Source organism: Haemophilus sp. CCUG 66565, assembly GCF_001679495.1.
Lineage (GTDB): Bacteria > Pseudomonadota > Gammaproteobacteria > Enterobacterales > Pasteurellaceae > Haemophilus > Haemophilus haemolyticus_K.
The window spans coordinates 1-57,671 of sequence record NZ_LZOX01000001.1 but is presented as its reverse complement, the minus strand read 5'-3'; the positions used below and the strand labels follow the sequence as shown (position 1 = coordinate 57,671).

57 protein-coding genes and 1 pseudogene (1 of these 58 running past the window's edge) are annotated in these 57,671 nt (G+C 38.7%); 23 read left to right on the top strand and 35 right to left on the bottom strand.

Annotation, left to right across the window (positions count from 1 at the left end; all coding sequences use genetic code 11):
- From A9501_RS00275 to radC, 12 genes are all read right to left on the bottom strand, one after another.
- Positions 1-939 carry the 5' portion of an NAD(P)/FAD-dependent oxidoreductase gene (locus A9501_RS00275; RefSeq protein ID WP_065264465.1) on the bottom strand. It extends 267 nt beyond the left edge of the window, so 939 of the gene's 1,206 nt are visible here — the first part of the coding sequence; its start codon is at positions 937-939; its stop codon lies beyond the left edge, outside the window.
- Positions 940-944: 5 nt separating this feature from the next.
- Positions 945-2,093, bottom strand: a complete 1,149-nt coding sequence (gene nrfF / locus A9501_RS00270) for a heme lyase NrfEFG subunit NrfF (RefSeq protein WP_065264464.1) — start codon at positions 2,091-2,093, stop codon at positions 945-947.
- Positions 2,090-2,620 carry a DsbE family thiol:disulfide interchange protein gene (locus A9501_RS00265; protein WP_065264463.1) on the bottom strand — a complete coding sequence of 177 codons (531 nt, stop codon included), beginning with the start codon at positions 2,618-2,620 and terminating at the stop codon, positions 2,090-2,092. Before A9501_RS00265 ends, nrfF begins: the two co-directional genes overlap by 4 nt.
- The gene (gene nrfE / locus A9501_RS00260; RefSeq protein ID WP_065264462.1) at positions 2,620-4,527 is read right to left on the bottom strand and encodes a heme lyase NrfEFG subunit NrfE; all 1,908 of its coding nucleotides are present in this window, start codon (positions 4,525-4,527) and stop codon (positions 2,620-2,622) included. The genes A9501_RS00265 and nrfE overlap by 1 nt, the downstream gene beginning before the upstream one ends.
- A gap of 97 nt (positions 4,528-4,624) precedes the next feature.
- Complete coding sequence (gene nrfD / locus A9501_RS00255) at positions 4,625-5,590, bottom strand: cytochrome c nitrite reductase subunit NrfD (RefSeq protein WP_048954236.1); 966 nt, start codon at positions 5,588-5,590, stop codon at positions 4,625-4,627.
- Positions 5,587-6,264, bottom strand: coding sequence for a cytochrome c nitrite reductase Fe-S protein (gene nrfC / locus A9501_RS00250; protein WP_046939769.1), 678 nt, complete (start codon positions 6,262-6,264; stop codon positions 5,587-5,589). Before nrfC ends, nrfD begins: the two co-directional genes overlap by 4 nt.
- The gene (nrfB, locus tag A9501_RS00245) at positions 6,261-6,911 is read right to left on the bottom strand and encodes a cytochrome c nitrite reductase pentaheme subunit (protein WP_005634454.1); all 651 of its coding nucleotides are present in this window, start codon (positions 6,909-6,911) and stop codon (positions 6,261-6,263) included. The genes nrfC and nrfB overlap by 4 nt, the downstream gene beginning before the upstream one ends.
- 72 nt (positions 6,912-6,983) lie before the next feature.
- Positions 6,984-8,507 carry an ammonia-forming nitrite reductase cytochrome c552 subunit gene (gene nrfA / locus A9501_RS00240; protein ID WP_046949890.1) on the bottom strand — a complete coding sequence of 508 codons (1,524 nt, stop codon included), beginning with the start codon at positions 8,505-8,507 and terminating at the stop codon, positions 6,984-6,986.
- Between the two features lie 248 nt (positions 8,508-8,755).
- The gene (mutM, locus tag A9501_RS00235) at positions 8,756-9,568 is read right to left on the bottom strand and encodes a DNA-formamidopyrimidine glycosylase (RefSeq protein WP_065264461.1); all 813 of its coding nucleotides are present in this window, start codon (positions 9,566-9,568) and stop codon (positions 8,756-8,758) included.
- Positions 9,569-9,639: 71 nt separating this feature from the next.
- Entirely contained in the window at positions 9,640-9,810 is a 171-nt protein-coding gene (gene rpmG, locus A9501_RS00230) for a 50S ribosomal protein L33 (RefSeq protein WP_005613503.1), read from the bottom strand.
- 11 nt (positions 9,811-9,821) lie between these two features.
- Entirely contained in the window at positions 9,822-10,058 is a 237-nt protein-coding gene (rpmB, locus tag A9501_RS00225; protein ID WP_005599762.1) for a 50S ribosomal protein L28, read from the bottom strand.
- A gap of 213 nt (positions 10,059-10,271) precedes the next feature.
- Complete coding sequence (gene radC, locus A9501_RS00220; protein WP_065264460.1) at positions 10,272-10,937, bottom strand: RadC family protein; 666 nt, start codon at positions 10,935-10,937, stop codon at positions 10,272-10,274.
- A gap of 163 nt (positions 10,938-11,100) precedes the next feature.
- Between radC and coaBC the strand changes: the two genes are divergently transcribed.
- From coaBC to crp, 5 genes are read left to right on the top strand one after another with little or no spacing between them, the layout of a single operon-like run.
- Positions 11,101-12,303 (top strand): bifunctional phosphopantothenoylcysteine decarboxylase/phosphopantothenate--cysteine ligase CoaBC, encoded by a 1,203-nt coding sequence (gene coaBC / locus A9501_RS00215; protein WP_065264459.1) that lies wholly within the window; start codon positions 11,101-11,103, stop codon positions 12,301-12,303.
- Positions 12,304-12,350: 47 nt separating this feature from the next.
- On the top strand, positions 12,351-12,806 hold the full coding sequence (gene dut, locus A9501_RS00210) for a dUTP diphosphatase (protein WP_048954243.1): 456 nt from the start codon (positions 12,351-12,353) through the stop codon (positions 12,804-12,806).
- Between the two features lie 3 nt (positions 12,807-12,809).
- The gene (gene slmA / locus A9501_RS00205; RefSeq protein ID WP_065264458.1) at positions 12,810-13,466 is read left to right on the top strand and encodes a nucleoid occlusion factor SlmA; all 657 of its coding nucleotides are present in this window, start codon (positions 12,810-12,812) and stop codon (positions 13,464-13,466) included.
- A 21-nt stretch (positions 13,467-13,487) separates the two neighbouring features.
- Positions 13,488-13,739, top strand: a complete 252-nt coding sequence (locus A9501_RS00200) for a YheU family protein (RefSeq protein WP_005631427.1) — start codon at positions 13,488-13,490, stop codon at positions 13,737-13,739.
- Positions 13,724-14,401: a cAMP-activated global transcriptional regulator CRP gene (gene crp / locus A9501_RS00195; RefSeq protein WP_065264457.1), complete on the top strand. Its 678-nt coding sequence runs from the start codon at positions 13,724-13,726 to the stop codon at positions 14,399-14,401. The genes A9501_RS00200 and crp overlap by 16 nt, the downstream gene beginning before the upstream one ends.
- Before the next feature lie 365 nt (positions 14,402-14,766).
- Here the strand turns inward: crp and rlmC are convergent, their stop codons facing one another.
- The 11 genes from rlmC to rpmH all read right to left on the bottom strand — a co-directional run bounded on the left by rlmC (position 14,767) and on the right by rpmH (position 23,714).
- Positions 14,767-15,945 carry a 23S rRNA (uracil(747)-C(5))-methyltransferase RlmC gene (rlmC, locus tag A9501_RS00190; RefSeq protein ID WP_065264456.1) on the bottom strand — a complete coding sequence of 393 codons (1,179 nt, stop codon included), beginning with the start codon at positions 15,943-15,945 and terminating at the stop codon, positions 14,767-14,769.
- Entirely contained in the window at positions 15,942-16,994 is a 1,053-nt protein-coding gene (gene nagZ / locus A9501_RS00185) for a beta-N-acetylhexosaminidase (RefSeq protein WP_065264455.1), read from the bottom strand. The genes rlmC and nagZ overlap by 4 nt, the downstream gene beginning before the upstream one ends.
- 3 nt (positions 16,995-16,997) lie before the next feature.
- A complete protein-coding gene (locus tag A9501_RS00180) occupies positions 16,998-17,348 on the bottom strand; it encodes a YcfL family protein (protein ID WP_009499827.1) in 351 nt (116 codons plus the stop codon).
- A complete protein-coding gene (gene hinT / locus A9501_RS00175; RefSeq protein WP_065264454.1) occupies positions 17,348-17,698 on the bottom strand; it encodes a purine nucleoside phosphoramidase in 351 nt (116 codons plus the stop codon). Before hinT ends, A9501_RS00180 begins: the two co-directional genes overlap by 1 nt.
- A gap of 78 nt (positions 17,699-17,776) precedes the next feature.
- Positions 17,777-19,645 (bottom strand): peptidylprolyl isomerase, encoded by a 1,869-nt coding sequence (ppiD, locus tag A9501_RS00170; RefSeq protein ID WP_065264453.1) that lies wholly within the window; start codon positions 19,643-19,645, stop codon positions 17,777-17,779.
- 66 nt (positions 19,646-19,711) lie between these two features.
- Positions 19,712-19,840, bottom strand: a complete 129-nt coding sequence (locus A9501_RS09575; RefSeq protein ID WP_257006468.1) for a manganese efflux pump — start codon at positions 19,838-19,840, stop codon at positions 19,712-19,714.
- Positions 19,837-21,195 carry a tRNA uridine-5-carboxymethylaminomethyl(34) synthesis GTPase MnmE gene (gene mnmE, locus A9501_RS00165; RefSeq protein WP_065264452.1) on the bottom strand — a complete coding sequence of 453 codons (1,359 nt, stop codon included), beginning with the start codon at positions 21,193-21,195 and terminating at the stop codon, positions 19,837-19,839. Before mnmE ends, A9501_RS09575 begins: the two co-directional genes overlap by 4 nt.
- A gap of 160 nt (positions 21,196-21,355) precedes the next feature.
- Positions 21,356-22,984, bottom strand: coding sequence for a membrane protein insertase YidC (yidC, locus tag A9501_RS00160; protein ID WP_065264451.1), 1,629 nt, complete (start codon positions 22,982-22,984; stop codon positions 21,356-21,358).
- Positions 22,984-23,244, bottom strand: coding sequence for a membrane protein insertion efficiency factor YidD (yidD, locus tag A9501_RS00155; RefSeq protein ID WP_005631409.1), 261 nt, complete (start codon positions 23,242-23,244; stop codon positions 22,984-22,986). The genes yidC and yidD overlap by 1 nt, the downstream gene beginning before the upstream one ends.
- Positions 23,208-23,567, bottom strand: coding sequence for a ribonuclease P protein component (rnpA, locus tag A9501_RS00150; protein WP_065264450.1), 360 nt, complete (start codon positions 23,565-23,567; stop codon positions 23,208-23,210). Before rnpA ends, yidD begins: the two co-directional genes overlap by 37 nt.
- Positions 23,568-23,579: 12 nt before the next feature.
- Positions 23,580-23,714: a 50S ribosomal protein L34 gene (gene rpmH / locus A9501_RS00145; RefSeq protein ID WP_005539760.1), complete on the bottom strand. Its 135-nt coding sequence runs from the start codon at positions 23,712-23,714 to the stop codon at positions 23,580-23,582.
- A gap of 254 nt (positions 23,715-23,968) precedes the next feature.
- Between rpmH and dnaA the strand changes: the two genes are divergently transcribed.
- The 3 genes from dnaA to recF are packed head-to-tail and all read left to right on the top strand — an operon-like array spanning position 23,969 to position 27,533.
- Positions 23,969-25,339, top strand: coding sequence for a chromosomal replication initiator protein DnaA (dnaA, locus tag A9501_RS00140; RefSeq protein ID WP_065264449.1), 1,371 nt, complete (start codon positions 23,969-23,971; stop codon positions 25,337-25,339).
- Between the two features lie 12 nt (positions 25,340-25,351).
- Positions 25,352-26,452: a DNA polymerase III subunit beta gene (dnaN, locus tag A9501_RS00135; RefSeq protein WP_065264448.1), complete on the top strand. Its 1,101-nt coding sequence runs from the start codon at positions 25,352-25,354 to the stop codon at positions 26,450-26,452.
- A gap of 1 nt (position 26,453) precedes the next feature.
- Complete coding sequence (gene recF / locus A9501_RS00130) at positions 26,454-27,533, top strand: DNA replication/repair protein RecF (RefSeq protein ID WP_065264447.1); 1,080 nt, start codon at positions 26,454-26,456, stop codon at positions 27,531-27,533.
- Between the two features lie 40 nt (positions 27,534-27,573).
- Here the strand turns inward: recF and leuD are convergent, their stop codons facing one another.
- The 4 genes from leuD to leuA form a co-directional block, all read right to left on the bottom strand.
- A complete protein-coding gene (gene leuD / locus A9501_RS00125; protein ID WP_065264446.1) occupies positions 27,574-28,176 on the bottom strand; it encodes a 3-isopropylmalate dehydratase small subunit in 603 nt (200 codons plus the stop codon).
- 10 nt (positions 28,177-28,186) lie between these two features.
- Positions 28,187-29,596 carry a 3-isopropylmalate dehydratase large subunit gene (gene leuC, locus A9501_RS00120; RefSeq protein WP_065264445.1) on the bottom strand — a complete coding sequence of 470 codons (1,410 nt, stop codon included), beginning with the start codon at positions 29,594-29,596 and terminating at the stop codon, positions 28,187-28,189.
- An 88-nt stretch (positions 29,597-29,684) separates the two neighbouring features.
- The gene (gene leuB, locus A9501_RS00115; protein ID WP_065264444.1) at positions 29,685-30,761 is read right to left on the bottom strand and encodes a 3-isopropylmalate dehydrogenase; all 1,077 of its coding nucleotides are present in this window, start codon (positions 30,759-30,761) and stop codon (positions 29,685-29,687) included.
- A gap of 84 nt (positions 30,762-30,845) precedes the next feature.
- Positions 30,846-32,393 carry a 2-isopropylmalate synthase gene (gene leuA / locus A9501_RS00110; RefSeq protein WP_065264443.1) on the bottom strand — a complete coding sequence of 516 codons (1,548 nt, stop codon included), beginning with the start codon at positions 32,391-32,393 and terminating at the stop codon, positions 30,846-30,848.
- 544 nt (positions 32,394-32,937) lie between these two features.
- On the opposite strand from leuA, the gene dprA reads away from it, so the two are divergent.
- Positions 32,938-34,059 carry a DNA-processing protein DprA gene (gene dprA, locus A9501_RS00105; protein ID WP_065264442.1) on the top strand — a complete coding sequence of 374 codons (1,122 nt, stop codon included), beginning with the start codon at positions 32,938-32,940 and terminating at the stop codon, positions 34,057-34,059.
- Between the two features lie 67 nt (positions 34,060-34,126).
- Here dprA and A9501_RS00100 read toward each other — a convergent pair whose 3' ends face one another.
- Complete coding sequence (locus tag A9501_RS00100; RefSeq protein ID WP_048954276.1) at positions 34,127-34,423, bottom strand: cell division protein ZapA; 297 nt, start codon at positions 34,421-34,423, stop codon at positions 34,127-34,129.
- Between the two features lie 148 nt (positions 34,424-34,571).
- Between A9501_RS00100 and polA the strand changes: the two genes are divergently transcribed.
- The 5 genes from polA to A9501_RS00075 all read left to right on the top strand — a co-directional run bounded on the left by polA (position 34,572) and on the right by A9501_RS00075 (position 40,460).
- A complete protein-coding gene (gene polA / locus A9501_RS00095) occupies positions 34,572-37,379 on the top strand; it encodes a DNA polymerase I (RefSeq protein WP_065264441.1) in 2,808 nt (935 codons plus the stop codon).
- An 11-nt stretch (positions 37,380-37,390) separates the two neighbouring features.
- Positions 37,391-37,705 (top strand): cupin, encoded by a 315-nt coding sequence (locus tag A9501_RS00090; protein WP_065264440.1) that lies wholly within the window; start codon positions 37,391-37,393, stop codon positions 37,703-37,705.
- Positions 37,706-37,715: 10 nt separating this feature from the next.
- Complete coding sequence (locus tag A9501_RS00085; RefSeq protein ID WP_065264439.1) at positions 37,716-39,020, top strand: L-cysteine desulfidase family protein; 1,305 nt, start codon at positions 37,716-37,718, stop codon at positions 39,018-39,020.
- A gap of 165 nt (positions 39,021-39,185) precedes the next feature.
- Positions 39,186-40,229 carry a YeeE/YedE family protein gene (locus A9501_RS00080; RefSeq protein ID WP_065264438.1) on the top strand — a complete coding sequence of 348 codons (1,044 nt, stop codon included), beginning with the start codon at positions 39,186-39,188 and terminating at the stop codon, positions 40,227-40,229.
- Positions 40,230-40,238: 9 nt separating this feature from the next.
- Positions 40,239-40,460, top strand: a complete 222-nt coding sequence (locus A9501_RS00075) for a sulfurtransferase TusA family protein (RefSeq protein WP_005631077.1) — start codon at positions 40,239-40,241, stop codon at positions 40,458-40,460.
- Positions 40,461-40,512: 52 nt separating this feature from the next.
- Here A9501_RS00075 and nanQ read toward each other — a convergent pair whose 3' ends face one another.
- Both nanQ and A9501_RS00065 read right to left on the bottom strand, forming a co-directional pair.
- Entirely contained in the window at positions 40,513-40,980 is a 468-nt protein-coding gene (nanQ, locus tag A9501_RS00070) for an N-acetylneuraminate anomerase (RefSeq protein ID WP_065264437.1), read from the bottom strand.
- A gap of 75 nt (positions 40,981-41,055) precedes the next feature.
- Positions 41,056-41,898 carry a glycosyltransferase family 8 protein gene (locus A9501_RS00065; RefSeq protein WP_065264436.1) on the bottom strand — a complete coding sequence of 281 codons (843 nt, stop codon included), beginning with the start codon at positions 41,896-41,898 and terminating at the stop codon, positions 41,056-41,058.
- 273 nt (positions 41,899-42,171) lie between these two features.
- Here A9501_RS00065 and pnp point away from each other — a divergent pair, with 273 nt between their 5' ends.
- The 5 genes from pnp to A9501_RS09640 all read left to right on the top strand — a co-directional run bounded on the left by pnp (position 42,172) and on the right by A9501_RS09640 (position 49,060).
- Positions 42,172-44,301, top strand: a complete 2,130-nt coding sequence (pnp, locus tag A9501_RS00060; RefSeq protein ID WP_065264435.1) for a polyribonucleotide nucleotidyltransferase — start codon at positions 42,172-42,174, stop codon at positions 44,299-44,301.
- Between the two features lie 81 nt (positions 44,302-44,382).
- Positions 44,383-45,327, top strand: a complete 945-nt coding sequence (gene nlpI, locus A9501_RS00055) for a lipoprotein NlpI (protein WP_065264434.1) — start codon at positions 44,383-44,385, stop codon at positions 45,325-45,327.
- Positions 45,328-45,447: 120 nt separating this feature from the next.
- Positions 45,448-47,286 (top strand): DEAD/DEAH box helicase, encoded by a 1,839-nt coding sequence (locus A9501_RS00050; protein WP_065264433.1) that lies wholly within the window; start codon positions 45,448-45,450, stop codon positions 47,284-47,286.
- A 168-nt stretch (positions 47,287-47,454) separates the two neighbouring features.
- Complete coding sequence (mltF, locus tag A9501_RS00045; RefSeq protein WP_065264432.1) at positions 47,455-48,906, top strand: membrane-bound lytic murein transglycosylase MltF; 1,452 nt, start codon at positions 47,455-47,457, stop codon at positions 48,904-48,906.
- A gap of 1 nt (position 48,907) precedes the next feature.
- Complete coding sequence (locus A9501_RS09640) at positions 48,908-49,060, top strand: hypothetical protein (protein WP_179855769.1); 153 nt, start codon at positions 48,908-48,910, stop codon at positions 49,058-49,060.
- 45 nt (positions 49,061-49,105) lie between these two features.
- Here the strand turns inward: A9501_RS09640 and A9501_RS00040 are convergent, their stop codons facing one another.
- The 3 genes from A9501_RS00040 to rho all read right to left on the bottom strand — a co-directional run bounded on the left by A9501_RS00040 (position 49,106) and on the right by rho (position 53,242).
- Positions 49,106-50,473, bottom strand: a complete 1,368-nt coding sequence (locus A9501_RS00040; protein WP_065264431.1) for an L-serine ammonia-lyase — start codon at positions 50,471-50,473, stop codon at positions 49,106-49,108.
- Positions 50,474-50,508: 35 nt separating this feature from the next.
- Positions 50,509-51,747 (bottom strand): HAAAP family serine/threonine permease, encoded by a 1,239-nt coding sequence (locus tag A9501_RS00035; RefSeq protein WP_048954294.1) that lies wholly within the window; start codon positions 51,745-51,747, stop codon positions 50,509-50,511.
- A gap of 232 nt (positions 51,748-51,979) precedes the next feature.
- Positions 51,980-53,242 carry a transcription termination factor Rho gene (gene rho, locus A9501_RS00030; RefSeq protein WP_048954295.1) on the bottom strand — a complete coding sequence of 421 codons (1,263 nt, stop codon included), beginning with the start codon at positions 53,240-53,242 and terminating at the stop codon, positions 51,980-51,982.
- A 247-nt stretch (positions 53,243-53,489) separates the two neighbouring features.
- On the opposite strand from rho, the gene metJ reads away from it, so the two are divergent.
- The gene (gene metJ, locus A9501_RS00025; protein ID WP_005634287.1) at positions 53,490-53,807 is read left to right on the top strand and encodes a met regulon transcriptional regulator MetJ; all 318 of its coding nucleotides are present in this window, start codon (positions 53,490-53,492) and stop codon (positions 53,805-53,807) included.
- A 13-nt stretch (positions 53,808-53,820) separates the two neighbouring features.
- Here metJ and A9501_RS00020 read toward each other — a convergent pair whose 3' ends face one another.
- The gene (locus A9501_RS00020) at positions 53,821-54,207 is read right to left on the bottom strand and encodes a Cu(I)-responsive transcriptional regulator (protein WP_065264430.1); all 387 of its coding nucleotides are present in this window, start codon (positions 54,205-54,207) and stop codon (positions 53,821-53,823) included.
- A gap of 76 nt (positions 54,208-54,283) precedes the next feature.
- On the opposite strand from A9501_RS00020, the gene A9501_RS00015 reads away from it, so the two are divergent.
- The 3 genes and pseudogenes from A9501_RS00015 (at position 54,284) to A9501_RS00010 (ending at position 56,844) form a co-directional block, all read left to right on the top strand.
- Positions 54,284-54,490, top strand: coding sequence for a heavy-metal-associated domain-containing protein (locus A9501_RS00015; protein WP_046942235.1), 207 nt, complete (start codon positions 54,284-54,286; stop codon positions 54,488-54,490).
- Positions 54,465-54,658: pseudogene (locus A9501_RS09440) on the top strand (cation transporter); the annotation flags it as partial. The gene A9501_RS00015 and the pseudogene A9501_RS09440, both read left to right, overlap by 26 nt.
- Before the next feature lie 14 nt (positions 54,659-54,672).
- Positions 54,673-56,844 (top strand): heavy metal translocating P-type ATPase, encoded by a 2,172-nt coding sequence (locus A9501_RS00010; RefSeq protein ID WP_065264429.1) that lies wholly within the window; start codon positions 54,673-54,675, stop codon positions 56,842-56,844.
- A gap of 3 nt (positions 56,845-56,847) precedes the next feature.
- Here the strand turns inward: A9501_RS00010 and A9501_RS00005 are convergent, their stop codons facing one another.
- A complete protein-coding gene (locus A9501_RS00005) occupies positions 56,848-57,441 on the bottom strand; it encodes a uracil-DNA glycosylase family protein (RefSeq protein ID WP_065264428.1) in 594 nt (197 codons plus the stop codon).
- Between the last annotated feature and the right edge of the window lie 230 nt (positions 57,442-57,671).

Genomic DNA, 57,671 nt, shown 5'->3' with positions numbered 1-57,671 from the left:
GATGTTAGCGATAACTTCATCTTGCACAATGCCTTGTTCAATCCAAAGCTCGACCAATTTTTTCGGAAGTAATCGAACCAAGATGGTTTTCAACATTTGTTTTGGTGAATGTTGTTTTGCTTGATTAATTTCCTCTTCCACATTGTGGTTCGGTAATAAATCGATTTCCACTGACTCAGTGGGCTGCCAATAATTGGAAATTTGCAATACCGCAGGGCCTGAAATACCACGGTGAGTAAACAAAAGCTGGTTATGAAAAGATTTTCCGCTCTGCGCAGTGATCGTGACTGGCAAGCTAATACCTGAAAGTGCGGTTAAAAATTTATCTGTTTCTTGATAAGTAAAAGGCACCAAACTCGCGCGTGGAGGAATAACAGGAATGCCAAATTGTTCCGCGATTTGATAGCCAAATGGCGTTGCACCAAGCCCTGGCATAGAAAGCCCACCTGTGGCGACAATCAAATTTTTACATTGCCATTGGGTTGAATTTACCTGTAAAACAAACCGCACTTTTTCATCATTTTGAATCCGTTCAACTTGAGAAACTTCGCTACGCAATAAAATCTTAGCACCATATTTATCGCATTCAGATTTCAGCATTTCAACGATTTGTTCTGCGCCATCATCGCAAAATAATTGCCCCAATTCCTTTTCGTGATAAGCAATCCCCTGCTCCGCCACTAAGGAAATAAAATCCCAATTGGTATAACGGGCCAGTGCCGATTTAACGAAATGAGGATTTTGTGAAAGGTAATGAGCAGGCGTAACCTCTAAATTGGTGAAATTACAAAACCCGCCGCCCGACATCAAAATCTTACGTCCGATTTTTTTGCCGTTGTCGAAAACTGTCACTGACTTGCCTAATTTAGCTAACTGTGCTGCGCAAAATAATCCAGCCGCACCTGCACCAATAATAATATTTTCAGAATATTGGCTCACGGATTTTACCCTTTTTCACCACGTTGTAAAAAATCTAACATCTTCATTCGTTGAATAACAGAACGACGATCCACTGCCGCATTACCAGAATCTAATAATTGTTGTAAATAGGCACTGGCTTGCTGATATTGACGATTTTCTAAGGCAATTGTCGCCAACAAAGAAAGGCTAGATACTTCATTTTTATCTTTTGTCAACGCTTCATTCAAAAGTTGTTCTACTTTTGGAGTCACTTGCTGACCTGCTTGATAATAAAGTGCAGTGGCAGCCAAGCCTAAAATATTAGGTTTACTTCCTGATATTTTTTCTGCATTAGAATAAGCCACAAGCGCACTATCAAATTCATTATTCTGCACATAGGCTTCCCCAAGTTGAAGCCAAGTTTCCGCATTATTCGGATCAGTTCTCAGTTTATTTTGGATCTTCTCAATCACATTTTCATTTTTGTGTTCATCATTCATTTCAACATTTTGATTATGTTGCTCAATCATCGATTGCTCGCCTTGTTGAACACGACTAAAACGATCAAGAGAAAAATAATAAGCGGTTGGAATAGCAATTAATAAAAAGAAAATCACAAAAGAAAGTTTGTGATTACTTTTCCCGAAAAAATAAGTCTTTTGTTCCTTTTGCTTAGGATCTGAATAAGGCTCAGAATTAACAGAAAAATATCGCTGTTCTTTTTCCAATGCACTTCCCTGCTCGACTGAAGATAAAGCCGATTTTTTTCTATTTGAGAAATAAAGCAATGCGGCCGCTAAAATTAAAAGAGCGACTGGCAACAGCCATAACAACGCTGTATTCCATTTGAATGGCGGTTTGTAATTCACAAAATCACCAAATCTAGCCGTCATTTGATCGATAATTTGCTGATTGCTTTTGCCCTCATCCACCATTTTGTACACTTCAAGACGCAAGTCATAAGCAATTGGAGAATTAGATTCCACCAAATTTTGGTTTTGACATTGTGGGCAGCGTAAAGATTTTGCCAATTCTACGGCGCGAGTACGATCATCTTGATTTTGGAATTGATAGGTATCCACCATTTCCGCTTGTACGAATAAGGAAAATGCGAATAAAAGTGCGGTTGCAAAAAAGGCTGTTTTTTGAACCTGAATAAAACCGCGAGTAAAAATATCTAATATGCTTTTCATTTGTTCTTCAATGCTTCAATTTTTGGCAAAAATACCGTTTGCCAAGTTTCTTTATCCAGTAAACCTGAATGGCGATAACGAATCATACCATTTTCATCCACAAGATAAGTTTCTGGCGCACCATCTACGCCCAATTTTAATCCCAATTCCCCATGACTATCATCAATGGTTAAGACGAACGGATTGCCCATTCGTTTAAGCATTTCAATGCCATTTTGAGGATTGTCGCGATAATCTACACCCACAATAGGGAACGTTTTTGCAATCTCAATTAACAGAGGATGTTCTTCCTTGCAATAACCACACCAACTGCCCCACACATTTAATAAAAATGGCTGTTTAGGAAAATCTTTCGGGCTTACGATTTGTGATGGCTTATGTAAATTATCCTGATAAAACTCTGGAACAGGTTTATCAATTAAAGCCGACGCAATTTTTTTCGGATCTTGATTTAATCCAGCAATTAATAATACACACACGCCTAAAAGCACAAAGAGCGGTGCAAAAAAGATAAGTTTTTTGTTCATTATTTTTCCTGTTTTCTGCGTAATCCGAAAACGCTACAAAGTGCGCCAAAGGCCATTAAAATACCGCCAACCCAAAGCCAACGAATCAGTGGTTTATAATGTAAGCGGAAAGTAAATTCCCCTTTGCCAAGAGAATCGCCCATCACAATATATAAATCCCCCCAGAAACCGCCATCAAGCCCCACTTCACTCATTGTCATTGTTCGCACATCGTAATAACGGCGCTCTGGGATAATTTCCGCATAAGGTTTGCCATTTTCAGTTACGTCAAAAAAGGCGACTTCTGCCGTAAAGTTTGGCCCAATTTCATTAGAGAATTGGCGATAGTGAAATTCATATTGCCCTAACGTTTGACTTTGTTGCGGTGCTAAACGCACACCAATTTCGCTACCAAAATAACCACTCATTACCGCACCGATAGTCACAATCGCCACGCCACAATGCGCTAAAATCATACCAAATTGAGACAAGCGAATTTGTCGCCAATTTTGCCATAAAGTGACGAACAAAAGCCAAATCGCAAGAGTTAATAACACAAAGGCGAAAGCATGGAAATTTAATGCAGAATTATTTCGTAGCTGCTGCCAAATCATCAAGCTAGCAAGAATTAAAGACGGAATGAGCAACCATACGCAACGTATCAATAATGTGCGATCAAATTGCACCCAACGTATGGTAAGTGAAATCACCATTAGGATTAAAATCACCGTAATAATTGGGAAGAAAATACTATTAAAATAAGGACTTCCCACCGAAATTGATCCCCAATTCATCGCTTGGAATAACATTGGGTAAAAGGTGCCTAAAAAGGTAGAAACCGTCGCAATGGTAAGCAAAATATTCAGCAATAAAATGCCACCCGATTTAGAAACGAACTGAAATTTCACCGCACTTTCTGATGAACTGCCCGCTCGTAAGGCGAATAAACCAAAGGCTAACACTGTCAAAACAAAGAAAATTAATAACAACACATAACCGCGCGTGTTATCCAATGCAAAAGCATGCACAGAAGTGAGTGCGCCAGAACGAACAATAAAGGTGCCTAATACGCTAAAGGCAAAAGCAAGCAAAGAAAAAAGCGTTGTCCAATAACTAAATACGCCTTGTTTTTCCGTCGCCATTAAACTGTGTAATAACGCCAAACCAAGCAACCAAGGCATTAAAGACGCATTTTCTACAGGATCCCAGAACCACCAACCGCCCCAGCCGAGTTCGTAATATGCCCACCACGCACCGAGCACAATGCCAATGGTTAAAAATAACCAAGAAAACAACACCCAGCCACGCATTGAACGTGCAATTTGTCGTGCAGATTGGTTATAAATCAACGCACTTAAACTCATTGCAAAATTCACCGCAAAGCCCACATAGCCAACATATAACAAAGGCGGATGGAAAATTAATCCCACATCTTGCAACATTGGATTGAGATCGCGACCTTCTGCGGGTGCTGGGAAAATGCGTCCAAACGGATTGGAATAAAATAAGATAAACACCGCAAAACTAAAGCAAATCAATCCCAATAAAGATAAAGATTGAGCTGAAAAAGTGCGGTCATTTTCTCGATTAAAAAAAGCAAAGGCAGCAAGCCATAAACTCAATGAAAATAACCAAAACAACATTGAACCTTCATGCCCGCCCCAAGTGGCAGCCACTTTAAAAAATGTAGGTAATTGAGAGTTGGAATGTGCCGCTACATATTCAAGGGTGAAATCATCCACCGCAAAAGAATATGATAAGAAACCGATGGAAAGTGTCGTGCTTATAGTAAAAATGTATGATAGTGGCCACGCAGAATTAATAAGAGTTGTATTCTTTTTTAATAAACCAAGTTGTGGAACAATAACGAGCAAAAGCGCAGCCGTCGTTGCGAGGAGTAATAAGTAAAATCCAAGTTCTGGGAGCATAAAATATTATTCTTTGTTAATTAACGTCAGGATGTCTTCTGACAAATAAAAAGAAAGGCGCATATTATTACGCCTTTCCTCTAAATACAATTTTAATTTACGCGACTGTTAATTGCCCTGCATACAATATGAAGAATCGTAAACAAAATACCCCAATTAAGTCAAAAATTGATACTAAGATAATAAAGTTACGATTATATTTTAAGCGGTCATTCACAAACATATTGGCAATTAATGGGATTAAGATACCAATAAAGAATACCCCAATCCAGAACACGGCTCCCCAAAAACCAGATAATGCATTATGTAATGCAACTGTTTTTTGTCCACCACCAAAATGTAAGCCAACGAAGAAACATACAAGCAAACCAAGTTCTGTCACCATAATAGGTACTTCAAATTTGTGGATGAAGTGCGATTCATGAGAATCTCCTTTTAATTTTCCTGCAATCAAGATAATTAAGAAGGTTGCAGCAATACCAGATGATGTACCCGAGGCTAAGAACAATGCAGGTAATACAGGATTATTCAACATTGGATAGCTAATTAATGCAGAAAGCAAGAAACCAGTGTATGCACCAAGCACTGCAGCCAATATGAAAAGAATAACTTCGACTGGACTGACAATACGTTCTACAATACCGATGAGTTTTATCACAAATTGTAGTTTTGGCATAAAGCGATTAATTAATACTTCGATTTCTTTTTTGAAAATCACCACACCCCAAATTACTAAAAACAACATATAAATTTGGAATAGCATGACCCCCATCGACATTACGGAGTTAAATTGATAGTTAAACATCAATTTCCAGAATGTCCAAGGTCTTGCTAAGTGGAAAACTAATAGCGTTAAACCAATTAATGTTGGTACAGATCCCAAAATCACACCAGATCGAATAATCCAATTTTGACTTGGGTTCATTAATTTATTACTACGTTTATAAGCAATTGCCAACTGCACCGCACCAGATGAGATCCCCAATAAGAACAAGTAGATCGCAATGGTAGAATCCCACACTAGATTAGGCGTATGAAATGGAACTGGATAGTCTAATGTCATCTTCTAGGCTCCCCATGTTGGAATGGAATGTGGTACAAGTTTGGTTGTGTACCTAACTCCACTTTAGTGCGATAAACCGGTTTTTCTTTCACTTTACGTGAAACTGCACTCATCGGATCATTCATATCCCCAAAAGTTAATGCTTTGGTTGGACAAGCTTCCACGCAAGCCGGTTGTTTACCATTAGCTAAATTTGTATCACGGCAGAAGTTACATTTATCTGCGGTACGATGTACTGGATGAATAAAACGTACACGATATGGGCAGACTGCTATACAGTATTGGCAGCCTACACATAAATCTTTATGTACATCTACAATACCAGTCTCTTTATCAATAAAAGATGCACCAGTTGGACAAACTGCTACGCAAGGTGCATTTGTACAATGTTGGCAAGATTGACGGAAGAACTCATATTCCTGATTTGGAAATTCACCGTAAGGTTCACTGCGTAGAATCTCTAAGCGAGAAACGCCTTCTGGCACTTGGTTTACATCACGACATGCATCCATACAGGCTGTACAGCCGATACACGAATTTTCATCGTGTACCATTGCGTAACGTTTAGGTTTATCCGCCTTGTCTTCTTTCGCAAAAGAAGGTAAAGATGTTCCCGTCATAAGGATCACTGCCCCCATGCCGGAAACAAAGTTTCGGCGTGAGCAGGCTGTCATTGTTTATCCTTTTGTTCAGTTAGTTTATCTTGTTCAGCTTTACGTTTTTGTTGTTCACCATGGCAATCTACGCAAAGTTTAACGCGTTGTTTTGGTTGAATACCTTTCATTGCGTCTTCTTTAGGGTGAAGCGTATGGCAACTTGCACAAGGCAATTTCATTGCGTGTACATCATGCGCCCATAGTTTTTCACGAAGTTTGTCAGGTTGGTGACAAGCAAAACAAACTTGGTTTTGTTCTTGAACTGAATACATCGGTTTTTTATTACCGAAAATATCCCCTTCAAAACGCATAACATCTTTAGCACCACGGCGGTGATTTTCAGAAACGTTACCGTGGCAGCTTACACAAGTAATTGCTTTACCGTTATTTGGATTTTTCTTATCTAAGTGTGCACCATGGAATTTACCAAAGTGGAGTTCGCCACCAGACTGATCTACAGTTTGGTTTTTATCTACTTTGTCGAATTTATGGCATTTAGCACAATATTGATTTGGATCGCGTTGGTTATCTAATTGCGGTTCATAAGTAAAATGATCCGCAGGTTTTTGAGCATCATCAGCATGAGCCAAAAATGGCGCTGCTACAAATGCCGCACTTAACGCTAACGCTTTTGCAGATTTGTTGATTAAAGAAGTTAAATTCATTCTGATTACCTCAAATATATGGTTAAAAATGACCGCACTTCGACACTTTAGTTACAAAGTGCGGTTCTTTTTTTATTGTTTTGTTGCGGTATCTTCAGCTAATTTGCCATTGCCTTTCGCTTCTTTTACCCATTGAGGTACAACAGTTTCTAAGAATTCTTTTTTCGCTTTACGTTCTTTCTCGATATCAATACCCATTACTTTCCATGCTTTATCAGCTGTAGAAATATCTGGTACTTCAACTGGAGTTTTCACGCCATGTTTAGTTAAGATTGCTGCAAGTTTAGTGCGTGCATCCGCTGCTTTGTCTATACCAGAACCTAATACGCGAAGCATTACATCAGGTGCGTGCATGTGACCACCGTGGCTTGCTGCTGTGTAGTCCCAACGCCATTGAGCGTGACGGATATCCATTAAAACAGGTTCCATTTCTTCTTTAGTTGCACCTGCATCCCATGCCGCTTTCGCTTCAAAGTGAGCACGAACAAGTTGATCTTCTAAACGACCCATTACATCTTTCACTTCTTTTTTACGTGAAGTGACGATATCGCGTAATTTTTCTTTGCTTTGATCGTGACAGTTTGCACAAGTGCGGTCAAATGCATCGAATGGATTTTGGATTTGGTGATCAGTATAAACTTTACCGTCTTTACCTTGTACTTTTGGCATGTGACAGTCTACACAAGTTACCCCATTTTTACCGTGCATACCTAAAGACCAAATTTCAAAGTCAGGGTGTTGAGCTTTTAACATTGGTGCTTTAGAAAGGCTATGAGTCCAGTCGCTGAAGCCGATTTCATCGTAGTATTTTTCGATATCATCAACGGTTTGACCTTTATTCCAAGGGAAGGTTACTTGTTTGATATCGCCTGCGAAGTAGTATTCAACGTGACAGTTTGCACAGATTTCAGCGCGTTTTTCAGTACGAGCTGCAGTGTTGAAACTTAAATTATTGTGTGGGCGACCTTCTGCTTTATCTTTTTCAGCAGTTGCTTTTTCTAAAGCGTCAAGGGCGCGTAATACGTGTGGACGAGCAATACGTAATGCTGGTTTGCCTTCAGCAAAATCTTTAGAGGTCGTATCGTGACAGTCAGCACAGCCGATTGAGTTCACGATTTCTGGACCACCTTTTGCCCATTTCGTATTGAAATAATCTTTTTCACCCCATTCCGCAATTAAACGTGGAACATCAGGGCCTTTACATGTCCAACATGCCATTGGTTGTGGACCATCATTTGCTGTTTTTGGTGCACCTGTTCTTAGAATGTTACGAACATCAGTTACTGCATAAACGTGACCACGAGGTGCATTATATTCTTTCGCGAAAGAATAACCGCCCCATAACACGATTAAACGAGGGTCTTGTTCATCTGCATAGATGATTTTGTCGCCTTTTTCAGTCGCTTTCCACGAATTGAATTGGCTAGGATATTTTTCAGCAAATTTTTCATTTACAGATTCAATTTTCAAATCTGGTTTTACTGGTTCAACAGGTTGTTCTAATGGCTTATAAACCATATCAGCTACCGCTGAGTTAAATAAGCTTAAACTCGCGAAAGACGCTGCCACAATGAGGCTTTTTTTGAATGCGTTCACGATAATCACTCCATTTGTTGTAATAAAAAAGTTAGGTTAAATAGAAAGTTGAGAATTATTCTTAATACCACATAAAACATGTGGATATAGATTCATTCGAGCGTAAAATAACAAAATAAAAAAGTTTTTCTACTGTCTCTGTAGAAAAACTTGAGATCGATCAAACTTATTTTTCAAAATACCGAAATATAGGTATAAACCCAATAAGAGTTAACTCTTTTTTGTTAAATTTTGAGAGGTTATACCTATTATTTTTTCTGACATCTAGAACAAAAAAAGCTATTTCGTTGTCCAATTACTAAACTGTCAATTTTTGTACCGCACTTCGGACAAGGTTTATCTTTATTACCATATACCAATAATTCTTGTGCGAAATAACCAGGGCGCCCATCTGGCTGTAAGAAATCTTTAAGTGTCGTTCCACCTTGAATAATAGCTTTTCTCAAAACATCTTTAATCGTATTTACTAGGGAAATACATTGATTGCGGGTCAGATTTTTAGCGAGTTTAAGTGGATGAATACCACAAATAAACAAACTTTCATTCGCATAAATATTTCCAACCCCCACAACCACAGCGTTATCCATTAAGAAGGTTTTAAGTGCGGTTGATTTTTGACGAGATTTTTTGAATAAATATTCGGCATTAAATTCATCAGAAAGCGGTTCAGGCCCTAGCTTTAAGAAAAGATGAAAGTCATCTAAATTCTCCGTCCACAACCATGCCCCGAAACGACGAGGATCGTTATAACGTAATAATTTGCCATTGTTCATTACAATATCAATATGGTCATGTTTATCTATTGCGCTATCCTGTGGCACAATTCTCACCGAACCTGACATGCCCAAATGCCCGATGATATAACCTTTTTCTGTGTGGATAATTAAATATTTTGCTCGACGAGTGAGATCGACAATTTTTACATGTTTAAGGGTTATCAATTCCTCTGATACTGCCCAGCGCAATTTGGGCTGGCGCACGACAACTTTCTCAATCGTAAAATTCTTAAGATAAGGGCTAATACCGCGTAGTGCGGTTTCGACTTCGGGAAGTTCCGGCATGATTTATTCCTTAATGAATTTGTGATACAAAAAAACCCGAACAATGTCGGGCTTTTTCTAAATAAGCAAAATTATTTGATTTTTGCTTCTTTATAGATAACGTGTTTACGCACTACTGGATCAAATTTTTTGATTTCCATTTTTTCAGGCATATTACGTTTGTTTTTATCAGTTGTGTAGAAGTGACCGGTCTCTGCAGTAGAAACTAAACGGATTTTCTCACGAGCGCCTTTAGCTGCCATTTTTTAGCTCCTTAGATTTTTTCGCCACGAGCACGGATTTCAGCTAATACTGCATCAATGCCTTTTTTATCAATAATACGCATACCTTTCGCAGTTAAACGTAAGGTTACGAAACGGTTTTCACTTTCAACCCAGAAACGGTGAGTGTGAAGGTTTGGAAGAAAACGACGACGTGTCGCATTCAACGCGTGTGAGCGGTTATTACCCACAGCTGGACGCTTGCCTGTTACTTGACAAACTCTAGACATAATAATCTCCAATAATTAAATATAAGCTCGAGCTTACGGTTCGGATTGTTTAAAGCCAGTTAAAACCAGCTTGCTACCTCGTCAGGTCGCGCTAATCCGACCCGCTTACTATATTAAAGGTCGCAAATTATACTGGCTTTGTTTTCATTTCTCAAGTGTAAATGCGATTTTCCTAGATGTAATCGGTAAAAAAATGGTCAACATTATAAAAATTTATAATAAAAAGTTCTCTGCAAAAGAATAGCAATCTGTTTTTCCGACAATTAAGTGATCAAGCACTCTGATTTCCATTAGTTCTGCAGACTCCTGAATTTTTTTAGTAATAAGCTGATCCGAATAACTCGGCTCCGTTATACCCGAAGGATGATTATGCGCCAAAATTAAAGCAGCCGCATTACAATAAAGTGCCTCTTTAATTATTTCCCGAGGATAAACCGCTGATACATTAATTGTACCTAAAAATAACCGCTCTTTTTTAATCAGACGATGTTGATTATCCAAAAATAAAACCATAAACACTTCTCTTTCTTCGTGTTGCAATTCAGTGAGTAAAAAAAGTTTTACCGTTTCAGGATCATTAATAATCGGCGTACTTAACATCTCTTGCTTTAAGTAACGCTTGGTCATTTCCGTAATCGCTTGCAGCTGAATAAATTGCGTAATGCCTAAGCCTTTCACTGAGCAGAAGGCTTTTTCATCTGCAGAAAGTAACGCATGCAAGGAACCAAAATGCGATAAGACATTTTTCGAAAGCTGAATGACTGGACAGTCTTTTATGCCAGTTCGTAAAAAGATCGCCAGCAATTCATAATCAGCGAGCGTTTCTACACCAAATTTAAGCAATTTTTCCCGTGGCATTAAATCATCATTATTTTCCATAAAATATTAAACGCAAAATAGAAAAAATTTTGACCGCTCTTTTCTTGTTTTACGACTAACTTATACAAAGTCTGCGATATGTATCGCAAAAATAGCATTGGGCATTCAATAAAATTAAAGTAAAATAACCGAATTGTGGCTAAGTACTAACAAAGGTTGAGACATGAAATTAAACGGAAAGCATATTGTAGTTGGCATAACTGGCGGAATTGCTGCCTATAAAACAATAGAGTTGATTCGTTTATTACGCAAAGCAGAAGCTGAGGTACGTGTAGTATTAACCCCAGCTGCGGCAGAATTTGTTACGCCTTTAACGCTTCAAGCCATTTCAGGCAATGCTGTCGCACAATCTTTACTTGATCCACAAGCAGAGCTGGCAATGGGTCATATTGAATTTGCTAAATGGGCTGATACCATTATTATTGCGCCAGCTAGTGCAGACTTTATTGCCCGTCTTACTGTCGGCATGGCGAATGATTTACTTTCAACAATTTGTCTTGCGACTAATGCGCCAATTTTTCTTGCCCCAGCAATGAATCAGCAGATGTATCGCCAATCCATTACGCAACAAAATTTAACTACTCTTCGAACGCGTGGAATTGAGCTTATTGGCCCGAATAGTGGTTTTCAGGCTTGCGGCGATATGGGGAAAGGACGTATGTCAGAACCAGAGGAAATTTTTACCGCACTTTCTGACTTTTTCTCTCAAAAACAAGATCTACAAGGATTAAATGTCGCCATTACAGCAGGCCCAACGCGTGAGGCAATCGATCCCGTTCGTTATATTTCTAACCATAGTTCAGGGAAAATGGGATTTGCGATTGCTGAAGCATTTGCCAAACGTGGGGCGAACGTCACACTAATTTCAGGGCCAGTGAATTTAACAACACCAAAAAATGTAAATCGAATTAATGTCATCTCAGCACAAGATATGTGGCAAGCCTCTCTTGAAAGTGCAGCGAAAAATCAAATTTTTATTGGCTGTGCGGCTGTTGCTGATTACAGAGTAGTCGAAGTTGCTGACCAAAAAATTAAAAAATCTAGCGATGAAATATCTATCAAGTTAATTAAAAATCCCGATATTATCTCAGATGTAGGACATTTAAAAACACATCGACCTTTTACTGTTGGATTTGCGGCTGAAACCCAAAATGTTGATGATTATGCAAAAGATAAACTTGAACGCAAAAATCTTGATATGATTTGTGCCAACGATGTATCTGGCGGACAAGTTTTTAACGCAGATGAAAATGCCTTACAGCTTTTCTGGAAAAATGGTCATAAAAAATTATCGCTAAAATCAAAAGTGGAACTTGCAGCTGATTTAGTTAATGTAATCATTGAACGCTATCAAAAAACCTTATAATTCCAACCGCACTTTTACCTAAAAATGAATTTCAAACGGAGTATGACATGAAAAAAATTGACGTAAAAATTTTAGATTCTCGCATTGGAAATGAATTTCCTCTGCCAACTTACGCAACTGAAGGTTCGGCAGGTCTTGATTTACGTGCGTTGATCGATGAAAGCTTTGAAATTCAACCAGGTGAAACCAAATTAATTCCGACGGGCCTTTCAATTTATATTGCAGATCCAAATTTAGCGGCAGTGATTTTGCCTCGCTCGGGTCTTGGCCATAAACATGGCATTGTGCTAGGAAACCTTGTGGGATTAATTGACTCCGATTATCAAGGAGCATTAATGGTATCAATGTGGAACCGTGGAAATGAGCCATTCAAAATTGAGGTCGGCGATCGCATTGCTCAACTTGTTTTCGTGCCAGTAGTACAAGCCGAATTTAATATTGTAGAAGATTTTCAACAAACCGAACGTGGTGAAGGTGGTTTCGGTCATTCAGGTAAACAATAATTTATGGTAGAAGAACAATTATCTTTATCGGGCGTGGAAGAGATTGCGCCTAAAATTGAAACACCAAAAATTGAAAAAAGAACGGTAAAAGAACGTCGTCAACAAGTGCTTACTGTGTTGATACATATGCTTCATTCCGAACGTGGCATGGAGCGTATGACAACGGCTCGTCTAGCAAAAGAAGTTGGGGTATCTGAAGCTGCGTTATATCGTTACTTTCCAAGCAAAACAAAAATGTTTGAAGCCTTAATCGAGCATATCGAAAATACCCTATTAAGCCGTATTACCACTTCTATGCGTAACGAAACCCAAACAATGAATCGCATTCATGATATTTTACAAACGATCTTAGATTTTGCCCGTAAAAACCCTGGCTTAACTCGAATTCTAACGGGTCATGCATTAATGTTTGAAGATGCGCAATTACAAGTTCGAGTCGCACAATTTTTTAATCGTCTTGAAATGCAGTTTGTCAATATTTTACAAATGCGAAAATTGCGTGAAGGACGTGGCTTTAATGTGGATGAACGCGTAATTGCTTCACATTTAGTAACACTATGTGAAGGACAATTTATGCGCTATGTTCGTACTAATTTCCGTCTGAATGCAAGCCAGTCTTTCGAACAACAATGGCGTTTTATCGAGCCACTTTTTGCCTAATTGACTTTACCGAGTAAATATATGATTATTCCTTGGCAAGAACTGGAAGCAGAAACATTAGATAATATCGTAGAAAGCGTAATTTTACGCGAAGGAACCGATTACGGTATAGAAGAACTTTCACTCAACCAAAAAAAACAACTTTTACTGACTCAAATTCGCAATGGAATTGCGGTGATTGTATGGTCTGAATTGCATGAATCCATTGACATCAAAAATAAAACGGAATTTTTGAAACAGGAATGTAAGGAGCACGAATGTCAAATGAATTAACCGAAATTGATGAAGCATCAGTTCCACCACAGGAAGAAGAATCAACGACTCGAGATCCTATTTTAGACTGGTTTCTTACGCATTGCCACTTACACAAATATCCAGCAAAATCTACGCTAATTCATGCGGGAGAGGATGCAACTACACTTTATTATGTGATTAAAGGTACTGTAATGGTCTCTGCAAAAGATGATGAAGGAAAAGAAATGATCCTAACTTATCTAGGAGCTGGACAATTCTTTGGAGAAGCAGGGCTATTTGATGAAGGCTCAAAACGTTCAGCATGGGTTAAAACAAAAACAACATGTGAAATTGCTGAAATTTCCTATAAAAAATATCGTCAATTAATTCAAGCCAACCCTGAAATCTTAATGTTTTTAACCGCACAATTGGCAAGACGTTTACAAAATACTTCACGCCAAGTCAGTAATTTAGCATTCTTAGATGTAGCAGGCCGTATTGCTCAAACGCTAATGAACTTAGCTAAACAGCCTGAAGCAATGACACATCCTGATGGGATGCAAATCAAAATTACACGTCAAGAAATAGGGCAAATGGTTGGTTGTTCACGAGAAACTGTAGGACGTATTATTAAGATGTTAGAGGATCAAAATCTTATTCATGCCCATGGAAAAACCATTGTTGTATATGGCTCAAGATAATTTTTCATCATAAATTATTCAATAATGAAACCATCCAAAATCAATTTGGATGGTTTTTGTTTAATTAGAAATAATATTCAAAACATTAATTGACAATTAATATAAAGGATTCTATCATTATCCAACTTCTTACAAATATAGTGGGAAGACAGGATTGGTCTCCTGATATAGTGGCTTTTAAAGGTTTATAACCTTATTGCATAGTTTTATGCCGCAAAAGCTAGAACACCAAGATGCATTTTCTAATCTATGGTGGGCTAGGTAGAAATCCCGCAGGGATGCGTGCAGTAAGCCACTTGCTGTTAAGACCAATTCTGCTTAGTTCCACCACCCTTGTTTCAAATCCCCAAACTTTTTATATTTCTTTAACTCTTCTTTTTTCTTTGTAGTAGAACTAATACTTCATAATGAGATGTTTGTGGAAACATATCAAAAAGTTGAATTTTCAACGGTTTATAAAAAGTGAGATACTGTAAATCTTTACCCATTGTTACAGAATTACAACTAGAATATAAAATAAAGTCCGATTGCATTTCGTTAAGAAATTCACTTAATTCCTTTCCAATTCCACGACGTGGTGGATTTACAATCACAAGATCTGGCTTATTCTCATTCTGATTTTTCATCACACTAGCCGCATCGAGGGATCGGAAATTCACATGTTCTAAACCCAATATTTTAGCGGAATGACTCGCTGCAAAAATAGCTGAGGAGGAAATTTCAATTCCAGTTAACTCTATACTTTTTCCCCATTTTTCCTGTAAAGCTTTCGCGCAATGTAAGCCAAATCCTCCCACGCCACAAAATAAATCCCAGACTTTATAAATTGGTAATTCACTCACCCATTGCTGAGCGGTTGCATATAATCCCGCCGCCACTTTAGGATTGGTTTGAAAAAAACCTTGTGGGCGAATAAAGAGCGGAATACCGTTAAAATTCTCAGGCAAAAATTGTTGTTCTGTCAGAAAAATTTCTTGTTCACCTTCTAAGATAGCAGCGTGTTGTGGTTGTAAATTAATGCTAACCACTTCTAAGTGCGGTAATTTTTCCAATAATTTGGGTAATTCTCGACGAATTAATGGCAATTTATTTTCTGTGCGTAATACAAAACGCAACATTAATTTTCCCATCGCGATACTTTCTGTCAGCAGAATATATTTAAGCTCGCCTTTTTGTTTAGCAATGTTATAAGGTACTAAACCAGCACGTCCAATAAAATCCTTCAGAACAGGAAAAATCAATGAAAAATGAGTTGGATAAAGGGGGCAATCACACAAATCAATCGCACTTTGTGGATCATTAGGATTTTTTAAAATGCCAAGTATCGGGCGTTCAACACTGCCACTAACAACCATTTTAGCTTTATTACGAAAGCCTTGTTCATCAGATTCAAAAGGAGCCAACCATTGAGCTCCATTGCAATTAATAGAAATCAGTTGCTGCTTTAAATGATGTTGTTTTTCAGTTAGCTGCTGACTATAAGGTATTTCAAGCCATTGACAAGAACGACATTCATTTTGCTTATAGTATCGACAATCAATCATTTTCTTGCGGCCTGAATATCTAGCCAACGGCTTTGAATATCTGCGAGATTTCGGTGATTCAGATTCCAACGTTGATCTAAAACCAAGTCATTCCACTTGAACACTCTACGTTTAAATAAATTTTTTAAGCGAGCTTGACGAGTCATAAAGTGCGGTTCATTTTCAGTAAGTTTTAGATTATCTAATACTTGAATGACACCTTCACGTTCATTGCACAGCAATAAAAGATCACAACCGGCATTGAGTGCTTTTTTGCTACGCTCTACAAAATCGCCCATTACACCAGCGCCTTTCATACCGAGATCATCGGAAAAAATTGCACCTTGGAAATTTAGTTGTTTTCGTAAGATTTCTTTTAACCAATATTCTGAACCACTTGCTGGTTGACTATCACATTGTCTATAAATGACATGCGCAGGCATAATGGCATCGAGTTTATTTTGTGAAATCAACTGTTGGAAAGGTTGGAGATCGCAACTAAAAATTTCGTCTTTTGTGCGATCATCATAAGGAGTTTCTAAATGAGAATCAGCTAATACATGGCCATGACCGGGGAAATGTTTACCTGTAGATGCCATACCTGCTTGATGCATACCATCAATAAAAGCGGTTGCTAAATTTACCGCACTTTTTACATCAGATGAAAAACTGCGATCACCAATCGCTCGACATTCATGCCCCAAATCCAGCACCGGCGCAAAACTCAAGTCAATATCCAAGGCAATCATTTCTGCAGCCATTTGCCAACCTGCTTCTTTAGCGAAGTTCACTTGTTCAGTTGCTGACAATGTTTCCTGAAAAGCCTGCATTGAAGGCAACATCGTGAATCCATCACGGAAACGTTGAACTCGTCCCCCTTCTTGATCCACCGTAATCAATAAAGGCTTTTTCACTCGCTGACGAACAGAACGAATTAATTCTTGAATTTGTTCTCTGTCTTCAAAATTTCGAGTAAATAAAATCAATCCCGCAACAAGAGGATGAGAAAGTAACTCTACTTCCTCTTGTTCCAACTCTTTTCCTTTTAAATCAATTAACAACGTGCTCATAAATTATTTTAAATAAAGGCGATAATTTTTACTTTCTACAGTGGGTTTAATTAAATCAATCGATTTCTCTTCTTGTGGTTTTAGCAAAAATTGAGCGGAATAGCTTTCTTGCTGATTTTCCCAAGTTTGGGTTACCCCTAAATGATCGTACCAATACAAATAGTAACTTATATTCAAAAGTTGCTGACTTTTATTTTTTATAAGCGCTGATTTTTGACTCGTTTCAACTTGAATTAAAGGTGAAAGATTAGATGTGATATTTAAAATCGGCTTCGTTGAATAAGTTAAGTTTTCTACTGAACTTGAACAAGCAGCGAGCACAAGGCTCGCCAAAATTAAAAAATATTTTTTCATTATTTAACTAACATTCTACCTAAAGGTTCACCACCGACTAAATGCATATGTAAGTGGAATACTTCTTGCCCACCATGTTTATTACAATTCACAATTAGGCGGTAACCGTCTTCCGCAATGCCTTCTTCTTTAGCAAGTTTAGCCGCTACGCTAAATAATCGACCTAGCGTTAGTTCATCTTGCTCCGTCACATCATTCACTGTTGGAATTACTTTATTTGGAATGATCAAAATATGTGTTTTAGCTTGTGGTGAAATATCACGAAACGCAGTGACTAATTCATCTTGATAGACGATATTTGCAGGAATTTCTTTACGGATAATTTTGCTGAAAATTGTTTCTTCTGCCATTGTTTGCTCCCTATAAAAAAGTGCGGTGAATTTACCGCACTTTTTATCAAAATTTATCTGAGATTGCAATTTAATCAATTATTGCTGTGCTTCATCATCTTGATTGATGAAAGAATCATTTACTTCAATTTTTGCTCTCTCACGCAACCCTTGCATTAATTGCGCTTGAACTTCAGCCTGACTTGTACGTAATAATTGAGCACTAAATTGACTTAATTCTTTATCGTTAAGCACGCCGTCTTCTACTTTATTTAACGCAATAATAACTACATCGCCTTTCTCATTATGAGCAACTTGGTAAACCGTTTTACCTGATGCTGGTTTAGCAATTGAAAATACGCCATTTGTTAAAATTGGATCTTTATTTTCACTTAAAGTAAAAGTTTGCTCACTTGAGAAATTAATTCCATCCACTTTCGATTCAGCATTTTCGCTTAGTGCTTTCACTGCTTGTTGTGCTTTTTCGTTAAGAACATTTTCAGCCTTCTGGCGTTTTAAAAACATTTCAATATCCGCTTTCGCATCTTCCAATGTTCTCACTCCTTCAGGCTTGTGATCTAACACACGCACAACAATAGCGTGATAATCGCCTACGTTCAAAGGTTCTGAATTAGCGCCACCATTGGCAATATCAGATTCAAAAACGGCAGAAACTACATTAGGGAAATTTAATTCTGCAGGCACATTTTGACGAGAAAAATAACCGCTCTCTTGAACTTTAACACCTGCAACTTGTGCCGCGGTATTCAACGATTTGCTATCTTCAAAAGCCTTATCACGCACTTGCTTTTCAATTGCATAATAACGATTTTCTAATAAGGATTTACGAACTAAATCTGCAACCTGTGCTTTCACTTCATCTAAAGTTTGAGCTTTACGTTCTTGCACTAAAACAATATGGTAATTACCATCCACATTGATTGGTTGGCTATATTGCCCTACCTGTAATGCAGCTGCGGCATCTTCAAAGGCTTTTGGTAATTCATTCGCATTTACCCAACCTAAATCACCACCATTCTCACCAGAAACTTTATCTAGAGATTTAGCTTTAGCTACATCAGCGAAATTTGCACCTTTTTGTAATTCATCGTAAGCCGCCTTAGCATCTTGCTCATTTGCAAATTGAATATGTGCTAAACGCTGAGTCATAAATTGAGCTTTATTATCTTGATAATATTGCGCAATTTCTACATCTTTAACGTCGATACCTTTTTCGATTTGGCTACCTGAGAGATCAATATATTGAACCTTCACTTGTTCTGGCTGAACAAAAGATTTTTGATTAGCTTCGTAATAAGCTTTAATTTCATCATCAGATACCGCTTGCTTTGCCATTTCATCAGCAAGAGATAATGTTGCTAAACGAGCTGAACGCTTTTGAAAGAAAACTTCTGCGGTATTTTTTGCTTGAACTGGCACGATAAATTCACTGTTAGCAACACCACTTTGCATTTGTTCAAGGGTTAATGCGCCACGCAAAATAGCTGCATAACCATCTGAAGTTAAACGATTTTGTTGTAATACTTGTTGATAAACACCGTTATCAAATTTTCCATTAACTTGAAAATTAGGATCTGTCACGATTGCTCGTTTAATCATTTCATCACTTACGCCTAATTTTAATTCTTTCGCATATTGACGAAGCAATTCTTGATCAATCATTCGATTAATGGTGCTTTGACGAAGTGCGGTAACAAATTCAGGAGAATCTGACTGAGCCATAAATGCTTCGCCTTCGCGTTGTGCACGAGCCTCAAATTCTTGGTTGTAGCGATTTAAAAAATCCTGTTGCGAAATCACTTCACCATTAACTTTTGCAGCGTAAGTATCATTTGAACTAAAAAGATAGCCAGACATACCGCCGACTAAAAACGATAATGTAATCAAACCCAAAATAAACTTAGCTGCCTTTGAATTTGATAAATTGTGCATTTTTTCAATTAACATTCTATAACCCTTGTTATAAATATAAAATTTTCCCCGATTATAATCTAAACGTAGAAAATTAGCATCTTAAAAAGTGAAAACGCCGTGCTCATAAAGCAAGCTAATGCCAATTCCAATCAGCACTATGCCACCCAAAATCTCCGCTTTTGATCTAAATTTTTGCCCAAGAAAATGACCGCGCTTTACTCTTGCTATTTTCCAATACAGAAAGAACTAAAAATATTACCTAGCAAGTCATCTGATGTGAATTCTCCTGTAATTTCACTCAAATAAGTTTGTACTAAACGTAATTCTTCCGCTAAAAGTTCTCCCGCATGAAATTCTGTAAGTTGAACCAAACCGATTTGTAAATGCTCTGCGGCTTTCTCAAGTGCATCTAAATGACGACGACGAGCTAAAAAGCCCCCTTCCATGCCAGTTTGGAAACCCATTGCTTGTTTTAAATGATCACGTAAAAGTTGTATACCATCATGCGTTTGAGCGGAAAGGCTAATCATTTGATACCCGTCTTCTTCGCTTTCACTTGCTTGTTCGCCATTTAAATCGATTTTGTTTCGAACAATAGTGACAGGCAATGTTGTGGGTAATTTTGCTAAAAATTCTGACCGCACTTTGCTTAAATCTGCACTTTCAGGATCGCTACTATCTAACATCAAAATAATACGATCGGCTTGTTCGATCTCCGTCCATGCGCGAGAAATGCCAATGCGCTCGACTTCATCGGTTGCATCTCGAAGACCCGCGGTATCAATAATATGCAATGGCATGCCGTCAATATGAATATGCTCACGCAATACATCACGCGTTGTACCCGCAATATCCGTTACGATAGCTGCTTCGCGACCAGCAAGCGCATTAAGCAAGCTCGATTTGCCAGCATTTGGACGACCAGCAATCACAACTTTCATGCCTTCACGTAAAATCGAACCTTGTTTGGCTTCTGAGCGAACATCTTCCAACTGATTAATAATACCGCGTAAGTTTGCTTCAATTTTTCCATCAGCCAAGAAATCAATTTCTTCATCAGGAAAGTCAATGCTTGCTTCTACATAGGTGCGTAAGTAAATAACAGAATCAACTAATTCATTTACTTTCTTCGAAAATTCACCTTGCAAAGATTTTAATGCGGAACGTGCTGCCTGTTCTGATGTTGCATCAATTAAATCCGCAATCGCTTCCGCTTGAGCAAGATCCAATTTATCATTCAAAAAAGCTTGTTCAGAAAACTCACCCGGTCTCGCCAAACGGATTCCATCAATTTGTAAAATACGTTTGAGTAATAAATCTAATACAATCTGCCCACCGTGACCTTGCAATTCCAATACATCCTCACCAGTAAATGAATTTGGTGATTTGAAGTAAAGGGCAATCCCTTGATCTAAAACAGTGCCATCATCATCTTTAAAAGGGAGATAATCAGCCATTCTTGGCTTAGGACATTTTCCCAACACCGCTTGTGCAACTTCTGTTGCTAAAGGCCCAGAGACTCTTAAAATTCCAATACCACCACGACCTGGCGCAGTAGCTTGAGCAACGATTGTTTCTTTCATAAAAAACTCTTTAAAATCTAGCCGCACTTTTAATTTAGAGGGATAACGCTTATCCCTGTCTCTACTAAAAAGAAACTCTATCTCTACAAAATGCGGAATATATTAAGATCAAATAATAAAGAAAGGCACTATTCGTGCCTTTCTTTTTGCCAGTTAGTAACTATTTCTTACGGGAATGTAACCCTTTTTTCTCTAACCCTCGATAAATTAATTGCTGTTGTGCAATTGTAATTAAGTTAGAAACTAACCAGTACAACACTAAACCAGCGGGGAACCATAAGAAGAAGAACATAAATACTAATGGCATAAAGTTCATCACTTTTTGCTGCATTGGATCCGCTACTGGTGTTGGAGACATTTTTTGCAACAAGAACATTGAGATACCCATTAAAATAGGGAAAATATAATAAGGATCTTGTGCTGATAAATCTTGAATCCAACCAAAGAACGGAGCATGACGTAATTCAACTGCTTCCATAAATGTCCAATACAATGCGATGAAGATTGGCATTTGAAGAAGAATTGGCAAACAACCACCAAGTGGATTTACTTTTTCTTCTTTATAAAGTTTCATCATTTCTTGGCTCATACGTTGGCGATCATCACCAAAACGCTCACGCATTTCTTGCATTTTAGGTTGCAACATACGCATTTTAGCCATTGATGTATATTGTGCTTTCGTAAGTGGATACAAAATTGCTTTCACCACGATTGTTACACAGATAATCGCTAAGCCCCAGTTAGATACAATCCCTTGAATAAAGGTTAATAACCAGAATAACGGTTTAGCAATAAACCAAGCCCAACCGTAATCAACTGTTAAATCTAAATGATTTGCTACGGTAGCCATTTGATTTTGAAGTTTAGGACCAGTCCATAATGAACTTGTAATCGTCTCTTGACCACCAGCAGGAATTGTCACAACTGGACCACGATAACCGATTGAAGCGACGTTATTTTTAGTATCTGTAATTGTGTAAAGTTGATTATTTACATCTTGATTAGGAATCCAAGCCGATACGAAATAATGTTGTAATACTGCAACCCAACCAGCTTTAGTATCAATAGAAAGATTATTATCCTTCATATCGCCAAAACTATATTTTTTATAGTTAGTTTCTGAAGAAGAATATGCGCCACCAGTATAAGTTGGCATTGCGACATTACCAGAGCTTTCAACAATAGAATGTTTTAATTGACCATAAGGCTCTACTTCAATGGCTTGACCACTTTGGTTATTAATCTTGTAATCCACACCTAAATCGTAACTACCACGTTTTAATACGAAGATTTTTTGATAAGTCACACCATCTTTTTCAAAAAGAAGAGGCACAGAAAGAGACTCTTGACCATCTGCTAATTTAAAATTATCACCTTCAATTTGGTATTGCGCACGACCAGAACGAGTATCGATACCGTTTTTACCAATTAAACCACTTTGTGCAATATACACATGTTCTTTGGTATCTTTTAATAACTCAAACGGTGTTTTTGAATCCAATTCTGCGTCATATTTTAGTAATTCAGAACTAATTACATCACCGCCTAAGGTATCAACTTTCAAACGGAATACATCGTTTTCAAGGGTAATAATACGGCCATGAGTTTGAGAATCTGCTACGACTTGTGAATTAGAAGAAGGAGAACTTGCCGGAACATCAGAATTGGCAGTCATTGAAGTTGTTTGCTCAGTTGGCACTTGTGGATTTTTATCCAACTGCCATTGCTGATAAACAAGGAAAGAAATAAAAATTAGCGCTAACACTAACAGGCTACGTCTTGAGTCCATTATTTTTTCTCATCGTTATTATTGATTTTAGGTGGAACAGGATCGAATCCACCAGCGTTCAAGGGGTGACATTTTAATACACGTTTTAGAGTAAGCCAACTACCTTTTAACAATCCATGTGTTTTTAACGCTTCAATGCCATAGCAAGAACAAGTAGGCACAAACCGACAACGCGGTCCGATAAGAGGACTAATAACAAGTTGATAGAAACGAATAAACCCAATTAAGATTTTTGCACCAAACGAATGTGTCGTTGCCATAATTTTTCTAAGATTTGCACAAAAGAGCTATTATCAAGCTTACCAATACCACCTTTTGCAACAAAAACAAAATCACATGCTGGTAAACGATGTTGCGATAAACGAAAACTTTCTCGTACTAAACGTTTAATACGATTACGATCATGAGCTCGTTTTAAATGTTTTTTAGCGACAGTCAAACCTAAGCGAGGATGCTCAAGATCATTTTTTCTGGCAAGGATGGTTATTTCTGGAGTGCTAGCTCTGAACGGTTGTTCGAAGACATTTTTGAATTGAACGGGAGTTAACAAACGTAACTCCCTTGAAAAGTTCAGCTTAACCACTAAGGACGGTGATTATGCAGATAAACTTTTGCGACCTTTAGCACGACGACGCGCTAAAACTTGACGGCCATTTTTAGTTGCCATACGAGCACGGAAACCGTGAGTACGACTACGTTTTAATACAGAAGGTTGAAATGTACGTTTCATTGTAATCTACCTAAATCCAGATTATGAGTTAATAAAAATAGAGCGCAATTTTAATCATAAAATACGCGTTCGTCAAATAAGAAACGGAAATTTTTCGGGAAAAACTCTCGGACTTCCAAAATCGGGGAGATTATACGGATTTTTGTATAAATCTCAAGCCGATTTTTTAGAAGATCTTTCCACGCATTTATTGTAAAATCTCCACCAATTTTTACCGCACTTTTCTCTATTGCAAAAACAATAAGGATCCTTTTGTGAATCTCTCAAATCTTTGGCAAAGTTGCCTGTTACAACTTCAAGATCAAGTTTCAGCCAGCGATCTTAGCACTTGGCTTCGTCCTTTACAGGCTGATGTGGTGGCGGATAACCACATTGTTTTATATGCTTCTAATATGTTTGTGAAAGGTTGGGTGGAAACTCATTATCTCGCACAAATCCAGCAAATTTGTCAAACACTTGCACAAAATCCTGAACTTCACATTTCTTTAAAAGAAGGGGTCAAACCTGCACCCAAAGTAGTGGAAAGTGCACCAAGTGGCAGTGGCAATCCTAAAACAGAAAGTGCGGCAGATTTTCAAGCTGAATCTAGTGTTTCAGTAAAATTTGAATCCCATCTAAATACTAAACACTTATTTGATAACTTTGTTGAAGGTAAATCGAACCAACTCGCACGTGCAGTCGGTCAAAAACTTGCTCAAGCACCAGGCGAACCTTCGGCCAATCCATTCTTTTTATATGGTGGTACAGGTTTAGGGAAAACCCACTTATTACACGCGATTGGCAACGGCATTTTAGCCAATAAACCGAATGCGCGTGTGCTTTATATTCACGCAAATAACTTTATGCAACATATGGTAAAAGCAGTGCGTGATAATAAAATGGATCAGTTCAAAAAATTCTATCGTTCTCTCGATGCGCTTTTAGTGGATGATATTCAATTTTTCGCTGAAAAAGAAAAAACTCAAGAAGAATTCTTCCATATATTCAATAACTTATTTGAAACTGGTCGCCAAATTATCTTAACATCAGATCGTTATCCTAAAGAAATTGAAAAAATTGAAGAACGTTTAAAATCACGTTTTGGCTGGGGCTTAACAACAGCCATTGAGCCGCCCGATCTTGAAACTCGCGTAGCGATTTTATTGAAAAAGGCGGAAGAACATAATATGAATTTGCCAGAAGAAGTCGCTTTCTTCATTGCTCAACGCTTGCGTACCAACGTGCGTGAACTCGAAGGGGCGCTAAATCGAGTGAAAGCAATGCAAGACTTCAAAGGCGGTGACATTGATATTGATTTCGTGCGAGACACCTTAAAAGATATTTTGGCTCTGCAAGAACGCTTGGTTACCATTGAAAATATTCAAAAAGTGGTGGCTGAATATTATCGAATTAAGGTTTCAGATTTAAAATCCAAAAGTCGTGCGCGTTCAGTGACTCGTCCACGCCAAATTGCAATGGCCTTAGCAAAAGAATTAACAAATCGCAGTTTGCCTGAAATCGGTCGTGCATTTGACCGTGATCACACGACCGTATTAAACGCTTGTCGCGAAGTCCCAAAATTCCGCGAACAAGACAATAGTATTCAAGAAGATTGGGCGAATTTAATCCGCACTTTGTCCGCATAAAAGGAGAACGCAATGCAATTTAGTATTTCAAGAGAAAATTTATTAAAACCGTTGCAACAAGTATGTGGCGTATTGAGTAGTCGTCCAAACATTCCTGTATTAAACAACGTGTTGTTGCAAATTGAAGATAATCAATTGACTATCACAGGTACAGATTTGGAAGTCGAATTATCGAGTCAAACTCAGCTTTCATCGTCTTCTGAAAATGGCACCTTCACGATTCCAGCAAAAAAATTCTTAGATATTTGCCGCACTTTATCTGATGATTCAGAAATCACGGTTACTTTTGAAGAAGATCGTGCATTAGTGCAGTCTGGGCGTAGCCGTTTTACACTCACAACCCAACCTGCAGAAGAATATCCAAACCTCACGGATTGGCAGTCTGAAGTAGATTTTGAACTACCGCAAAATACCTTGCGCCGTTTAATTGAAGCCACTCAATTTTCCATGGCAAACCAAGATGCCCGCTATTTTTTAAATGGTATGAAATTTGAAACTGAAGGCAATTTATTGCGTACTGTGGCAACAGATGGTCATAGACTTGCGGTGTGTACTATCTCACTTGAACAAGAATTACAAAATCATTCTGTTATTTTACCGCGTAAAGGCGTGTTAGAACTCGTTCGTTTATTAGAAACAAGCGATGAGCCGGCGCGTTTACAAATCGGTACTAACAATTTACGTATCCACTTAAAAAACATTGTGTTTACATCAAAATTAATTGATGGTCGTTTCCCTGACTATCGCCGAGTGCTGCCTCGTAACGCAACGAAAATTGTCGAAGGCAGCTGGGAAACGCTCAAACAAGCCTTTGTTCGTGCATCAATTTTATCAAATGAGCGTGTACGTAGCGTGCGTTTAAACTTAAGCGAAAACCAACTAAAAATTACTGCCTCTAACACAGAACATGAAGAAGCGGAAGAAATCGTGGATGTCAATTACAATGACGAAGAATTAGAAGTCGGCTTTAATGTCACCTATATTCTTGATGTGCTAAATGCGCTTAAATGCAATCAAGTTCGTATGCGCCTAACTGATGCCTCTTCGAGTTGCTTAATCGAAAATTACGAAGACAGCAGTAGCGAATATGTAATTATGCCAATGCGTTTATAATATGGCGATTTCGCGCTTACTGATCGAAAAATTTCGTAACTTAACAGCCGTGGATCTTGATTTTGATCCCGGCTTTAACTTTTTGGTCGGCAACAATGGCAGCGGGAAAACAAGCTTATTAGAAGCCATTTTTTATCTTGGTCACGGACGCTCATTCAAAAGTTCGGTAACAAATCGCATCATTTCTTACGACGAACCTCACTTTACCCTATTTGGACAAATCCAAGAAAGCCAACATCAATGGTCAGTGGGATTACAAAAACTTCGTCAAGGCAACACGTTAGTAAAAATTAATGGTGAAGATGGCAATAAAATTTCCGATCTTGCTCATCTTTTACCAATGCAATTAATCACACCGGAGGGCTTAACCTTACTGAATGGGGGGCCAAGTTATCGCCGAGCATTTTTAGATTGGGGACTTTTTCACCATCAAACAAGTTTTTATGCTGCTTGGAGCAACCTTAATCGATTACTCAAACAACGAAATGCCGCCCTTGCACAAAATCAGCCCTACTCCGCTATTAAAGTTTGGGATGTTGAGCTTGCGAAACTTGCTCATCAAGTGAGTCAATGGCGTGCCGAATATGCAGAAGCACTACGCCCTGAAATCGAGCAAACTTGCCAACTTTTCCTCCCTGAATTAGAAATTAATGTCAGCTTTCATCAAGGATGGGAAAAAAATACAGATTACACAGAGGTTCTTGAGCAAAATTTTGAACGAGATCGTGCCTTAAATTACACATTTTCTGGACCTCAAAAAGCTGATTTTCGCTTCAAAGCACAAGAATTGCCAGTGGAAGATGTACTTTCTCGTGGACAACTTAAACTTTTAATGTGCGCATTGAGACTGGCTCAAGGCGAGCATTTAATGAAAGAAAAGCAACGCCATTGTATTTTTTTAATCGATGATTTTGCATCGGAATTGGATCAATATAAGCGAGCATTATTAGCAGAACGATTACAACAAAGCGGTTCACAAGTGTTTGTTACAGCCATTACTCAAGAACAATTAAAAGAGATGCAAGTCGAAAACAGAAAAATGTTTTCAGTCGATAATGGAATCATTAAAACGTTAGATTAGATCAAAAAGTACGGTGAAAAATCACCGCACTTTTATCTTTTTAGCGCAAGAACGCTGGGATGTTTTTCTCGTATTCTGAGATTTTGTCTTCGTGTTGAAGGGTTAAACCAATATTATCCAAGCCGTTTAACAAACAATGACGGCGGAATTCATCCAGTTCAAAGTGATAGACTTTGTCACCTACGGTTACGGTCATCGCTTCTAAATCCACATGGATTTGTTTGCCTTCATTTGCCCACACCCATTGGAAAATTTCTTCTACTTCTTCTTCGCTTAAACGAATCGGTAACATGTGGTTATTTAAGCTGTTGTTGTAGAAAATATCCGCAAAACTTGGTGCGATCATTACTTTGAAACCGTAATCGGCTAATGCCCAAGGTGCATGTTCACGAGACGAACCACAGCCTAGGTTTTTACGTGCTAATAAAATGGTCGCGCCTTGATATTGTGGATAATTCAATACGAAATCAGGGTTTGGCTTGGTGCCTTCTACATCCAAATAACGCCATTCATGGAATAAGTGTTTACCGAAACCCACGCGGGTAATGGCTTGTAAAAATTGTTTTGGAATAATCGCATCAGTATCCACGTTTGCCGCATCCAATGGCACTACTAGGCCTGAAAGTTGTTTAAATCCTACCATTTTCTGCTCCTTAGTTTAATGTTACGTCACGAATATCAACAAATTTACCGAACATTCCCGCTGCTGCTGCCATCGCAGGACTCACTAAGTGAGTCCTGCCATTACGCCCTTGGCGACCTTCAAAGTTACGGTTTGACGTGGAAGCACAACGTTCCCATTCGCCTAAACGGTCATCGTTCATCCCTAAACACATTGAGCAGCCAGGGTTACGCCATTCAGCGCCTGCTTCGATAAAGATTTTATCCAAACCTTCTTTTTCCGCTTGTTCTTTTACTAAACCAGAGCCCGGCACCACTAAAATGCGTTTTACGTTATCGGCTTTTTTGCGTCCTTTCATCACCGCCGCCGCTGCGCGTAAATCTTCGATACGAGCATTAGTGCAAGAACCGATAAACACTTGATCCACAGGGATTTCTTTTAAATTAGTGTTAGCTTCTAAACCGATATAGTTCAAGGCTTTTTCTGCTGAAGCACGAGTCACGGGATCAGTCATTTCTTCTGGATTAGGTACGCATTGATCGATACCAATTACTTGCCCAGGATTCGTACCCCAAGTGACTTGCGGTGCGATATCTTTTGCTTCTAATGTTACCACCGTATCAAATTTTGCATTGTCATCAGATTTTAAGGTTTTCCAATAAGCAACAGCATCATCCCAATCTTTACCTTTCGGTGCGTGCGGACGACCTTTTAAGTATTCGAAAGTGGTTTCATCTGGTGCGATTAAGCCGGCTTTCGCGCCCATTTCAATCGCCATATTACAAACGGTCATACGGCCTTCCATAGAAAGATCACGAATCGCTTCGCCACAGAATTCCACTACATGGCCTGTACCGCCCGCCATAGTGGTTTTGCCGATAATGGCAAGAATAATGTCTTTGGCGGTAATGCCCGGTGCCACCTTGCCACGCACTTCAATTTTCATGCTTTTGGCGCGAGCTTGTTTTAAGGTTTGTGTGGCTAATACGTGTTCTACTTCGGAGGTGCCGATACCAAATGCCAAAGCACCAAATGCTCCGTGGGTGGCTGTGTGGGAATCACCACAAACAATTGTCATACCCGGTAAGGTTAATCCTTGTTCAGGCCCCATCACATGTACGATTCCCTGCTCTTTCGTTGTCATATCAAATAATTTAATACCCGTCGCTTTGGTATTTTTATCAAGTTCTAACACTTGGATTTTAGCTTGACCTTCAAGTTTGTTCACATCGCGTACTTGAGTAGAAATGCTGTGATCCATGGTACCGAAAGTTTTATTCACTTGGCGCACTTGGCGCCCCGCAACACGTAAACCATCAAAGGCTTGCGGACTAGTCACTTCATGGATTAAATGACGGTTGATATACAAAATCGGCGTTTCGCCCTCTGCTTCATACACAATGTGCGAATCAAATAATTTTTCGTAAAGTGTTTTTGCCATAATATTTCTCAATTCGTTAGAGGCTTTTGTTAGGGTAAGTGCGGTTAAAATCCGAGGTATTTTTGAACCGCACTTTCATTGTTTTTTATTAGATTGCGTCAGCAATCAATGTGCCCATTTCCGCAGTTGAAACAGGTGTAGAGTCATCGGCTAAATCACCCGTACGGTGACCTTTTGCTAAGACTTTTTGTACCGCATTTTCAATGGCATCTGCGGCTTCGTTTAAGTTGAAGCTGTAACGCAGCATCATTGCCGCAGAAAGAATTTGTGCGATTGGATTAGCAATGCCTTTGCCTGCGATATCTGGCGCGGAACCGCCAGCCGGTTCATATAGGCCGAAACCTTCTTCGTTTAAGCTAGCGGATGGCAACATCCCCATAGAACCCGTGATCATCGCTGCTTCATCAGAAATAATATCGCCAAAAATGTTAGAGCAGAGTAGCACATCGAAAGACTCAGGCGCTTTGATTAACTGCATGGTCGCGTTGTCGATATAGATATGCTCTAAGGTGACTTCTGGATATTCTTTTGCAATTTCTGTCACAGTTTCACGCCATAAAATAGAAGACTGTAATACGTTCGCTTTATCCACAGAAGTGACTTTTTTATTGCGCTTCATTGCTGCCTCAAAAGCAGCTCTAGCAATACGCTCGATTTCATATTTGTAATACACTTCCGTATCAAATGCTTTGGTTTGTGCGCCTTCGCCCTCACGGCCTTTAGGCTGACCGAAATAAATTCCGCCTGTTAATTCACGAACCACCACCATATCAAAACCTTTCGCAGCAATATCAGCACGTAATGGACAGAATTTTTCGAGTCCTTTATAAAGAGTAGCAGGGCGGAGATTGCAGAATAATTTGAAATGTTTACGCAATGGTAATAATGCACCGCGTTCTGGTTGTTGATCAGGTGGTAAATTTGTCCATTTAGGGCCACCAACAGAACCAAACAAAATCGCGTCAGCTTCATCACAGCCTTTTAAAGTTTCTGTTGGTAATGGGCAACCACAATGATCAATGGCTGCACCACCTACATAAAACTCGTTGAAGTTAAGTTTAAAACCAAATTTTTCTTGAACTTTGTTTAATACCTTAATCGCTTCCGCCATTACTTCAGGGCCAATACCATCGCCTGGTAATATAGCTACATTGTATGATTGCATATTATTTTTCCTATTTCTTTCACACTAAAGTGCGGTTAATTTTCTTCATATTTTCTCCTCTCTTTTGTAAAGAGGGGTATTTGGTTAATGATGTTTATGGCTTTTAATATCGGCGACTTTATGCGCTCGATAAATCGCATTGATCGCGTGGACTAAAGCAAGTGCGGAAGATTCAACAATGTCTGTTGCTAAACCGACACCATGGAATTTACGACCTTCGTGTTCCACCACAATATCCACTTGGCCAAGAGCTTCAGCTCCTTCGCCTTTGGCGGTTAAGTTATAGTGAGACATTTTGATTTCTAAGCCAGTTAAATTTAAGATTGCGTTATAAACGGCATCCACTGGGCCATTACCGCCAATTGAAGACGTACTTAATTTTTCGCCATCTAATTTCAATTGAACAAATGCAGTTGCCGGATATTCTTTGGTTGAGTGTGCAGAAAGTTTATCTAATACCAAACGATCCTCATCCCCTTGTTGCATATCGATAAACGCCAAGGCTTCCAAGTCGTAATCGAACACTTGGCCTTTTTTGTCCGCTAATTTCAAGAAGGCATCGTACAATTTATCCAAATCATAATCTTGTTCGTTATAGCCCATATCCATCATATGACCTTTTACCGCTGCACGACCAGAACGTGCAGTTAAATTCAATTTTTCTTTTTTCAAACCGATAGTTTCTGGAGACATAATTTCGTAAGTATTTTTGTTTTTCAACATACCATCTTGATGGATGCCAGAAGAGTGCGCAAAAGCATTTGAACCCACAATGGCTTTATTCGGCTGAATCGGCATATTGCAAAGCTGGCTAACCATTTGACTCACTCGGTGAATTTCTTGCGTGTTGATGCGTGTATCCACACCCATAAATTCTTGGCGAACTTTCATTGCCATCACCACTTCTTCCAAGGCGGTATTGCCTGCTCGCTCGCCGATACCGTTGATAGTACATTCAATTTGACGCGCACCATTTTGTACTGCAGTTAAAGAATTAGCGGTTGCCATGCCTAAGTCATTATGGCAATGAACAGAAATCACAGCTTTGTCGATATTCGGCACGCGGTTGCGCACTTGAGCAATAATGTTGCCGTATTCATTTGGTAAACAAAAACCTACTGTATCGGGAATATTTACTGTAGTTGCACCCGCATTGATTGCCGCTTCAACAATACGACAGATATTATCGATGCCTGTACGGCCTGCATCTTCGCAAGAGAACTCAACATCATCCGTATAATTACGTGCGCGTTTCACTGCTGCAACAGCCATTCCTACCACATCATCAAAAGAACGTTTTAATTTCGCTTCAACATGCAATGCAGAACTTGCAATAAAAGTATGAATACGGAATGCTTCAGCGACTTTCAATGCCTCGTATGCGGCATCAATGTCTTTATCTACAGCTCGAGATAATGCGGCAACACGAGAGTTTTTGATATGGCGCGCAATAGTTTGAACAGACTCAAAATCCCCTTGAGAAGAAACCGGGAACCCCACTTCCATTACATCCACACCTAAACGTTCAAGTGCTAAAGCAATCTGTAATTTCTCTTTTACCGTCAAACTTGCTTTTAATGCCTGTTCCCCATCACGCAAAGTCGTATCAAAAATAATAACGCGATCTGTCATAACAATGTCCTTACTAAAAGTTCTTCTGAAATCACTCCAAAAGTGCGGTGCGTTTTCCTGTATTTTTTAGACAAAAAACCCGCAGCTTATAAAGTGCGGGTTTAAAATTGGGTATTTACATCTGACTGTTTTTTATCCACAACTTAGCCGCACACAAAATGTGAGAGCAGCAGGTTGAGAGATAAAGAAACAATACGAGACATAAATAAAAATCCTTCTGTGTAAAACGCTTTTCATATTACGAATAAAAAACTGACTGTCAAACTATTTTTTAGCGTTTTATATCAAAAAAAATTTATTTCAACACAACATAAAATATACATTTAACTAATAAATTCAAAATAAAAAGAATATTCAACCAAGTCTATTACAATCAGCAAATTTTTATTATTTAATTTTTTACATTTTCAAAATAAGAAAAATTTTGCAATTTTTTACTCATCAAAAAGAATTTTTGCGATCTATATCGCACAATGCTTTCAAGTTAATCGTTTCTTTCACTCGTTTTTTCCATACTAAATTTTCAAATCAAAAAGGAAAAAGCATGCACGATATTACTTACACGCTACTCCGCCTAATGCAAGTCCCTAAACTTGGCGGAGTGGGCATTGATAAAATTTTATCCAATATTACGCTAGATGAGTTGCTCAATTATGATGATGTTGCTTTTCGACAAATGGGATGGGGAGCCATTCAAATTCGTCGTTGGTTCAAGCCTGAAGCAAAATTTATTGAGCCAGCGCTAGAGTGGTCACAAAAAGAGGGAAATCATTTGGTGAATTATTTTTCCCCTTTTTACCCCTTTCTATTGAAACAGATAGCGAGCTTTCCCCCTCTGCTATTTGTAAAAGGAAATTTGACCGCACTTTCACAACGTCAAATTGCCATGGTGGGAAGTCGCTACTGCACGGCTTATGGTGAATATTGGGCTAAATATTTTGCTACGGAACTATCATTGGCAGGCTTTACGATTACCAGTGGACTGGCATTGGGAATAGATGGGCATTGCCATCAAGCAGTTGTTGATATTCAAGGACAAACCATTGCAGTTTTAGGAAGCGGATTAGAACAAATTTATCCCGTAAAGCACCGAAAACTTTCAGAACTCATTTTGCAAAACAACGGTACATTAGTTTCTGAGTTTTTACCAAACCAAGCACCAATTGCGATAAACTTCCCTCGTCGTAATAGGATTATTAGCGGGCTTTCGGTCGGGACATTAGTAGTTGAAGCCACAGAAAAAAGCGGCTCTCTGATTACCGCTCGGTATGCATTGGAACAAAACCGAGAGGTTTTTGCTGTGCCAGGCAATATTCAAAGTGAATTTAGCCAAGGTTGTAATCGTCTCATTAAACAAGGCGCAATGTTGGTGGAAAATGCAAAGGATATTTTGGAAACCCTCTACCAACATTCGATCCATAGCCAAACTGAAATCGATTTTGACCAAATCGCAGTGCCTAATTACACGCCCCCCCCCGATCCTCGCCGATTAGTAGAAGCACCAAGTCACCCGAAACTTTACTCGCGTATCGGTTACACTCCTGTGAGCATTGATGATCTAGCTGAAGAATTTAACTTGAGTGTCGATGTTTTACTTGTTCAGTTGCTCGATCTTGAATTGCAAGATTTAATTTTGAATGAAAATGGACTATACAAGCGTGTCTAACGCTATAAAAAACGGCTGAAAATCATTAAATTTTCAGCCACACTTAAATCACAATTAATCACTGATTTTATTCTTTTAATACTCGAACACTTCCTAAAGAATGATCCAATTGCTGGATTTTCGTTCTCAACACATCTTCTATTTGTAGTGTTTTATTCTTTTCTTGTGTTAATTCAAAACTCAAATTGAGAGCCACAATCGAAAGCACACGATCAAGCTGAATAAGGCCTGTCTTTTCTTTCATTTCGGAAACCAATATATCTAAATTACGCGCAGCTTGGCGCAATAATTCTTCTTGTTCAACGGGCACGTTTAAACGCAAGACCTGACCCAAAACTAAAATTTCGACCAATTTTAACGACATTTGATTTCCTTAAATTAAATATTTGAGTAACTGATATTATGCCATAGTAAAAAACGTTCGTCACAAATTTTACATTGAATCCGCCGTTCGCTCATCACCATAAATTACGCTATAATGCCCGCATTTTTCAGTTTAAAACGAGATTTTTATGGCTCAAATTGCAACAAATCCGCTTGTGCTAGTGGATGGTTCTTCTTATTTATATCGTGCATTTCATGCCTTTCCTCCTTTAACTAATGCCGCAGGTGAGCCAACAGGTGCGATGTACGGCGTGTTAAATATGTTAAAAAGCCTCATCTCACAAGTGCAACCCACTCATATAGCCGTTGTTTTTGATGCAAAAGGGAAAACATTTCGTGATGAAATGTTTGAACAATATAAATCTCACCGTCCACCAATGCCTGATGATTTACGCAAACAAATTCAGCCTTTGCACGATATGATTCGTGCATTGGGGATACCTCTTTTAGTGGTGGAAGGTGTTGAAGCTGATGATGTGATCGGCACACTCGCACTACAAGCATCTCGTTTGGGTAAAAAAGTGCTCATTAGTACTGGCGATAAAGATATGGCACAGTTAGTTGATGACAATATTATGCTCATCAACACCATGAATAATAGCTTATTGGATCGCGAGGGCGTGATTGAAAAATACGGTATTCCACCTGAACTCATTATTGATTATCTAGCACTCATGGGCGATAGTGCAGATAACATTCCGGGTGTTGCTGGCGTGGGCGAAAAAACCGCACTTGGTTTACTACAAGGTATCGGAAGCATGGCTGAAATTTATGCCAATCTTGAGAAAGTAGCAGAATTGCCAATTCGTGGTGCGAAAAAACTAGGTGAAAAATTATTGGCTGAAAAAACTAATGCCGATCTTTCTTATACATTGGCAACCATCAAAACGGATGTTGAACTTAACGTGACAACAGATGAATTGTTGCTTGGAGAAAGTCAAAATGATCAACTCATTGAATATTTTACTCGCTACGAATTTAAACGCTGGCTTAATGAAGTGATGAATGGCGCGGATTCGATTACCCAAACCACTGAACAGCCTGTGAAAATGAACCAGTATCAGGCGACATCACCAGCTCAAAATTCTGTAGGAAATAGTGCGGTGGAAAATACGCCTAAAATTCAAATCGATCGCACAAAATATGAAACCTTGCTCACTCAAACGGATTTAACACACTGGATTGAAAAACTCAATGCAGCAAAACTCATTGCAGTCGATACTGAAACAGACAGTCTTGATTATATGTCTGCGAATTTAGTGGGTATCTCTTTTGCTCTTGAAAATGGCGAAGCCGCTTATTTACCGTTGCAATTGGATTATTTAGATGCGCCAAAAACACTCGAAAAATCGACCGCACTTGCGGCTATCAAACCCATTTTAGAAAATCCTGACATTCATAAAATTGGGCAAAACATTAAATTTGATGAAAGTATTTTTGCTCGTCATGGTATTGAATTACAAGGTGTTGAATTTGATACGATGTTGCTTTCTTATACGCTAAATAGTACGGGTCGTCATAATATGGACGATTTAGCTAAACGTTATTTAGGGCATGAGACTATCGCATTTGAAAGCATTGCAGGAAAAGGGAAAGGTCAGCTTACGTTTAATCAAATTCCATTAGAACAAGCCACAGAATACGCGGCAGAAGATGCTGATGTGACAATGAAATTACAGCAAACGCTGTGGTTGAAACTGCAAGAAGAACCAACGCTTGTTGAATTGTATAAAACAATGGAATTACCATTACTTCATGTGCTTTCTCGTATGGAACGCATAGGCGTTTTGATTGATAGTGATGCCCTCTTTATACAATCTAACGAAATTGCTGCAAGATTAACCGCACTTGAAGAACAAGCTTACGCATTAGCGGGTCAGCCATTTAATTTGGCCTCCACCAAACAATTACAAGAAATTTTGTTCGATAAACTTGGGCTACCTGTTTTACAAAAAACGCCAAAAGGTGCGCCATCAACGAATGAAGAAGTATTGGAAGAATTAGCCTATAGCCACGAATTACCAAAAATTTTGGTCGAACATCGTGGGTTGAGCAAACTCAAATCCACTTACACGGATAAACTGCCTCAAATGGTCAACTCACAAACAGGCCGAGTGCATACCTCTTATCATCAAGCAGTCACAGCGACAGGACGTTTATCATCAAGTGATCCAAACCTACAAAATATTCCAATTCGGAATGAAGAAGGTCGTCGTATTCGACAAGCATTTATCGCGCGTGAAGGTTATTCTATTGTCGCCGCTGACTATTCTCAAATTGAGTTACGCATTATGGCGCATCTTTCGGGCGATCAAGGCTTAATTAATGCCTTCTCTCAAGGCAAGGATATTCACCGATCCACGGCAGCTGAAATCTTCGGTGTATCATTAGATGAAGTCACCAGCGAGCAACGTCGCAATGCTAAAGCAATTAATTTCGGCTTAATTTATGGAATGTCCGCGTTTGGACTTTCACGCCAACTGGGTATTTCCCGTCCAGATGCACAAAAATACATGGATTTATATTTCCAACGCTACCCTGGCGTACAGCAATTTATGACCGATATCCGTGAAAAAGCGAAAGCACAAGGCTATGTGGAAACCCTATTTGGTCGCCGTTTATATTTACCTGATATTAATTCTAGCAATGCAATGCGTCGTAAAGGGGCAGAACGTGTAGCGATAAATGCACCGATGCAAGGCACGGCTGCGGATATTATTAAACGAGCGATGATTAAACTTGATGAAGTAATTCGTCACGATCCAGATATTGAAATGATTATGCAAGTACACGATGAATTAGTGTTTGAAGTGCGGTCAGAAAAAGTCGAGTTTTTCTGTGAACAAATTAAACAACACATGGAAGCCGCAGCTGAATTAGTTGTTCCATTGATTGTGGAAGTAGGTGTTGGACAAAATTGGGATGAAGCGCACTAAGGAATTTAGCCATGAATAAAGTTATTCAAAGTCGCCACTTTACGACAGAACGTGCTTGGGGAGCCCTCGATATTACCAATATGAATGGTATTTCGGTGCGTCTGCACTGGACAGATAAACCTTACAAATGGCATATCAATGATGGTGAAGAAGTCTTTGCGGTGATGGATGGTACGGTGGAAATGCGCTACAAAGAAAATGGCCAAGAGAAAGCCGTATTGCTCCATACGGGTGATATTTTTTATGCGGGTATCGGTACCGAACATGTAGCTCATCCACAAGGCGAAGCGCGTATATTAGTCATAGAGAAAGAAAACAGTATTTAAAAAGAATTTTATGAATCAAGAAAGACTCAACGAAATCGAAAAATCATTACTTAACCTTGTGGAACGCGATGTGGTTCCCGCACTTGGCTGTACTGAGCCTATCTCTTTGGCACTTGCAGCAGCAACAGCGGCTAAATATTTAGGAAAAACACCTGAACGCATTGAAGCCAAAGTGTCTCCTAACTTAATGAAAAATGGGTTAGGCGTTGCAGTACCAGGAACCGGCATGGTGGGCTTACCAATTGCCGCAGCGATTGGTGCTTTGGGCGGTGACCCTGAAGGTGAGTTAGAAGTGTTAAAGCACATCACGCCAGAGCAAGTTTCCCAAGCTAAAGCGATGCTTGATAAAAAGCTCGTTAATGTGGATATTCATCAAACCGAGCATATTTTATATTCAGAAGCGGTGTTGTTTACGGATAATGACCGAGTGAAAGTCGCCATTCAAGATCAACACACTAACATCATTTTGATTGAAAAAAATGGCGAGATCATTTTTGAAAAAGAGCACGATGAATGCGCTGATTGTGATCCTTATGATATTTTCAAGCAGATGAGCGCACGTGAAATTTTTGAATTTTCTTGTGAAATTGATCTCGATAAAATTCGCTTTATCGGACAAGCTGCCACACTCAATCGAGCACTATCTAACGAAGGATTGCGCGAAAATTACGGCCTACATATTGGTAGAACGCTACGCAAACAAGTTGGTAGTGGCTTAATGTCAGATGATTTACTCAGTAAAATTATAATCGAAACCACCTCAGCCTCCGATGCTCGTATGGGCGGGGCCACGTTGCCCGCAATGAGTAATTCAGGCTCTGGCAACCAAGGGATTGCCGCTACTATGCCAGTAGTTGTAGTCGCTGATTATTTAAACGTGAGTGAAGAAAAGCGCCTTCGTGCGCTCTTCTTATCACACCTAATGGCCATTTATATCCACAGTAAATTACCCAAACTTTCTGCCCTTTGCGCAGTAACAACTGCATCAATGGGAAGCTGTGCAGGTATCGCCTATTTGCTTACAGGGAAATTTGAAACCGTGAGCATGGGGATTTGTAGTATGATTGGTGACATCAGCGGAATCATCTGCGATGGTGCATCCAATAGCTGTGCAATGAAAGTCTCCACCAGCGTGGCTTCAGGCTATAAATCAGTACTTATGGCAATGGACGAAACCCATGTTACAGGCAATGAAGGTATCGTTGAGCATGATCTCGATCGCACTATCGACAATCTATGCTCAATTGCTTCGAAGAGTATGCACCACATCGATCGCCAAGTAATTGAAATTATGGTGAGTAAACCCTGCCCTTAACACTAAGATAACTTACGACAAAGTGCGGTCAGAAAACACTCAAATTTTTGACCGCACTTTTTTTATATCAAAAAAACATATTTTCTAGCTAAAAGTTATTGGCGCTACCTTCTTATTTTTTTAGAAAATACCAACCTACTTAGTTCTAAAATAGAAGGAATATTTATGCTTTTAACCGGATTACTTTGCGGAATCTTACTCGGATTTGTGATGCAGCGGGGGCGCTTTTGTATTACTGGTGCATTTCGCGATATGTATGTCACCAAAAATAACAAAATGTTTGTAGCCCTTTTATTAGCGATAACCGTGCAATCTATTGGTTTCTTCCTGTTAAAGGAAATTGGGGTATTAAATGTTGATCCAGCTGAAAATTTTGCATTTTTAGCCGTGATTATCGGTGCCTTTGTGTTTGGTATCGGCATTGTTCTTGCTGGCGGTTGTGCGACAGGCACATGGTACCGTGCTGCAGAAGGCTTAGTCGGCAGTTGGGTCGCATTATTCACTTATATGTTATTAAGCGCCATCATGCGTACTGGCCCATTAGGCGAATTCAATAAAACTTTACGTAGTATCAATATTGAACAACGCAATATTTACGATACATTCGGTATTTCACCTTGGTGGTTAGTCGCATTATTAACTTTAGTGACGGCTTTCTATGTATACAAACACCTAAGCAAACCAAGCGTAAAAATAGCGGCATTAAAACCAAAGAAAACGGGGCTTGCACACTTATTATTTGAAAAACGCTGGCACCCATTTTTCTCTGCCGTATTAATCGGATTAATCGCACTTGCCGCTTGGCCACTCAGTGTCGCTACGGGTCGTGAATTTGGACTCGGGATCACTGGACCATCAGCCAATATCATGCAATTCCTCGTTACTGGAGACAATAAATTTATAAATTGGGGCGTATTCTTGGTCTTAGGGATTTTTATCGGGTCATTCATCGGCGCGAAAGCAAGCAATGAATTTCGTGTCCGTGTACCAGATGCCACCACAATTTTACGTAGCGGACTCGGCGGTATTCTCATGGGTATTGGCGCAACCCTTGCAGGTGGCTGTTCTATCGGTAATGGCTTAGTCGAAACTGCCTTTTTCTCTTGGCAAGGTTGGGTCTCATTGCCATTGATGATTCTCGGCACTTGGGTAGCCGCCTACTTCACCATTATCCGTCCACAACGTTTAAAATTATCAAAAGCATCATAAGGAGTTTATATGATCGTTAAATTACCAACACTTGGCCTTGTTTGCCCATTTCCTCTCGTTGAAGCTAAAGAAGCCATGGCTAAGTTAAATAAAGGCGATGGCCTAGAAATTGAATTCGACTGCACACAAGCCACCGAGGCCATTCCTGCTTGGGCTGCAGAAGAAGGTTATGAAGTAACAAACTTCGAACAAATTGATGATGCCAAATGGTCAATTACGGTGATTAAATAATAAAAAAGGGCGGTTAAAAACAAAAACATGTTTAACCGCCCTTTTTCAAAAATTAAATTAATTTAACAGGTACTTTTACGACTAATTTTTTTATTTTTTCTGTTTTTCCATTCACTACGCAGCAAGGTTTATGCGGTTCGTAAGGATAAAATACAGCGAACATTTTTGGTTTCATTGTGATGGTGAATTTATCATCAATACCTGCACAAAGTTGATAATCATCCGCTTCGTTATAAGATTCATATTTAGACAAATCAGGATAATTAGCGCCAACTTCTATATTTTCCGTTCCGCGGATTAACACCTGAACATCTAAGTATTCATGATGTAACTCTGCTTTTTTGCTGCTTGGTTCTGCCGTTTCCGGCTCCATTACGTTCATATAAATTTGATCGTTAATATCATGGCGACCATTTTCTAACGCATTCAAATCTAACGTATTCAAATAATCACATACTTCAGCAATCACTTTTGGTAAACCAACTTTAAAATTCGGGCTGGTTAAACTGCTAATAATCATAGAATTTTCCTTATAGTGGATAAAAGTTATCCTATGATACCAAGTCGGTTAAATGAAATAAAGCTACTGATTACATCATCTTTCTTGATTAGTCCAGTTAGCTCTTACAGTACCGAGCGGAAGAGAGCAAATATCTTGCCAACTTATTGACGCATAAAGTCTAAACAATGAAATTACGGCATTAACACAAGCATTCTCAGAAAAAATATTATCAAGAGGCTTATGAGGGCCTGTAAAATGAAGAATAACAGGAGAAATATCAAGACTATTAATTGAAATCATATGATCTAATTGAAAATTATAACGCTTGTCTAATGGAATCCAACGATCTTTAAAATAGTAATTTAGTATATCTTGATCGCCATAAATTAAACGTTCTTTTAACTTTTCATGTAATTCAAATAATTCTTTAGAAAATGATGAAATACCTAAGCGATACTTCTCCATATTCAAATATAAAACTCCCGCATTAAAATAATCCCCATCTTGATAAGGATGGCCTATGCGAGTTACATAAGGATCTAAAACTGCGGCTAATGAGTGGCGAGAAAAATCTAAGCATTCAAAAGGAAGCATAATATTGCCATTAATCACGATATCACAATCAAGATAAATCCAATAAGGAATATCACTATAATGAAGTAAGCGATCAATATAAAATCTTAAATAAGTAGCAGAAGTAATATAATTATTTACACTAAAAGAACTTAATTCTGATTTATCTATATGAACTAATTGTAATGTTGAATAGCGTTTAGCAAAATAAGGTTGAAGATCATTTTGCCACGACTCAGAAATATCGCCTGTATGTAAAATAAAAACAGAGAGATTTTCATGGTGCATTAATAAAGATTTCAGTGTAATTTCTACATAAGGAAGATAGTTGGCATCACTAGCCATAATTACATTATATTTCATAAGGGGAATCTAATTTGAGTGAGTCACAATCAACTTTTTTAGAGCAAAATAAAAGTGACGCAATCATAACAAGTTGACAATGTGAAATAAAGTTACCCACTAAGGCAAAACATCCTGTATAATGCTCAGGCTTTATTTTCTACATTAGCGTGCGGCTATCAAAAGCAATTTTAAGCGCTCGAAAGTGCGGTTATTTTTACAAAAGATTTCTTTTGCTAGTCGCAATCTGGAAAATAAAGCATTGTTTTTAATATGAATTTTAAGGAAAACATTGTGAATCCAATTGTTAAACAATTTAAATACGGTCAACATACCGTTACTCTAGAAACTGGCGCAATTGCACGTCAAGCAACTGCTTCGGTCATGGCAAGCATGGACGATACCACGGTATTCGTGACTGTTGTGGCTAAAAAAGATGTGAAAGAAGGTCAAGACTTCTTCCCATTAACCGTAAACTACCAAGAGCGTACTTATGCGGCGGGTAAAATCCCTGGTGGTTTTTTCAAACGTGAAGGTCGTCCATCTGAAGGCGAAACTTTAATTGCACGTTTAATCGACCGTCCAATTCGCCCATTATTCCCAGAAGGTTTCTTCAACGAAACCCAAGTTGTGGCAACTGTGGTTTCTGTAAACCCACAAATCAGCCCTGACTTAGTTGCAATGATCGGTGCTTCTGCAGCATTAACCTTATCTGGTGTACCTTTCAACGGTCCTATCGGTGCAGCGCGCGTTGGTTTTATCGACAACCAATTCGTATTAAACCCAACTATGGCTGAACAAAAACAAAGCCGTTTGGACTTAGTGGTTGCAGGTACTGACAAAGCCGTATTAATGGTTGAATCTGAAGCTGATATCTTAACTGAAGAACAAATGTTAGCAGCGGTAGTATTCGGTCATCAACAACAACAAGTTGTGGTTGAAGCAATCAAAGAATTTGCAAAAGAAGCAGGCAAACCACGTTGGGATTGGGTTGCGCCACAACCAAATACAGATTTAATCAACAAAGTAAAAGCAATTGCTGAAGCACGTTTAGGCGATGCATACCGCATTACTGAAAAACAAGCTCGTTACGAACAGATCGATGCAATTAAAGCAGATGTGATTGCGCAAATCACAGCTGAAGGTGAAGAAATCAGCGAAGGTAAAATCGTGGATATTTTCACCGCACTTGAAAGCCAAATCGTTCGTGGCCGTATCATTGCTGGTGAACCACGTATTGATGGTCGTACCGTTGATACCGTTCGTGCATTAGATATTTGTACTGGTGTATTACCACGTACTCACGGTTCTGCAATTTTCACCCGTGGTGAAACGCAAGCATTAGCTGTTGCAACGTTAGGTACTGAACGTGATGCACAAATCATTGATGAATTAACAGGTGAACGCCAAGATCACTTCTTATTCCACTACAACTTCCCTCCATACTCTGTAGGTGAAACCGGTATGATCGGCTCACCAAAACGTCGTGAAATTGGTCACGGTCGTTTAGCAAAACGCGGTGTATCGGCTGTTATGCCAAGCCTTGCAGAATTCCCGTATGTTGTGCGTGTTGTATCTGAAATCACTGAATCTAACGGTTCTTCTTCTATGGCATCTGTATGTGGTGCATCTTTGGCGTTAATGGATGCAGGTGTACCAATCAAAGCTGCTGTTGCAGGTATCGCAATGGGCTTAGTGAAAGAAGAAGAGAAATTCGTGGTGCTTTCAGATATTTTAGGTGATGAAGACCACTTAGGTGATATGGACTTTAAAGTAGCGGGTACACGCGAAGGTGTAACAGCACTTCAAATGGACATCAAAATTGAAGGTATCACCCCTGAAATTATGCAAATTGCATTAAACCAAGCGAAAAGTGCACGTATGCACATTCTTGGTGTAATGGAACAAGCAATCCCTGCTCCACGTGCTGATATCTCCGATTATGCACCGCGCATCTATACAATGAAAATTGATCCTAAAAAAATCAAAGACGTCATTGGTAAAGGTGGTGCAACAATTCGTTCACTAACTGAAGAAACTGGCACTTCTATCGATATCGATGATGATGGTACAGTGAAAATTGCCGCAGTAGATAGCAATGCAGCGAAAAACGTAATGGGACGTATTGAAGAAATCGTTGCAGAAGTTGAAACTGGCGCAATTTACAAAGGTAAAGTCACTCGCCTTGCTGATTTTGGCGCATTCGTAGCAATCGTTGGAAATAAAGAAGGTTTAGTTCATATTTCTCAAATTGCTGAAGAGCGCGTAGAAAAAGTTAGCGATTACCTCCAAGTGGGCCAAGAAGTAAACGTAAAAGTTGTTGAAATCGATCGTCAAGGTCGTATTCGTTTAACAATGAAAGACTTGGCTCCAAAACAAGAAACTGAAATTAACCAAGAAGATTCTGTAGAAGAACAAGAATAATCTTGGAATATCGAATCAAAACTTGGTAGCAACTGCTGCCAAGTTTTGTTGTTTTCCAACTTTTAGGCATAAAGAAAGCAAATGCGGTGTTTTCGCTTATCTCGCAATTTTATAGTCTATTTATTTAGCTTATGTGCGATCTTACTCCTTGCAGGCTGTGTTCAGTCTAGGGGTGGTTTTGTGTCTAAAAATCATGTCGTGTTGGCTGAACAAAACCCGAATACTCACTTTGAACAAGAAGTGATGATCGTGCGATTAAGCCAAGTACTACTCGTTGGAAAAATGAGTAATGAAGAACGTGCATCACTACATTTTGAACGTGGCGTACTCTATGATTCCCTTGGATTATGGGGACTTGCTCGTTACGATTTTACTCAAGCCCTTGCATTACAGCCTAAAATGGCATCTGTGTACAATTACTTAGGGCTTTATTTATTGCTTGAAGAAGATTACGACGGTGCATTGGAAGCTTTCAATACTGTGTTTGAATTAGACTCAAGTTATGACTATACCCACCTTAATCGTGGTTTAAATTTTTATTATGTAGGGCGCTACCATCTTGCTCAGCAAGATTTCTTACAGTTCTACCAAGCCGATACAAAAGATCCCTATCGTGTCTTATGGCTATATTTGAACGAACAAAAATTAAAACCACAAGAAGCCCAAAAAAACCTTGTTGAACGAGCAAAAGGGCTATCAGAGGACTTCTGGGGTACACACATCGTTCAATATTACTTAGGACGCATCTCTGTAGAAGAATTACAACAACGTGCGAGTGAATTTGCCGAAAATTCACAACAATATGCTGAAATTCTCACAGAAACCTATTTTTATCTAGCAAAACAAAAACTCAATGTAGGGCTAGTAGATGAAGCAGCAGCTTTATTTAAACTAGCTATGGCAAATCAGGTTTATAACTTTGTTGAGTATCGTTTTGCCGCGTTTGAACTAATGAAATTAAAACCGGTTCAAACAGAAGACGAAAAAGAAGAGAAAAGTGCGGTAACAAAAGCGATTGTTTTCTAAAAATCAATCCAAAACTCACCGCTCTTTGCAGTAGAATGAATAGAAAAATTCATTCGCTTTGCTCAACTTAATAAACCGAAGGCCTCTTTGAGCTTTCCTTATTTATATTCGAGTATTTTAATGACTGACAAAATTACTTTTAATGACTTAGGCTTACCTGAGTTCATCTTAAAAGCTGTTTCTGACTTAGGTTTTGAAACCCCTTCTCCAATTCAACAAGCTTGTATCCCACATTTGCTCAATGGCAATGATGTGCTAGGTATGGCACAAACGGGTAGTGGTAAAACCGCTGCTTTTGCACTGCCTTTATTAGCGCAAATCGATCCAAGTGAAAAACATCCACAAATGTTAGTAATGGCGCCTACTCGCGAACTTGCTATTCAAGTTGCCGATGCTTGCGAACAATTTGTTAAATATGCTCATGGCTCCCGCATTGTTACCTTATATGGCGGGCAACGTTATGACATCCAACTTCGTGCATTAAAACAAGGCGCACAAGTAGTTGTAGGTACACCAGGTCGTATTCTTGACCATATTCGCCGCGGAACATTAAATCTTTCTGAACTTCGTTTTATCGTATTAGATGAAGCAGATGAGATGCTACGCATGGGTTTCATTGATGATGTAGAAACCGTCATGGCAGAATTACCAGAAAATCACCAAACAGCGTTATTCTCTGCAACAATGCCTGAACCGATCCGTCGTATTACGAAACGTTTTATGAATGATCCGAAAGAAGTGAAGATCAAAGTTAATAACGAAAATGCTCCAGATATTGAGCAAAGTTGTTGGTATGTGCACGGCGTGCGTAAAAACGAAGCCCTTCTTCGTTTCTTAGAAGTGGAAAATTTTGATGCAGCGATTATCTTTGCTCGCACTAAAACCGGTACGTTAGACATTACAGAACTACTTGAAAAAAATGGTTTCCGTTCTGCCGCACTTAATGGTGATATGACACAACAATTGCGCGAGCAAACACTCGATCGCTTACGTAACGGCAGTTTAGATATTGTTGTGGCAACCGATGTGGCCGCACGCGGTATTGATATTGAACGCATCAGCCTAGTGGTGAACTACGACATTCCGCTTGATGCAGAATCTTATGTACACCGAATTGGCCGTACTGGTCGTGCAGGTCGTTCTGGTCGTGCTTTATTATTCGTTGAGCCTCGTGAGCGTCGTTTACTTCGTAATATTGAACACCTAATGAAAAAAGGTATCAATGAAGTAGAATTGCCAAATCATCTTGTGTTACAAGAATGCCGTCGCAAAAAATTCGTCGCAAAAATTACGAAACAACTCGAACATCACGATTTAGAACAATATCGTAGTTTATTAGAAGACTTATTCACAGCCGATCAAGATCAAGAAGATATTGCAGCGGCAATGTTAATGTTGCTGCAAGGCAAACAAAAATTAATTCTTCCACCTGATCCACCAATGGAAAAACGTCGTCGTGAACGTAATGAACGAGGTGATCGCCGTGACAATCCACGTTCAGCTGAACGTCGTGGAGAACGTAAAGGCTATGGAAATCCACAACCAATGGATTTATATCGTATCGAAGTGGGTCGTGCGGATGGTGTAGAAGTTCGCCATATCGTTGGTGCGATTGCTAACGAAGGTGATATCAATAGCCGCTATATTGGTCATATCAAACTTTATGATGATTACACTACCGTTGAATTGCCACAAGGTATGCCGAAAGAACTACTTCAACAATTCGGTAAAACACGCGTATTGAATAAACAAATGCAAATGTCTTTCTTAGGTGCGGTGAAGTCTGATAGTTCCCGTGGTGGCGATGATTTTAACGGTAAACGTAAAGGCCGTGGGGGCGATTTCCGTGGAGAACGCGGACGTAATGAACGCGGTGGTGACAATCATGGAAATCGTAAATTTAATGAAAAAAGTAACCGCTCTTTTAGCGATAAACCACGCCGTGATCGCCGAGGATAATATCCTTGTGATATAAAGAATAGTGCTATTTCCTAATGTTTTGCATCATTTAAAATTTAGCACCACTCGATGAACAAAACTTAGCCCCTTGAACCTCAAGGGGCTTTTTATTGTGTATTGCTTAAATTCTGGCTACAATCCCGCAAGCTTTTTATATAGGAAAAATCATTGAAAGGTCTCTTTTTACGTATTATTACTGCCTTGGCTTTATTGCTTTGGGCTATTGATATGGTATTCCCATGGCAATTTTTACGCCATGCTGAAGAAAACCACTATACAGCAATTCAAGAACGAGGCTCACTCATTGTAGGCACAATGAACAACCCTATTTCTTATTTTATAAATAAAGACGGCGAACGAGGCTTTGAATATGAATTGGCTAAAGCATTTTCTGATTCACTGGGTGTAGAACTCGAAATTAAAACTTTCGACAATCAAGAACAATTATTTAATGAGTTAGATAAGCATAATATTGATTTAGCTGCGGCTCACCTTTTATATCATCCTAATAATGCAGAGCGTTTCCAAATTGGCCCAGCATATCATTCCGCTTCATGGCAATTAGCTTATCGAAAAAATGAACAACGCCCTAAAAATCTAGGCGATATTAAGAAAGAAATTTATATCGCTAACAATTCATCATTGGAAGAAACACTAAAAGAATTACAAAAACAATATCCACAATTAACTTGGAAAAGAAATCAAGCGTTTACTCAAGAAGAACTATTACTACAGCTGTCTGAAGGAAAAATTCCTTACGTTATTGCTAATTCCATTGATATCGCGGCAATCCAACAAATCAAACCAGAATTAGCCATTGCCTTTGATATTACTGATGAAGCAAACATTCACTGGTATTTACCGAATAATGCCTACAACGATCTGCAAGCGGCCTTACTCAATTTTATGAATAATGCACAAGAAACAGGGCTAGTGGATAATTTAAAAGAAAAATATTTAGGACATATTTTACAATTTGATTACGTGGATACGCGCTCTTATATGAACGCAATTGAAAATACCCTGCCACAATTCTCACCGCTCTTTGAAAAATACAAAGGTGAATTAGATTGGCGATTACTCGCAGCGGTCGCTTATCAAGAGTCTCATTGGAATCCTGATGCAACATCACCTACGGGCGTGCGTGGCATAATGATGTTAACTAAAGATACCGCGCAACATATGAAAATCAGCGATAGAACAGATCCTGAACAAAGCATTAAAGCGGGATCAGAATATTTACACTGGCTGATTAGTCAAATTCCAGAAACCATTGAAAAAGAAGAAAGAATTTGGTTTGCTTTAGCCGCCTATAACATGGGGCTGGGCCACTTAATTGATGCACGTCGTTTAACTAAAAACCTTGGAGGAAATCCAGATAATTGGCTCGATGTGAAAAAAAATCTGCCTTTATTAGCAGAAAAACGCTATTATTCCCAACTGAAATACGGCTATGCGCGAGGCTATGAAGCCCATCAATATGTAGAAAATATTCGCCGCTATATGAATAGCATTGTTAATTATCATCGAGTCCAAGAAAATCAAACAACGAATGATAATACCAACAACGAAAGTGCGGTTGGAAATTCAGAAGAAATAAAAGAAAAAAAGGATAAATAAAATGTTAAAACGCAAAGCTTTTCTTAAAAAGAAAACCAATTTACAACAAACCTCTTTATCTCGAAATTCACGTTTAAGACGTTTAAAACATCGAAAAAAGCAACAATTTGCGCGCCATTCACTTCAATTTGTAGTACAAGATATTTGTTGTTAACAAAATGAAAAGGATTGAGCATTGCTCAATCCTTTTTTACCTCTACTAAGAACACACAATCTTAACTGCAAGTCCGCCTTGAGATGTTTCACGATACTTGGCATTCATGTCTTTGCCTGTTTCATACATTGTTTCAATCACTTTATCCAAGGTTACTCTTGGATTAGTGGTACGGCGTAAAGCCATACGTGATGCATTGATTGCTTTAACTGAAGCAATCGCATTGCGTTCGATACAAGGTACTTGAACTTGACCGCCGACAGGGTCGCAAGTTAATCCTAAGTTATGCTCCATTGCAATTTCAGCTGCGATGCATACTTGCAGTGGATTGCCACCCAAAATTTCAGCCAGTCCCGCAGCAGCCATTGAACATGCTACACCCACTTCACCTTGACAACCCACTTCTGCGCCAGAAATCGAAGCATTCATTTTATAAAGTGAACCAATCATACCTGCTGCTAATAAATAGCGCTCAATGATTTCAGGTGTTAATGGCGAGATGAATTTCTCATAGTAAGCCAATACGGCAGGAATAATCCCACATGCACCATTAGTTGGAGCTGTGACTACTCGTCCACCCGCTGCATTTTCTTCATTGACAGCAAGCGCAAACATATTGACCCAGTCAATTACGCGCATTGGATCGTTAGATAAATTAGTATTTGCTTGCAACATACGATAAAGGGATGCTGCACGACGTGGCACTCGTAATGGCCCAGGTAAAATCCCTTCAGTATGAATACCATGTTCGATACAAGCTTGCATCGTCTTCCAAACATTCTCTAAATGAGCACTGACAGCTTCTTTGCCATGCAAGGCGACTTCATTTTCCAACATCACAGTGGAAAGCATTAAGCCGTTATCACTGCAATGTTTCAAAATATCTTCTGCATTTTTGTAAGGATAAGGCACTTGGACTGTGTTTTTTTCTTCTTGACCAAAATGGGCTTCATCGACAATAAAACCACCACCGATCGAATAATAGGTTTGGCGATAAAGCTCTGTGCGATTTTTATCAAGGGCGGTAATTGTCATGCCATTTTCGTGCAATTTTAAAAAAGTGCGGTGGAAAATGAGATTATTTTCAAAATCAAATTTCACCGTTTTTTGACCAACATTAATTGGTAAAAGCGCAGTTTGTTTCACTTTCTCGATGAAACCTGAAATCATATCGATATCCACATTATGTGGTAAATAACCCGCTAACCCCATGATGATGGCAATATCTGTACCGTGGCCTCTCCCTGTCATCGAAAGAGAACCATACACATCCACATGAATTTCAGCGGTTTGTTCAAACTGATTTCGTTCAATTAAGTCATCTATAAATTGTTTGCCGGCTTTCATCGGGCCGACAGTGTGGGAACTGGATGGCCCAATTCCCACTTTAAACATATCAAATACGCTAATCATAAATTTCTCAAAATTCGCTAAACTTTAAAGGGCGCTTATAATAATCCATAAACAACCGCAGAGATAGCGATTAATCCCATAATCGTTACAAAAACATTGCTGAAACGTCCGCTGTAGCGTTTCATCGCTGGAATTTTACGAATCGCGTACATTGGCATGATAAACAAAATCATCGCAATGATTGGGCCGCCAAGAGATTCAATTAAGCCTAAGATACTTGGATTAATAATCGCAACACCCCATAAAGTTAATAAGAAGAAAAGTGCGGTCGCATAATTGAGTTTTTTACGATTTACAGATTCGCCTTTCATTTTCAAATATAATCCTTCTAAGCCTTCACGTGCGCCCATATAGTGGCCGAAGAATGAGCTAGTAATCGCTAAGAATGCAACAAGCGGGCCAAAATAAGAGATATATGGATTATCAAATTTATTCGCTAAAAAAGACAAAATACTGATATTTTGTGCTTTTGCTGCCACTAATTCTTCAGGTGTTAATGTTAATACACAACTAAATACGAAGAACATTACAAAGAATAACAAAATCGTTGAGGTACCTTTTTCTGTATGACCGATATGGCGTTCTGCACCATCGAAAGTTTTGTATTCACGGAATTGTGAGCAAGTAAAAGATGAAATTGCTGGTGAATGGTTGAATGAGAATACTAATACAGGAATAGTAAGCCACAATGTGGTAACGAAACCGCCTGCTGTTGGGAATTCATGTAACATCGCGCCATTCCATTCTGGAATTAAGTAAATAGAAAGTGCGAATAAAATTAATACTAACGGGTAAACAAGCCATTCTGTGATTTTTAACATCACTTTTTCATTAAATAGCATAACGGAAATCAATATTGCAATTAATACAAAAGAGAGAATAGCTCGGTTTGGTGACGCCATGCCAAGTTGATTCACAATGAAAGAATCGACAGTGTTAGTAATACCGTTACCGTAAATTAAAAGAATAGGGAAAATAGCAAAGAAATAAAGTAGGGTGATAAGTTTACCCGCTGTTTTACCAAAGTGTTCTTCCACCACTTCAGTAATATCGCTGCCAGGATTTTTTGATGAAAGTACAAAATAGGCTAAGCCACGGTGAGCAAAATAGGTCATTGGTCCGACGATAATTGCCATTAAAACTAACGGCCAAAATCCACCCATCCCTGCGTTAATCGGTAGGAATAAGACGCCAGCGCCAACCGCTGTACCGAAAAGGTTTAACATCCATGTTGCATCAAATTTGTTCCATTTGAGTTTTTCTGTTGGTTTCATAGTTTGCTCCAAAGCATAAATTATTTAAATTTGTCAATTTGCAGAGCAAAATATGCCCTAACAAAATTTGAGTATTATGTTATGCCGATAAATAGAGAATCTCAAAGAGCAAATTCTAAAATTGTGATCAAGTTAAAATTTTTTTATCAAAAGTGCGGTAAATTCGAACAATAAAAAATCGGTACTCCTATAAGAGTACCGACTATATAAAAGAGTTTTAGAATATTTCTTTCTATGAACGTTTCATTACTTCAAAAAACTCTTCATTGGTTTTTGCAACCATAAGTTTATCAATAAGGAATTCCATTGCTTCTACCTCTCCCATAGGATTAAGAATTTTACGTAGAATCCACATTTTTTGAAGCTCTTCAGGTGAAGTAAGTAAATCTTCCTTACGAGTACCTGAACGATTGAAATCAATTGCAGGGAATACACGTTTTTCTGCAATTTTACGAGAAAGGTGTAATTCCATATTACCTGTACCTTTAAATTCTTCGAAAATAACTTCATCCATTTTCGAACCGGTATCAACTAGTGCTGTAGCAATAATCGTTAAACTACCCCCTTCTTCCACGTTACGTGCAGCACCAAAGAAACGTTTTGGACGATGCAATGCGTTAGCATCCACACCACCAGATAAGATTTTACCTGAAGCTGGAGTGACTGTATTATAAGCGCGCGCTAAACGTGTAATAGAGTCAAGCAGAATCACCACATCTTTTTTATGCTCGACTGAACGTTTCGCTTTTTCGATTACCATTTCTGCCACTTGAACGTGACGAGTTGCAGGCTCATCAAAAGTAGAAGCAATTACCTCGCCTTTTACTGAACGTTGCATTTCTGTCACTTCTTCTGGGCGTTCATCAATCAGCAATACGATAAGCTCTACATCAGGATAATTATGCGTGATACTTTGCGCAATATTTTGCAGCAACATGGTTTTACCTGCTTTTGGTGGAGCAACAATCAAACCACGTTGACCTTTACCAATTGGTGATGCTAAATCCAAAATACGTGCGGTTAAATCTTCTGTTGAGCCATTGCCTCGCTCCATTCTTAAACGAGAGTTAGCATGTAATGGCGTTAAGTTTTCAAATAAGATTTTGCTACGAGAAACTTCAGGTTTGTCATCATTAACTTGATCAACTTTTAAAAGTGCAAAATAGCGTTCGCCTTCTTTTGGTGGACGGATTTTACCTTCGATTTTATCACCAGTTTGAAGGTTAAAACGACGAATTTGACTTGGGGAAACATAGATATCATCAGGGCCTGCAAGGTAGGAACTGTCAGCAGAACGAAGGAAACCAAAACCATCCGGTAAGATTTCTAATACGCCGCCGCCGAAAATATCTTCACCGCTTTTGGCGTGCTGTTTTAAAATTGCGAAGACAATATCTTGTTTACGCAAACGAGCTAAATTCTCTAAGCCCATTTGTTCTTCGCCAAGTTTCACAAGATCAGAAACAGGCGTATTTTTAAGTTCAGTTAAATGCATAATGAATAAATATTGGAATTAATAAGAATTGATGATTCGAATGGTGAGCCAATGCCCTTTGAATGGCGCGTAAATTACCACTAAAACCCTATACTGTCTAGCGTTTCTTTAAATTTAATCTAAAAAATTACCGCACTTTTCTTTCTCTTTTTAACATAGAAGTTTAGCCGTCTAGATTGTTATTTATTTGATTTTTCATTAGAATACGGACAATTTGTAAGGTTATCAATAAGCACTAAGGTAAATTATGGCGGATTGGGACGGAAAATATATCAGCCCTTATGCAGAACATGGCAAAAAAAGCGAGCAAGTAAAAAAAATCACTGTGTCTATTCCAATCAAAGTATTGGAAATTTTGACGAATGAACGCACTCGCCGCCAATTAAAAAGTTTACGTCATGCAACCAACAGTGAATTACTTTGCGAAGCATTTTTGCATGCATTCACCGGTCAACCTTTGCCCACCGATGCAGATTTAATGAAAGAGCGTAATGATGAAATTCCCGAAGATGCCAAAGTTCTTATGCGTGAATTAGGTGTCGATCCAGAAAGCTGGGAATATTAACCGCACTTTCCATTTATCCTTTTAACCCATTCAAAATTGAACATTCAGGGAAATCATTGCCCTGACAATTATCATGCCAACGCTGCAATTCTTGTACCATTTTTTGTAACTGTTCTATTTGTTGATTCAACATCGCAATATGTTGAGCAGTTAGCACTTTCACTTCTCGACTACTACGCTTAGGATTATCTTGTAGTGCTAATAATTGTGCGATTTGATGTAATGAAAACCCCACATCGCGTGAGTGGCGAATAAAATGCAACCTTTCTAAATCACTTTCTCCATAATTTCTATATCCCGATAAACTGCGAATAGCGGGTTTAATTAAACCCATTTTTTCATAATCACGGATTTGTTTCGTAGATAAACCTACTAATTTTGCGGCTTCACTAATATTCATAAAAAATTTCTTGACCTTAACCTTACGTAAAAGTTTATAGTGTAGCCATCAATAAAACAACTAACAAGGAGTAAAAATGAAAACTATCACATTAAACATAGAAGGCATGCATTGCGGCGGTTGCGTAAAAAGCGTTACTCAAGTTTTAACTGAATTAGATGGCGTACAGTCTGCTGATGTTCAACTAGAAGGTAAAGCAAATATTACTTTTGATGAAAATCGAGTCAATGTTGCACAGTTGATTGAGGTAATTGAAGATGCCGGATTTGACGCTACAGAGTAAAAAATTTCGATTCAGATTGGTGGGATGACCTGCCAATCTTGTGCCAATCGTATTGAAAAAGTTTTAAATAAGAAAACATTTGTACAACAAGCTGGAGTGAATTTTGCCGCCGAAGAAGCACAAGTTGTATTTGACTCTACGCAAGTAAGCGAAACTGAAATAGTTGATTGAGGTAATTGAAGATGCCGGATTTGACGTCACAGAGTAAAAAAATTTCGATTCAGATTGGTGGGATGACCTGCCAATCTTGTGCCAATCGTATTGAAAAAGTTTTAAATAAGAAAACATTTGTACAACAAGCTGGAGTGAATTTTGCTGCCGAAGAAGCACAAGTTGTATTTGACTCTACGCAAGTAAGCGAAACTGAAATTATAGAGATTATTCATAAAACAGGTTTTTCTGCTCATATCAAACAAGCCAACGAATTACCAATAGAAGAAAAAAATATATCAATCCCTTGGCGATTAATCATACTTTGGATAATCAATATTCCATTTCTGATTGGTATGCTTGGCATGATGAGTGGCTCACATAACTTAATGTTGCCACCTATTTGGCAATTTGCATTAGCGAGCATTGTGCAACTTTGGTTAGCCATTCCATTTTATCGCGGAGCAATCGGTAGTATTCGTGGTGGACTTGCCAATATGGATGTCCTTGTCAGTACAGGAACGCTCACCATTTATCTTTATTCTGCTTTCATGTTGTTTTACCACGACAATCATGCAATGGGACATGTGTACTTTGAAGTTTCTGTTATGGTGATTGGTTTTGTCAGTCTTGGAAAATTTCTTGAAGATCGCACTAAAAAGCACAGCCTAAATAGCTTAAGCATGCTCTTGCAACTGACACCGAAAAAAGTCACTGCACTACGTAATGACAAATGGACTGAAATTGCCCTTGACCAAGTCAATATTGGCGAGATCATTCGTGCCAATCAAGGCGAGCGTATTGCAGCAGACGGTATAATTGAAAGTGGAAATGGGTGGTGTGATGAAAGTCATTTAACGGGTGAATCTCGTCCAGAAGAAAAACAGAAAGGTGGAAAAGTATTAGCGGGGGCGATGGTAACTGAAGGTTCTATCATCTATCAAGCGAATCAGCTTGGTAGCCAAACCTTACTTGGCGATATGATGAATGCATTATCAGATGCGCAAGGTTCAAAAGCGCCAATTGCACGATTTGCTGACAAAGTTGCGTCAGTGTTTGTACCTGCTGTATTACTGATTTCACTTGTTACTTTCGCACTCACCTACGTTCTGACGAATGATAGTGTGTCTTCACTTATTCACGCAGTATCCGTGCTTGTAATTGCTTGCCCTTGTGCCTTGGGATTAGCCACACCAGCATCCATCATGGTTGGTTTAGGTAAAGCGGTCAATGCTGGCGTATGGTTTAAAGATGCAGCAGCAATGGAGGGAACTGCCCATGTGGATACCGTTGTACTTGATAAAACAGGCACGCTAACAAAAGGCGAGCTTGAAATCTCTGCTTTATGGCAGCCACAAAGTGCGGTGTATTCTGAAGAAGATTTGTATCGCTTTGCCGCAGCTGTTGAACGACAAGCTAACCACCCAATTGCAAAAGCTATTGTGCAAGCAGCAGAACAAAAAATGTTAGAAATTCCCACCGCACTTTTTTCAAAGATGGAAGTCGGTCAAGGCATTCAAGCCGAATTAGAACAAGTAGGAACAATAAAAGTAGGCAAACCCGATTATTGCGGTTTAATCTTGCCTAAAAATTTAGAGGATATCTGGCAAATTGCGAGCATTGTCGCGGTATCTATAAATAATGAACCCATTGGCGCATTTGCGCTGACGGATACCTTAAAAAACGATAGCTTGCACGCCATTCAACGCTTACAACAGCAAAATATTGATGTAGTAATTATGAGTGGCGATCAACAATCTGTCGTGGATTACATAGCGAAACAACTCGGCATTAAGAAAGCCTTTGGAGGCCTCAGCCCTAGAGATAAGGCGGAACAAATTCAAAAGCTGAAAGCTCTAGGTCATGTTGTAGCAATGGTAGGTGATGGAATAAATGATGCGCCTGCTTTAGCCGCTGCAAACGTCAGTTTTGCGATGAAATCAGGTTCAGATATTGCGGAACAAACGGCCTCTGCAACACTTATGCAACATTCGGTGAATCAACTTGTAGATGCGCTTTTTATTGCAAGGGCGACCTTGAAAAATATCAAACAAAATCTATTTTTTGCTTTGATTTACAATATTCTCGGAATACCCCTTGCTGCTTTCGGTTTTCTAAATCCAGTCATTGCAGGTGCTGCGATGGCGATGAGTTCAATTTCCGTATTGATGAACGCCTTAAGATTGAAAAAAGTAAAAATATGACAACTACCCTTTTGATTCATTGATGATACGCTTCACTAATTTTTGCAAATCGGGAATGACCTTTTCGCCAAACCAAGGATTTCTTTCTATCCAAAATTGATTTCTAGGTGAAGGATGAACTAAAGGAATAAAGTGCGGTAAAAATTTTTGATAATTTTTAACTGTTTCAGTTACGTTATTTTTATTATCCGAAAGGTAAAATTTCTGTGCATATTGACCAATCAAAAGGGTTAACTGAATATTCGGTAAATTTTCTAGAATCTGGGGATGCCATTTTTCTGCAAACCCAGACCTTGGAGGTAAGTCTCCAGATTTTCCTTTTCCAGGATAATAGAAATCCATAGGAAGAACCGCAAACATCCCTGAATTATAAAAATAATCGTAATCCACACCTAGCCAATCACGCAGACGATCACCGCTTTTATCATTCCAATATAAACGAGTTTGCTCAGCCTTTAATCCAGGTGCTTGACCAACAATATTAATCCTAGCTGTTTTAGGGGCCGAAAATAAAGGAAAAATTCCACGACCTGTAAAATCTTTATTTTGAGGATCAGCGATAATACTTGAAGTTATTTCGTCTAAATTTTTAAGCATAATGGATGAGATTAGAAATGAGTATACAAAGTCTATTTGAAAAATATAAAAAATCAAAACTATAAATGATATAAATAGGTATATTTATTAAAACTATATTGTAGGCAATACAAAAAATAAAAAACTTAGTCTCTGAACAAAGAGCCCTATTTTCTACTTTAATTCTTTTCTTTAAATAATGAATAAATTATAAAAAACAAAACCCCAGCTTTTCAACTGGGGTTCTTCTG

Excerpts from the sequence above, each read along its gene's own strand:
- nrfB (WP_005634454.1), bottom strand. The coding sequence starts at position 6,911 with ATGAATTTAACTTCTTTAATCAACAAATCTGCAAAAGCGTTAGCGTTA.
- ppiD (WP_065264453.1), bottom strand. The coding sequence starts at position 19,645 with ATGTTAATTGAAAAAATGCACAATTTATCAAATTCAAAGGCAGCTAAG.
- nanQ (WP_065264437.1), bottom strand. The coding sequence starts at position 40,980 with ATGATTATTAGCAGTTTAACCAGCCCGAATTTTAAAGTTGGTTTACCA.
- rpmB (WP_005599762.1), bottom strand. The coding sequence starts at position 10,058 with ATGTCTAGAGTTTGTCAAGTAACAGGCAAGCGTCCAGCTGTGGGTAAT.
- dut (WP_048954243.1), top strand. The coding sequence starts at position 12,351 with ATGAAAAAAATTGACGTAAAAATTTTAGATTCTCGCATTGGAAATGAA.
- mnmE (WP_065264452.1), bottom strand. The coding sequence starts at position 21,195 with ATGAAAGAAACAATCGTTGCTCAAGCTACTGCGCCAGGTCGTGGTGGT.
- A9501_RS00080 (WP_065264438.1), top strand. The coding sequence starts at position 39,186 with ATGCTTTTAACCGGATTACTTTGCGGAATCTTACTCGGATTTGTGATG.
- polA (WP_065264441.1), top strand. The coding sequence starts at position 34,572 with ATGGCTCAAATTGCAACAAATCCGCTTGTGCTAGTGGATGGTTCTTCT.
- A9501_RS00085 (WP_065264439.1), top strand. The coding sequence starts at position 37,716 with ATGAATCAAGAAAGACTCAACGAAATCGAAAAATCATTACTTAACCTT.
- radC (WP_065264460.1), bottom strand. The coding sequence starts at position 10,937 with ATGGAAAATAATGATGATTTAATGCCACGGGAAAAATTGCTTAAATTT.
- A9501_RS00015 (WP_046942235.1), top strand. The coding sequence starts at position 54,284 with ATGAAAACTATCACATTAAACATAGAAGGCATGCATTGCGGCGGTTGC.
- leuB (WP_065264444.1), bottom strand. The coding sequence starts at position 30,761 with ATGCAATCATACAATGTAGCTATATTACCAGGCGATGGTATTGGCCCT.
- A9501_RS00075 (WP_005631077.1), top strand. The coding sequence starts at position 40,239 with ATGATCGTTAAATTACCAACACTTGGCCTTGTTTGCCCATTTCCTCTC.
- leuD (WP_065264446.1), bottom strand. The coding sequence starts at position 28,176 with ATGGTAGGATTTAAACAACTTTCAGGCCTAGTAGTGCCATTGGATGCG.
- yidC (WP_065264451.1), bottom strand. The coding sequence starts at position 22,984 with ATGGACTCAAGACGTAGCCTGTTAGTGTTAGCGCTAATTTTTATTTCT.
- A9501_RS00020 (WP_065264430.1), bottom strand. The coding sequence starts at position 54,207 with ATGAATATTAGTGAAGCCGCAAAATTAGTAGGTTTATCTACGAAACAA.
- nrfE (WP_065264462.1), bottom strand. The coding sequence starts at position 4,527 with ATGCTCCCAGAACTTGGATTTTACTTATTACTCCTCGCAACGACGGCT.
- recF (WP_065264447.1), top strand. The coding sequence starts at position 26,454 with ATGGCGATTTCGCGCTTACTGATCGAAAAATTTCGTAACTTAACAGCC.
- rpmG (WP_005613503.1), bottom strand. The coding sequence starts at position 9,810 with ATGGCAGCTAAAGGCGCTCGTGAGAAAATCCGTTTAGTTTCTACTGCA.
- A9501_RS00100 (WP_048954276.1), bottom strand. The coding sequence starts at position 34,423 with ATGTCGTTAAAATTGGTCGAAATTTTAGTTTTGGGTCAGGTCTTGCGT.
- A9501_RS00090 (WP_065264440.1), top strand. The coding sequence starts at position 37,391 with ATGAATAAAGTTATTCAAAGTCGCCACTTTACGACAGAACGTGCTTGG.
- nagZ (WP_065264455.1), bottom strand. The coding sequence starts at position 16,994 with ATGAGCACGTTGTTAATTGATTTAAAAGGAAAAGAGTTGGAACAAGAG.
- yidD (WP_005631409.1), bottom strand. The coding sequence starts at position 23,244 with ATGGCAACGACACATTCGTTTGGTGCAAAAATCTTAATTGGGTTTATT.
- A9501_RS00010 (WP_065264429.1), top strand. The coding sequence starts at position 54,673 with ATGCCGGATTTGACGTCACAGAGTAAAAAAATTTCGATTCAGATTGGT.
- metJ (WP_005634287.1), top strand. The coding sequence starts at position 53,490 with ATGGCGGATTGGGACGGAAAATATATCAGCCCTTATGCAGAACATGGC.
- slmA (WP_065264458.1), top strand. The coding sequence starts at position 12,810 with ATGGTAGAAGAACAATTATCTTTATCGGGCGTGGAAGAGATTGCGCCT.
- rpmH (WP_005539760.1), bottom strand. The coding sequence starts at position 23,714 with ATGAAACGTACATTTCAACCTTCTGTATTAAAACGTAGTCGTACTCAC.
- A9501_RS09640 (WP_179855769.1), top strand. The coding sequence starts at position 48,908 with ATGTTAAAACGCAAAGCTTTTCTTAAAAAGAAAACCAATTTACAACAA.
- nlpI (WP_065264434.1), top strand. The coding sequence starts at position 44,383 with ATGCGGTGTTTTCGCTTATCTCGCAATTTTATAGTCTATTTATTTAGC.
- hinT (WP_065264454.1), bottom strand. The coding sequence starts at position 17,698 with ATGGCAGAAGAAACAATTTTCAGCAAAATTATCCGTAAAGAAATTCCT.
- nrfF (WP_065264464.1), bottom strand. The coding sequence starts at position 2,093 with ATGAAAAGCATATTAGATATTTTTACTCGCGGTTTTATTCAGGTTCAA.
- A9501_RS00265 (WP_065264463.1), bottom strand. The coding sequence starts at position 2,620 with ATGAACAAAAAACTTATCTTTTTTGCACCGCTCTTTGTGCTTTTAGGC.
- A9501_RS00035 (WP_048954294.1), bottom strand. The coding sequence starts at position 51,747 with ATGAAACCAACAGAAAAACTCAAATGGAACAAATTTGATGCAACATGG.
- dprA (WP_065264442.1), top strand. The coding sequence starts at position 32,938 with ATGCACGATATTACTTACACGCTACTCCGCCTAATGCAAGTCCCTAAA.
- A9501_RS00200 (WP_005631427.1), top strand. The coding sequence starts at position 13,488 with ATGATTATTCCTTGGCAAGAACTGGAAGCAGAAACATTAGATAATATC.
- coaBC (WP_065264459.1), top strand. The coding sequence starts at position 11,101 with ATGAAATTAAACGGAAAGCATATTGTAGTTGGCATAACTGGCGGAATT.
- A9501_RS00180 (WP_009499827.1), bottom strand. The coding sequence starts at position 17,348 with ATGAAAAAATATTTTTTAATTTTGGCGAGCCTTGTGCTCGCTGCTTGT.
- A9501_RS00005 (WP_065264428.1), bottom strand. The coding sequence starts at position 57,441 with ATGCTTAAAAATTTAGACGAAATAACTTCAAGTATTATCGCTGATCCT.
- A9501_RS00065 (WP_065264436.1), bottom strand. The coding sequence starts at position 41,898 with ATGAAATATAATGTAATTATGGCTAGTGATGCCAACTATCTTCCTTAT.
- A9501_RS00040 (WP_065264431.1), bottom strand. The coding sequence starts at position 50,473 with ATGATTAGCGTATTTGATATGTTTAAAGTGGGAATTGGGCCATCCAGT.
- rlmC (WP_065264456.1), bottom strand. The coding sequence starts at position 15,945 with ATGATTGATTGTCGATACTATAAGCAAAATGAATGTCGTTCTTGTCAA.
- mutM (WP_065264461.1), bottom strand. The coding sequence starts at position 9,568 with ATGCCGGAACTTCCCGAAGTCGAAACCGCACTACGCGGTATTAGCCCT.
- leuC (WP_065264445.1), bottom strand. The coding sequence starts at position 29,596 with ATGGCAAAAACACTTTACGAAAAATTATTTGATTCGCACATTGTGTAT.
- nrfD (WP_048954236.1), bottom strand. The coding sequence starts at position 5,590 with ATGACATTAGACTATCCAGTTCCATTTCATACGCCTAATCTAGTGTGG.
- rho (WP_048954295.1), bottom strand. The coding sequence starts at position 53,242 with ATGCATTTAACTGAACTTAAAAATACGCCTGTTTCTGATCTTGTGAAA.
- A9501_RS00050 (WP_065264433.1), top strand. The coding sequence starts at position 45,448 with ATGACTGACAAAATTACTTTTAATGACTTAGGCTTACCTGAGTTCATC.
- leuA (WP_065264443.1), bottom strand. The coding sequence starts at position 32,393 with ATGACAGATCGCGTTATTATTTTTGATACGACTTTGCGTGATGGGGAA.
- dnaN (WP_065264448.1), top strand. The coding sequence starts at position 25,352 with ATGCAATTTAGTATTTCAAGAGAAAATTTATTAAAACCGTTGCAACAA.
- crp (WP_065264457.1), top strand. The coding sequence starts at position 13,724 with ATGTCAAATGAATTAACCGAAATTGATGAAGCATCAGTTCCACCACAG.
- nrfC (WP_046939769.1), bottom strand. The coding sequence starts at position 6,264 with ATGACAGCCTGCTCACGCCGAAACTTTGTTTCCGGCATGGGGGCAGTG.